We start from the raw sequence: 54882 nt of genomic DNA on the forward strand, positions 1-54882 counted from the left end.
GAACTCATTGAGCGACAGCTGCACCTGGTCCTCATCCAGCTCGCCCCCGGCCAGCCGCCATTCCTGCAGGCAGCGCAGCACCGCCAGGTCGCCCAGGCAATGCAGCAACCCCGCGCAATAACAACGCCCTTCGTCCAGCTCGAGCATGCGTGCCAAGGTGCGGCCATATTCGGCAGCGTGCAGCGACAACTCCCAGTAACGGGCCGCATGCTGCGCCAGCAGCGGGTCGCTGAGGCGCGCACTGCGCTTGAGGGTCATGCCCAGGATCAGGTTCATGCTCTGGGTGCTGCCAAGCTTGTTCAAGGCCTGCAGCAACGTCTGCACCGGTGCTTCGCGGTGCAGCGCTGCGCTGTTGGCCGCAGCGATCAGCACGGCGGTGATCTGCGGGTCGCCCTGCACTTCCTCTTCGAGCACTTTCAGGTTCAGGCCCTGAGGGTTGAGCGCGCGCTTGATCGCCACTTGCACATCGGCCAGCAGCGGCCCGCCATCGGCGGTAGCGCGACGCTGTTCGAGGTAGGCCGGCAGGCTGGCACCAGCCTGCAAGGCGGGCACAGGGCAGGCGATCTCTTCGCCAACCGCCAGCAGCAGCTCTTCCAGGCGCTTGCGAAGGGTGTCCAGGTTCAGCGGCTTGCTCAGGTAGGCCGTGGGGTGCAGGGGCAATGCCTCGCGCACACTGGCACTGTCGCTGCGGTTGCTCATGAGGATGAATGGCAACCCCGGACCTTTGGCGCGCACCTTGCGCAACAGGTCGAGGCCATCGACGCCAGCCAGTTCGCGCGCGGCAATGATCAGGTCGGGTTTGCTGGACAGCGCACTCAACGCCTGCGAGCCGTCGGCGCAGACCTGAAGGCGGGCATCACAGCGCACGCTCAGGAGCATTTCGCTGAGCATGTCGCGTACCCAGGGGTCGCCCTCGACAATCAGTACGCTTGGTGGGGTGGGGTCTGCATCGTTCATCGCCAACTCCTGAATAGCCCTGACACACAGTCCGTCGCAGCTTCCTGAGCAAATCCTCCGACAACGATAGCGCCCCATGGCTTTCCTGGGCACAAAAAAAAACCCGCCGAAGCGGGTTTTTTCTGAAGCACGTCACATCAGGCGATTTCAGCGAAGCACTCTTCGATGATAGCCAGGCCTTTGTCCAGCAGAGCGTCTTCGGCGGTCAGCGGAACCAGGATACGCAGGACGTTGCCGTAGGTACCGCAGGACAGCAGGATCAGGCCCTTCTCGCGAGCCTTGGCGACAACCTGGCCAACGGCAGCAGCGTTCGGGGTGTGAGTGCCCTTCTCGAAGACTTCGACAGCGATCATCGAGCCCAGACCACGGACGTCGCCGATGATCGGGTACTTCTTCTGGATTTCGCGCAGGCCAGTGGTCAGGCGCTCACCCACAGCTTTGCTGCGGTCCAGCAGTTTCTCTTCTTCGAACACTTCGATCACGGCCAGGGCCGCGGCGCAAGCGATCGGCGAACCGGCGTAGGTACCGCCGAGGCCGCCCGGAGCGATGGCGTCCATGTACTCGGCCTTGCCGCACACACCGGCCAGCGGGAAGCCGCCAGCGATGGATTTGGCGAAGGTGGTCAGGTCAGGCGCAACGCCCATCTGTTCCATCGCGAAGAAGGTGCCAGTACGGCCAGCGCCGGTCTGCACTTCGTCGGCGATCAGCAGGATGCCGTGCTGGTCGCACAGGGCGCGCAGGCGCTTCATCAGCTCTTTCGGCGCTGGCAGGAAGCCGCCTTCGCCTTGTACCGGCTCGAGGATGATCGCGGCGATGTCGCGTGGCTCGGCGTCGTTCTTGAAGATGCGCTCGACCGAGGCGATGGCGTCGTCAACGCTGATGCCGTGCAGTTCGCTCGGGAACAGGGCGCGGAAGATGCCACCTGGCATCAGGCCCATGCCAGCGGAGTACGGCACGACCTTGCCGGTCAGGCCCAGGGTCATCATGGTACGGCCGTGGTAGCCGCCGGTGAAGGCGATGACGCCAGCGCGGCCAGTGGCGGCACGGGCGATCTTGACGGCGTTTTCAACGGCTTCGGAGCCGGTGGTGACCAGCAGGGTCTTCTTGTCGAAGTCACCTGGAACCAGCTTGTTGATCTTTTCGCACAGCTCTACATAGGGTTCGTAGGCCAGCACCTGGAAGCAGGTGTGGCTGACCTTGGTCAGCTGCTCTTGCACGGCCGCAACCACTTTAGGGTGCAGGTGGCCGGTGTTCAGTACTGCGATGCCGCCGGCGAAGTCGATCAGTTCGCGGCCTTCAACGTCGATCACGGTCGAGTTCTTCGCGGTATCGACGAAGATCGGGTGGATCTGGCCAACGCCACGTGGGACGGCGGCGACACGACGTTGCATCAAGGATTCGTTGGTCTTGCTCATAATGCCCTCATTGCGCCGGTCTGGAGTGGCGCTTTTATTCGGGGGTGGCTGGGAGTGCTCGCGAACAGTATTCGTTGATCGACTGCCGTGAACGCCCTGGCCACCAGGTACTGCGATGTAAAAAAGGCCAGCGAGACGTCGCTCTCGCGCCCCGCTGGCAGAGGTAAAGCCGTTACCTTGCGATCAGACGCTGATGCACAGGTATTTGATTTCGAGGTAGTCCTCGATACCGTACTTGGAACCTTCGCGGCCCAGGCCCGAAGCCTTGATGCCACCGAACGGTGCCACTTCGTTGGAGATCAGGCCGGTGTTGATACCTACCATGCCGTATTCCAGGGCTTCGGCAACACGGAACACACGGCTCATGTCGCGGGCGTAGAAGTACGAGGCCAGGCCGAACTCGGTGTCGTTGGACATGGCGATCACTTCGGCCTCGTCCTTGAAGCGGAACAGCGGCGCCAGCGGGCCGAAGGTCTCTTCCTTGGCGACGGCAGCGGTCTTCGGTACGTCGACCAGAATGGTCGGCTCGAAGAAGTTGCCTTCGATGATCTTGCCACCGGACAGCACCTTGGCGCCTTTTCCAACGGCGTCTTCGATGTGTTCCTGGACCTTGGCGACAGCCTTGCCGTCGATCAGCGGGCCAGTGGTGGTGCCTTCTTCCAGGCCGTTACCGATCTTCAGCTTGGCAACAGCGGCGGCCAGCTTCTGGGCGAACGCGTCGTAGACACCGTCCTGCACGTAGATACGGTTGGCGCAGACGCAGGTCTGGCCGTTGTTGCGGTACTTGGAGATGATCGCGCCCTCGACCGCCTTGTCCAGGTCGGCGTCGTCGAACACGATGAACGGGGCGTTGCCACCCAACTCCAGGGAAACCTTCTTGATGTCCTTGGCGCATTCTTCCATCAGCTGGCGACCGATTTCGGTCGAGCCGGTGAAGGACAGCTTGCGGACCAGCGAGTTGCCGGTCAGTTCGCCGCCAACTTCGCCAGCGCTACCGGTAACCACGCTCAGCACGCCAGCCGGGATGCCGGCACGGTGGGCCAGTTCGACCAGGGCCAGGGCGGAATATGGGGTCTGCGAGGCAGGCTTGAGCACCATGGTGCAACCAGCGGCCAGGGCCGGGCCGGCTTTACGGGTGATCATGGCAGCCGGGAAGTTCCACGGGGTGATGGCCGCAGTAACGCCGATTGGCTGCTTGATGACGATCAGACGCTTGTCTGGCTGGTGACCCGGGATGGTGTCGCCGTAGACGCGCTTTGCCTCTTCGGCGAACCACTCGATGAACGAAGCAGCGTAGGCGATCTCGCCCTTGGCTTCGGCCAGCGGCTTGCCTTGCTCGGTGGTCATCAGGCGAGCCAGGTCGTCCTGGTTCTCGATCATCAGTTCGAACCAGCGACGCAGCTTGGCCGAACGCTCTTTGGCGGTCAGGGCACGCCAGGCCGGCAGGGCCTTGTCGGCGGCTTCGATGGCGCGGCGGGTTTCCGCAGTGCCCATCTTCGGCACGGTACCGATGACTTCACCAGTGGCCGGGTTGGTGACCTTGATGGTCTGGCCGTTGTCCGCATCCAGCCACTCACCATTGATGTAGGCTTGCTGGCGGAACAACTGAGCGTCTTTGAGCTGCATGTCGGCTTCCCGAATTGTTGATTGTTGAAAAGCGCCCAAGGCAGGGCATCGAGCGTTTGAAATCTCAAACGAATGCTAAGCGGCTGCTGGGGTGTTGGACAATAGGCTGTTCGAAAAAAAGAACGAATGGTTGAACACCCTGGCGGAAATTTCATTATTTGCATAATGGCAACCGGCCTCTTCGCGGGTAAACCCGCTCCCACAGGATGTCCACAGAATCCAGAATCTGTGTAGTACCCGCGAAGAGGCCAGTACAGGTTAGACGAACGAGCTGAAGGAAATGAGATGGGAGGACCGACGGCCCTCCCGGAAGGGACGGATCAGAAGGCCTTGGCCAGGTCGATCACCAAGGCGCGGTAACCCACACTGCCCGGCTGTCGGCTGTGCACCTTCAGCTCCACCAGCACCTCCTGGGTCCCGCGCCGCACCTCGTTGAGCACAGTGGTGGTCAGTTTCTCCGGGGTCAGGAAGTTCACCGACGCCGAGTAGATGAACTGGGTGTCGGTCTCCGGACGGTAGGCCACCACCGAAGTCACCGGGCTGTACCACTCGTCGCCGCGCTCCTTGCCATATTCCCACACCTGCTCGACCGTGCCCTTGGCCTCGTCGATGCGGTACTCCACCGCCCGGCTGTAGTTGCCGGTCAGCCTGGTCGGGGCAAAGTCGCGGCCCCAGCCGTTATCGAACACGGTCAGCGTGCCTTTGCCGGTCAGCCAGGCGGTGTGCTGGGTCCACGACCAGTCGAAGTCTTCGCTCGCCACCGGCGTCAGCACTTTCGCCCGCAGACGCTCAGGCCAGCCTTGAGGCGAGGCGAGAATCCACTTGACCTGTTTGTCGCGACCGATCTTCACCACGCCCTGGTGCCGTGCTGAAACGATGATGCTGTCGTCATCGGCGTCGTAGTCGATGGCATTGACGTGGGCCCAGTTACGCCCGGTGCCCACCCCGGGGGTGTCACCAAAGGGCAGGTCACCCTCGGCCAGTTCGTTGGCCAGCCGCTCGTCCTGTTTCTGTACCCCGGCCGGCAACTGGATGGCTGCCTTTCCCAGGGTTTCGAGCAGGTCGCCACGGTACGGGTCGAGGATCTGGTTGAGGTCCCAGAAGTCCAGCACATCACCGGCCTCGTTGACCTCGATGATGTGGTCCCGGATCGAGCGCACGCGCTTGCCGTCGGGCCGGCGATAGTCACTGGTGCCCACACGTAGCAAGTAGGTGCCATTGGCGGTCTCGCGGATTTCATGGGAAAAGTCGGCGAACTTGTCGGGCAGGCTGCGCTGCCAGATACGCCGGCCCAGCAGGTCGTACTTGGAGTAGGTCTGGCCCTGGCCCCAGATCAGCTTGCCATCGCGGGTTTGTTGGAAGCCCATGGTGCCGCCCAGGCCATCGCGGCGGTTGGAGTCGTGGATCTGCTCGATGTCCAGGTACCAGCGCACGTCGCCATTGCTGTCGGCGATCCAGTTGTTGCCCACCTGGTCCCATTCCGCCGCACCGCCCAGGGCATTCCACTTGAAGGCGCGCCCGCCCGGGATGTCCCCCTGCAGGTGGTTGAACAGGTACAGGCGCTTTTCAAAACCTGGCGCTACCTTGACCGGCTGCACTTCAGGCAAGGCGGCGGTCTGCCTGGCCACCACCGGCAGGCGCACGGCCGGGGCGTAGATCTGGTACTGCTCGCGGATGCGCTCGCCGTCGAGCTTGTAGGTCACCTCCACATGGTTGACGTGGTCCGGGTACAGGCCGAATACCGGGATGCCGCCATAGGTCCACAACGAACGGTCGGACACCTCGTAGGCAATGTCCACACCGCGCTCGCCTCGCCCCAGCACGCGCACGTGCGCGGCACTCAGGCTGCGCCCTCCATCGCGAATGATCGCGGTCAGCGGCGCCAGGCGATACGGGTTGACCACCACGTCGCCGAGCAGCGCCTCGTCACGTTCGGGAACCTTGGCGGTCAGGCAGGCGCCTTCAGGCAATACAGGGGTTTCGGTCTTGGCATTCATGGCATAGCTCCTTGTGCTCAGAAGTCGTAACGGGCGGTGGCACCGAAAGTGCGCGGGGTGCCGAGCACGCCGGCATAGCCACCGTTGGCGGAGTTCCACAGGCTGGTGAAGTAGGTCTTGTCACCGGCGTTCTTCACCCACAGCGACAGGTCGACCACGCCGTCGCCCTGGTCAAGGCGCACACCGGCGGAAAGATTGACCAGCGCATAGCTGGGGATCTGGCCGAAATCGGAGTCGTCGATGGTGCCCACCGCCTTCGAGCGGAAGGCGTAACTGGCGGTGATATAGGGTTCGATGTGCTCGCTGGCCTGCCACTTGTACTGGGTGTTCAGGTTGGCGATGTACTTGGAGGCGCCGACCACCTGGTGGCCGGACAAGTCGCAAGTGGCGGTGGCGTTGGCCAGGCTCACCTCAGGCGGGCATGGGGCATCCTTGTACTCGGTGTAACGCACGTCGTTCCACGAGCCGTTGAAGTTGACCGTGAGGCCGCGCAGCGGCAGCGCCGTGGCTTCGAATTCCAGGCCACGCGAGCGCACCCTGCCGGCGTTGGCCAGGTACTGCACGCGGTTGATCTGGTCGTAGACGTTGGCCTGGTAGCCATGCACTTCGGCCCAGAACAGGTTGGTATTGAGTTGCAGGCGGTCATCGAACAGCGAGCTTTTCAAGCCGACTTCGGCGTTGTTGACCCGCTCGGTGCCGACCAGCAGCGAGTCGGTACCCAGCCGTGGCGCAGCGCCAACGGTAAGGTTGATGCCGCCCGACTTCTCGCCGTGGGTCAGGGTGGCGTAGCCCAGCAACTGCTCGTTGAAGCGATAGCTCAGGCCCAGCAGGCCGGAGGGGCTGAAACTGTACTGGTTGAGATCGCCTGAGTCGTACGCCCCTACCCGGGCCTGACGCGCTGCTGCGGCTGCCCCGGTTACTGCCGCACCTCCGGTTGGTGCATCGCGGGTCACCCAGGCGCTCTTTTCTTCATAGGTGCCGCGAATACCGGCGGTGAAATCCAGGCGGTCGGTGATGTGCCAGGTGCCCTGGGCGAACAGGGCGTAGCTGTCGGTATCGATATGGCCGTTGCCGATGGTGTCGACGTTGGCCAGGGCGCCGGCCGGGGTGAGGTTCCAGATATCCGCCTGCGGCCCGTAGTAGGTGAAGGATTTGTTGTCCAGGTCCTGCTTGAAGTAGTAGGCGCCCAGCACGTAGTCGAAGGCACCACCGGTGGGCGAAGCCAGGCGGATTTCCTGCGAGTACTGCTTGTCGCGCACCGATACCCCGGCGCTGTAGAACACCGGCACGTTGAGGCCGTCGTCGTTGCGCGGGGTGAAGTCCCACCAGCGGTAGGCGGTAATCGAGGTCAGGGTGAAGTCGTTGGGCAGGGTCCAGTTGGCCTCCACCGAGGTACCGCCCTGGAACACCGTCACCTGCTGGTCGGCGTCGAAGTTGACCTTGCGGTGCTTGCCCGACACCAACGTTGCGCCGGCCTGGGCGGCCAGGCTTTCGTAGCGGTTGACGCCATTGATGGTCGGGCCGGTGCTGTACAGGCTGAGGATGCCGTTGTCGGAGTCTTCTTCGTTGTATTCGCCGATCCAGCGCAGGTTGAAGGTTTCGCTCGGTTTGAACAGCAGTTGGGTACGAAAGCCTTGGCGCTTGCCGCCGTTCAGGTCGTCACCGTTGTGGATGTTCTTCACATAGCCGTCGTCTTCGGTGCGATAGGCGCTGATGCGACCGGCCAGTGTGTCGCTGATCGGCCCCGAGAAGCTGCCTTGGGTTTGCAGGTAGCCGTCTTCACCGATCGACTGCTGGATGCTGCCCTCGCGGTGGAAGGTGGGCTTGCGCGTGGTGATGTTGAGCACGCCGGCGGTAGTGTTCTTGCCGAACAGCGTGGCTTGCGGACCGCGCAACACCTCCAACTGCTCCACGTCCAGCAGGTCGAACACCGCCATGCCGGGGCGGCCGAGGTAGACGTTGTCCAGGTAGATGCCGACGCTGCCTTCCAGCCCATCGCTGGCGGGGTTGTTGCCCAGACCACGAATCGAGATGCTCGACTGGCGGGCATGAACGTAGGCGACGTTGGTGCTGGGCACCAGTTGCTGCAGGTCCTGCACGCGGTAGATGCGTTGGCTTTCCAAGGTTTCGCTGTCGAGCACGCTGATCGGCGTGGGCACGCTTTGCGCGGTTTCTTCGCGGCGGCGGGCATTGACCGTGACGGTGCCGAGCTTGGCTTCCTGCTCCACCGCAGGGGTTGCGCTGACTGGCTCTTCGGCGAAGCTGGCAGAGGACGCCGCCAGCAGCACGCCGGCAGCCAAGGGTTGCAAGGTGAAACGCGACGCGCGCGCAGGCCAACGGGAAACTCCGGACATGCAAATGCTCCTTGAGGCATGGGCCCTGGCGAGCATTTCCGTTGGCGGAACCGAATCGCGGTCAGTCGGGCTTATATTCTTTTAGGCGATATAAATATTTATAATTCATATTTTGTGGAATAAGTGACTCCCTTTATAAGGGGGCTAACCCTTGTCAGCAATTGCATTCGACCGAAAGTTTCAATGTAAAAAATGCATATCGATCTCCGTCAGCTGCGCCACTACATTGCCCTTGTCGAGCACCGCAGCTTCGTTGCTGCGGCGGCTGCGGTGAACCTGTCGCAATCAGCGTTCAGCCGCAGCATCCAGACCCTCGAGCACAACATTGGCTGCCGCCTGGTGGACCGCGCCAGCAAGGAGCTGGCGCCGACTCGCCAGGGCTTGCTGGTGCTGGAACACTCGCGTCGGCTGGTGCATGGCGCGCACAACCTGGTCAACGAGATTCACCAGTTCAATGGCGCCACCACCGGCGTGGTGCGCTTCGGTTCCGGGCCGGCGCCGGCCGGGGGGCTGGTACCGCGGGCGGTGGCACGCTTCGTCGCCGAATACCCCGCGGCGCGTACCTGCTTCCAGGTGGATAACTGGCAGGCGCTGAACCGCAAGCTGGTTGCCGAGGAGATCGAGTTCTTCGTCGCAGACACCCGTCAGTTCGAGTCCGACCCGGACTACCAGGTGCACAAGCTGGCGCCGCAGCGCTGGCATTTCTGCTGCCGCGTCGGGCACCCGTTGACCGAGCGCGAGAGCGTGCGGGCACATGACCTGTTCGACTACCCCCTGGCCACTACCTTCCGCCCGCCGAACATCCGCAAGATCCTCAGCGACCTCAGCGGGCGGCAGGATTTTCTGCCGACGGTGGAGTGCGAGCATGGCTATGCACTGCTGAATGTGGTGATGCATTCGGACACCATCGGCATCGCCTGCAATGCCAACTTGCGGCCGTATCAGCGCGACGGGGGATTGGTGGCATTGCAGCTGGCCGACCTGACGGTGGAGCAGGAAGAAGCGTTCTATACCCGTTATGGGGTGGTGAGCCGGGTGGGGTATGGGCTTTCGCCGTTGGCTCAGGGGTTGGTCAGGCAGTTGATTGCCTGCGATACCGAGGTGTAGCTGGCGGGGCTTTGCCCCCGTTTCGCGACACAAGGCCGCTCCTACAAGGGTATGCGATCGCCTGTAGGAGCGGCCTTGTGTCGCGAAAGGGCCGCAAAGCGGCCCCAGCGATATCAGCCTTTACGCGTGGTGCGGCTCAACTGGCCATCCACCCCGACCGGCACTTCACCCGCCAGGGTCACCCGCCGCACCACCCGCGGCTGGGTCCCGTAATCATCCACCGCATAATGCTGCGTCGCGCGGTTATCCCAGATCGCCACGTCCCCCGCCTGCCAGCGCCAGCGAACGGTGTTCTCCAGACGCGTCACATGCCCTTGCAGCACCGCGAACAGGTGTTGTGAATCAGCCAGCGAATAACCTTTGATGCGCTTCACGAAATGCCCCAGCTGCAGTACCCGCTCGCCGCTGATCGGGTGCACGCGCACCACCGGGTGCTCGGTCTCGTATACCGTTGAGGTGAACACTTTGCGATAGCGCTCCAGCTTGGCCGGGTCCACATCGGGCTTCACGCTGGCGTAGTCGTATTCGTTGCTGTGCACCGCCCAAAGTTTGTCCGCCAGCTCGCGCAGCGGCTCAGGCAGATCCTGGTAGGCCGCGGCGGTATTGGCCCACACGGTGTCGCCACCGGATGCCGGTGCCACTACGCTGCGCAGGATCGAGGCCTTGGGGTAGGCGTCGACGAAGGTCACGTCGGTGTGCCAGGAGTTGGCCCGCTGGCCTTCGGCGCCATCGAGCTGCAACAGGTAGCTGGTGCCATCCACCACCGGCACGGTGGGGTGGGCGACCGGCTCGCCGAGCAACTTGGCGAAGGCTTCCTGGCTTTGGTCATCCAGGTGGGTCTGGCCACGGAAGAAGATCACCTTGTGCTTCACCAGCGCGGCCTGGATGGCATCAAGGGTGGCGGCATCAAGGTCGGCGGACAATTGCACCCCGCGAATTTCGGCGCCAATACGGCCGGCAACCGGGTGGATGTCGAGTTCGAGGGTTTGTGGCGCGGAGGCCAGGGCAGCGTTGCTCATGGTCGTGTCCTTGCGGTCATTGTCGGGTCTTTGGGATTCAGCGGGCGGCCTGCACGGCCTGACTCTGTTGCGGGGCGGCATCGAGGAAGCGGGGTTCTATCCAGTCGGCCACCTGGAAGCCACGGCGGATCAGGCGCTCCTTGGCGGCCAGGTCCACGCCCTGTTGCAGCTGAGCGACGAATTCGGCGTCCAGCCGTGGATCGAAGTAATGGGCCAGGTCTTCCGTGGCCAGGTCGTCGCTGAGGATGCTGCGCGGCCAGTTGGCATTGCTGGCCACCAGCTCGACGTAGGTCTCGCGGTTGTGTTCGTCACGCAGCCAGGCGCTGGCCTGTTGCTGGGTATTGACCAGGCGCTGCACCAGTTCGGGATATTTGCGGATGAAATCGCCAGTGCCCAGCAGCACTGCCTGGGTGCTGCCGGCACCTGCCAGGTCACGCGAGTTGACGGGTAGCTCGACCAGCCCGCGCTCGCGCAGCGACAGCAGGTTGGACAGGCCCCAGGTGGCGTCGATCTGCTTGGCGGCCAGCGCGGCATTGGCGGCGTTGAAGTCCAGGTTGATCACCTTCAACTCGCGCTCGCTCAGCCCTTGGCTGGCCAGGGCGCTGGCGAACGACAGCTGGTTGGCGGTGCCACGGAACACCGCCACGCGCTTGCCCTTGAGGTCGTGCAGGGTCTTGATGCCGGAGCCGGGCACCACGCCCAGGTAGCTCTTCACCCCACGTACGCCCGCCGACAGCACGCGGGTGTCCAGGCCGTTGGCCTTGCCGACGATGGCGGCCAGGTCGCCGAGGTAGGCGAAATCGGCCTGGCCGTTGGCCAACGCTTCGTTCACCACCGGCCCGGCGCCCTTGAAGAAATGCCAGTCGATGCGAATGCCGTCCTTGGCGAACTCCTTCTCCAGCAGTTGCTGGTCACGCAGCACGTCGACCACTCCACCGGCGCTGGGCTTGCTGCCCGCGCTGAGGTCGGGCACGGCGATGCGGATGCTTGCTGGCTTGGCCGGTTCAACTGCGTGGGCGCTGAGGGTGAAGGCCAGCCCGAGGGCGGTGATCAGGTGGCGCAGCGGGGTTTTCATGGCAAGGCTCCTTGGCAGGCTGCCACCGGCGATGGCCGGCGCTTTGGCCAGAAGCTAGGCAGGTCTGGTTAGAACCTACAAAGATCAAAACTTCATTCTTCAGTAACTGGAAGGCATAAATCAGGCGGCATGCGGTTCTGCGGCCGGCTTGCGGAAAATGCATGGAAAATATGAGGAAAACGCAACGGCGAGGGGCTTCCGTATGCATGAAGCGCATGTTCTTATCTCTTGAAAGCCATTTTTAAGAATTTTTAATTCCATAAATGAATAATCTAACAACGCTTCGAGAGATGGCCGATGAATGGAATTCTGAGCAGAAGTCGTGGATGGCTCCGAGGGTCGCTACGCGACCCTTTCGCGACGCAAGGCCGCTCCCAAAAGAATCGCGCCCGCTTGTTGCCCTGGGTCTTGCCTGTGCTGGTTGCGCTGCTGTGGGTAGTGGCCAGCCGGGAGCACTGGATGAGCGAGCAGATTCTGCCGGCGCCAGCATTGGTATGGCAGAGCGCGGTGGAGTTTGGTTCCGGCGAGCTGTGGGGGCACCTGTGGATAAGCTTGCAGCGGTTGTTCTGGGGGCTGGCGGTCGGCATCGGCAGCGGGTTGCTGCTGGGGGTCTGGCTGGGTGCTTCGCGGCGGGCGCAGACGTTGGTGCTGCCGACCTTCGTCGCGCTGGCACAGATTCCTACCCTGGCTTGGATCCCGTTGTTCATGCTGTTCTTCGGGATCGGCGAGTTGCTCAAGCTGGTGGTGCTGGTGAAAGCCGTGGTGGTCCCCGTTACCTTGCACACGCTGGTCGGTGTACGGGATGCCCAGCCCAAGCTGCGAGAGGCCGCTGCGGTGCTGCGCCTGCCTCGCCATCTACTGTTCCTGCGCCTGCTGCTGCCGGCTGCCCTGCCCGCCTTCCTCACCGGCGTACGCCTGGCCCTGGCCACCGGCTGGACCTCGCTGCTGGCAGTCGAACTGCTGGCCTCCAGCGAAGGGATTGGCTACTTGATGGTGTGGGGACGGCAGCTGTTCATGCTCGACCTGGTGTTGCTGTGCATCCTGGTGATCGGCCTGGTCGGCGCACTGCTGGAGCACGGCTTCTCGGCTCTGGAAAAGCGCCTGCTGTACTGGCCGCAAGCGGCCACAGGGGAGCAGCACCGTGGCCCCGTGCCGCGGGGTTGGCAAAGCCTGCTGCTGCCACTGGCACTGCTGGCCCTGTGGCAGGCCAGCAGCAGCTTTGGCTGGGTCGACAGCAACATCCTGACCTCGCCACTAGAAGTGTTGCGCACTCTGCTGACCGGCCTGGCCGACGGTTCGCTGCCGCAAGCCTTGCTGCTGAGCCTGCAGCGCGCCCTGGCCGGCTTGCTGCTGGGCGGTAGCGCTGGCCTGCTGGTCGGTTTGCTGTTGGGGCTTTCGGCCAATGCCGAACGTATCTTCGGGCCCAGCCTGTCGGCATTGCGTCAGGTGGCGCTGTTTGCCTGGGTGCCGCTGCTCACAGCCTGGTTCGGCCTGGGTGAAGGGGCCAAGCAGGTATTCGTCGGCATGGCTGCGTTCTTCCCGTTGCTGATCGCCACCCAGCGCGGTATCGCCAGCCTCTCGCCCCAGCTGGGTGAAGCCGCGCGCACCCTGCGCCTGAACCTGTGGCAACGCCTGCGTCTGCTGGTGCTGCCCGGCGCAGCCCCGGCCATTTTTGCCGGCCTGCGCCTGTCGCTGATCTACGCCTGGCTGGGCACCATCGGTGCCGAATACTTCATGCCCTCGGACGGTGGCATCGCCAGCCTGATGATCGGCGCCCAGCAATTGTTCCGCATGGACCAGGTAATGGCCGCCATGCTGCTGATCGGCCTGGTCGGCGCCCTGCTCGGCACCCTTGGACAACGCCTCGAATCGCGCGCCACGCGCTGGAGAACCGCATGAACGCCTTCAATACCTCGCACCTGCACGCGGCCAACCAGCCCGACGTCACTCCGCCCCTGGTCAGCTTCGAGGGGGTCGGCAAAGTGTTCAGCGTCGATGGCCAGCCGCTGGAAGCCATCCGCAACTTCAACCTGTCGATCAACCAGGGTGAATTCATCGCCATCGTTGGTGCTTCCGGCTGTGGCAAATCCACCCTGCTGCGCCTGCTGGTAGGGCTGGATACCGACTACAGCGGCAACATCCGTGTGGACGGCCACACTGTCAGCGGCATTGATAGCGAACGCGGCATCGTGTTTCAGGAACACCGGCTGTTCCCCTGGCTGAGCGTGGAACAGAACATTGCCCTGGGCCTGGTCAACGAACCGCTCACCCAGGGTGAGCGCGCGCGGCGGGTACACGAATTCGTGCAACTGGTGGGGCTGGTCGGCTTCGAGTCGGCCTACCCACACCAGCTGTCCGGCGGCATGGCCCAGCGCGTGGCGATCGCCCGAGGTCTGGTAGCCAGCCCGCGGATCCTGCTGCTCGACGAGCCGTTCGGCGCGCTGGATGCACTGACCCGCCAGCAACTGCAGGACGAGCTGCTGGCCATTCGCGAACGTGCCGGCATCACCACGCTGCTGGTCACCCATGACGCTGAAGAGGCCACCTACCTGGCCGACCGGGTGGTGGTTCTGGAGCCGCGCCCGGGGCGGATCAAGTCGGTGGTGGAGATCGACCTGCCCCACCCACGCTTGCGTACGGGCGTTGCACTTCACCAGCTGCGGGAGAAGGTGCTGCACCAGATTACCGGGGATGGCGGCTACCTGGCGCCGCCGGTGCGAAGGGTCGAAGGGCTCAGGCCGGAGCTGATTGCGCTCTGAGCCTGTGACAGCGGGCATGCCCGTACTCATAGAACTGCACATAACTCATTGAATTAGCCGCTCCCACAGGGTACGCGGACCGCTTGCGAATTCAGGACTGGGCAATCAGGTCATGCAGGTAAGCCCAGGGGTAGATACCCCGCTCATGCCCGTCGCTGAACACCAGCTGCACGCCATACCCTTGTGGCTCGATCTGCAACACGCGCACATCATCGCGAACCAGGCTGATGCCCCCCTGCAACCGTGCCGCTCGGCATTGCGAACAGGGGCAGGCACCGCGCAGGCGGGCATGGCTGAGGCTGTGTTCGCCGTCTTGCCATTGCAGCACCAGTTGCCCTGGCCCGCGCATGTTGCGAATAGCTTGCGGGACGTTCATCAGGAGGCCCCGCGCAGTTGCGCCATGGCGATCCGCACAGCCTTGCGCACCTCGGGGTCGCTATCGGTCTCGGCGGCCTGCAGCACCGGCAAGGCACGCGCCTGGCCCAGCTCACCCAGGGCCAGAGCCGCCTCCTTGCGCAGGTTGGCAATGCGGTGGCCGAGCAACTCGCCAAGCGAGTCCAGGGCCGCAACATGACGCAGCCGCCCCAGGGACCGCGCCGCACGCAGACGGACTTGCCAGAAGTCATCGGCAAGAGCATTTACCAGAGCCGGGCCTGCCGGGGCCAGGCCCACCTTGCCTAGCGTGGTGGCGGCTTCTTCGCGCACTTGCCAGGCCTTATCAGCCAATGCAGCCACCAATGCTGGCACCACAGCGCTGTCTCGCGCGAGGCCCAGCGCACCGATGGCCGCGCGGCGCACCTCGGTGTCCGGCTCGTCTGCGGCAAGCTTTGCCAATGCTGGCAACGCCGGCTGGTGCTTGAGCCAGCCAAGAATACCCACGGCCTCACGCCGGACCGCGGCGTCGCCATCGGCCAGGGCCAGAAGTGCGGGCTCTGCAGCATCTTCCAGGCGCAACTCGCGCAAGGCACGCAGGGCGCTGGCACGGACGAAGGCATCGGCATGCTTGGCCCATGGCAGGATCAGCTGACCGGTTTCAAGGCTCTTGAGTTCGCTGAGGCTCTGCGCGGCAGCCAGTCGTACCGGCTCGGCAGCATCGGCCAGCGCAGCGCACAGGGCCTGCACGACTTCGGGTTCTTCCCAGGCCTCGAGCAGGCGCGCGGCCTCGGCTCGCACCTCGTCGGCGGCATCCACCAGCAGTGCATCGGTGAGCCATGGCAAGCCATCCGGGTCTTCCAGGTCGGCCAGTTCGATCAGGGCGATGCGGCGCACGCCTGCATCAGCGGCACCAAGGCGAGGCAGAAGAGCAAGGATGTCGGGGTTGTCAGTCGTTCGTTCAGTCATAGTGCGATCCGTAGCGGTGGGTGCTCAGTGTCCGGCAGGCCCAGCGGGGTCAGGCGCGGAAGTTCGCGGCCTTCCTCGTGACGGAGCAAGGCCAGACAGTGACGCTTGAGGTGAGTGAATTCAGGGCTGGTCAGCAGGCTGGCGCGGCGTGGGCGCGGAAATTCCAGGTGCAGGTCTTCGATAAAGCGGCCAGGTCGCGGGCTCATCACCAGGATACGGTCGGCCAGGAACAGCGCCTCGTCGATATCGTGGGTGACGAACACCACGGTGGTGCGGATGCTTGCCCAGATATCCAGCAACAGCTCCTGCATGCGTGCACGGGTTTGCGCATCCAGGGCACCGAAGGGTTCGTCCATGAGCAAAAGGCGCGGGCGGTTGACCAGCACCCGGGCAATCTCGGCCCGTTGCTGCATACCGCCGGACAACTGACTGGGCCAGCGCCCGGCAAAGTCGGCCAGCCCCACCAGTTGCAGCATTTCACGAGCCTGCTGGCGACGTTCGGCGCGGCCCTGGCCTTGCATCTTCAGGCCGAAGGCCACGTTGTCGAGCACGCTACGCCAAGGCAGCAAGGTGTGGTGCTGAAACACCATGCCGCGCTGCGGTGACGGCCCGGAAACGGTCTGGCCATCCACGCTCAACTGGCCGCTGCTGGGCACCAGGTGCCCGGCCAAGGCGCCAAGCAACGTCGACTTGCCACAACCGGAGGGGCCAAGGATGCAGACGAATTCGCCAGGCTCTACGGCAAAATCCAGACGCTGCACAGCCTCGAATGTTTCGCTGCCGTGCCCCAGGCGTATCGACAGGCCACGCCCGTCGATACGCCCTGGCGCTGGTTGATAACTATTCATCAGCTGGCCCTCCGCGTGCGGTACCAAGGCGTGGCCAACTCCCCAAGTCGCTTGACCAGGGCGCTGCTGCCCATGCCCAGCACGCCGATCAGCAGCATGCCGACGATGATGTCCGGGTAGTTTTGCAAGGTGTACGACTCCCAGGTGTAGTAGCCGATACCAAACTGTCCGGAAATCATCTCGGCGGTGACCAGGCAGAACCATGAAGTCCCCATGCCGATGGCCAGGCCAGTGACGATGCTCGGCAACGCTCCAGGCAACACCACTTCGCGCAGGATCGACCAACGCTCTGCACCGAGGCTGCGCGCCGATGCTACCAGGCGCGGGTCGATGGCCTCGACGCCGTGGACGGTGTTCAGCAGGATCGGGAACAACGCACCAGTGAAGGTTATGAACACCATCGACAGTTCCGACGAGGGGAACATCAGGATCGCCAGCGGGATCCAGGCCACTGCCGGAATCGGCCGCAGCACTTCGAGTGGCGGCAGCAAGGTGTCCTCCGCCCATTTCGAGCGGCCGATCAACAACCCCAGGGCAACGCCAATCAGCGCTGCGGCGGCATAACCGGCAAACACCCGTGACAAGCTGCTGCCCAGGTGCGCCAGCAGGGTGCTGGATGTCAGCAGCTGCCAGGCAGCTTCCAGCACCGCCTTCGGTGTGGGGACATAGGTGAACGTCAGCAGCCCGAGGTCCAGCTTCATGCTCGCCGCGACCTGCCAGAACAGCAGGCAGGCCAGCAGCGAAGCGAGGCGCACCGGCCAGCGCTTGAGGTTGCAGGTCATGTCGGTGCCTCCCGGTCAGCGCTGAGCGACAAGCTTCTGGTTGGCGCTGACGAAGTCCAGCGTTTCACCGCCATGGGCCTTGGCATACTGCTCGGCTTGGTCCTTGAGCAGGAACGCCGCCAGCTCACCCTTTGCGTTGCGCACGAACCAGGCCTGGTTGGCCAGCAACTTGATTCCGCTGTCGGCGGCCTGGGCGTAGATGGCGCGGATGTCCCTGCCCTCCTGCTCCAGTTGGGCCAAGGCGCCAAGCGCGGCCTCCGGCGAAGCGTAGTGGCGGACCTTGCCTTCACCGCGCACCCAGATCTGAGCCAGGCGGCTGAAGTCGGTGATCGGTTTGCCTGTCAGCGCGTCATTGGCCTTGAGTGGCTGCGGATCGTAGTCTTTCAGCGCCTTGTCGTAGTCCACGCCAGCCTCCTTGAAGGCCGCACGGATGTATTGGTCGTCGATGAACTTGTCGGTGTCGAGGCCACGGTCGGTCTTTTTGAGCAGCTTGAGCGTATCGATGGAGGTTGCGACTGCCTGACGGTATTCAGGCTTCCAGGTCAGGTCGCGGGTCTGCAGGCCGAGCGGGCCGTGGAACAGGTAATTGACCTCGGCTTCGATGCCGGTGACTTTCTCGATCAACTCGCTGTACTTCTCAGGTTCCGCAGCGATCAGCCGATCGGCTTCCAGGCTGGCGCGCAGGTAGGCGGTGACCACTTCGGGGTATTTCTTCGCATAATCGGCATCGACCAAAGCGCCATGGAAGGTCGGTGCGTTGGCCTGGGCGCCGTCATAGATCTTGCGGGCGAAGCCGCGGTTGGGGAACAGTTCGGCGAACGGCACAAAGTCGGCATGGGCCTCGATGCGGTTGCTACGCAGGGCGGAACCGGCGATTTCCGGCGCCTGGGCGATGATTCGCACATCCTTCTGCGGGTCCCAGCCTTGGGCTGCTACGGCACGCAGCAGCATTCCGTGGGCGGTGGAAGCGAATGGCACGGAAATGGTCTTGCCCTTGAGTTCAGTCAACGACTGCACGCTGGATGCTGCGGGTACGACGATGCCATTGCCGCTGCCGTGCACGCTGCCCGACAGCACGCTTACGAACAGGCTGCGCTTGCCGGCGTCCAGGTGAGCAACACCGTTGAACGACCCGGGGAAGTCGGCCATTGCCCCGAAGTCGAGTTTCCCAGCGACCATTTCATTGGTCAGTGGCGCACCGCTGGTGAAGTTCTTCCACTCCACCTGATACTTGGCATCCTTGTATTTGCCGTCATGCGGCAGGTACTTCTCCAGCAGGCCAAGCTCGCGTATCAGCAGGCCACCAGTGGCGCAGTTGATGGTGGTGTCCTGTGTGCCAATGGCGATGCGGATGGTTTCGGCGCTGGCATTCAGGCCAGTGAGCGCCAGCGCGAGGCCGGCCACGGTTGCAACAAGGCGCATGGGTGTTTCCCCTCGAGTCGTTATAAGAGTTGGATCGTCTCCGCCGCCCGGCTTGGGTGGTGGGAAACGAGGGGCACAGCGGGAGGGCGTCCGGTGGTGCGCCGGATGGCAGGATGAATCAGCGCAGCAGGTACGGGATGTCGACTTTCACCGCCCCCGTGGGGCAGTCCTTTTCGCAGGGCATGCAGTACCAGCATTCGTCGAAGGCCATGTAGGCCTTCTGCGTGGCCGGGTTGATCGCCAGCAGGTCCATGGGGCAAACCTCCACGCAGACGGTGCAGCCTTTATCGGCGATGCACTTGTCTTCGTCGATGGTGACCGGGGCGCTGCTGCGAAAGAAGATTTCTTGCGGCTGGTAGGCCATTTCACGGAGTCCTCGGGGCCTGCGGCCCACGTTCTTCAAAGTGTTCACAGGACACAGGGTCGCCTAGGCTGCGTCGGCCTTTACCCGCAGCTGGTCGTAGGCGGTCTGCTCTTCTGCATCCAAAGCAATCAGGTAAGGCTCGACCGCTTTCTTGAAGCTGGTCATTTCACCGTTCTCGCCTTTTTTCAAATGGCAATGGCAGAACCACTCGCCATCGTTGCGCTCGGGGAAGTCCACTCGATGGTGGTAAAGCCCCCAGCGGCTTTCCTCGCGGAACAGCGAGGCCCGCGCCGCCATCTCGGCGCAATCGCGAATCACCGAAACTTCCATCGCACGCATCAGTTCATGAGGGTTGCTGGCCTTCATCTGGTCCAGGTCACGTTCGATCTCGGCAAAGCGCTCAAGGCCGATTTCCATCTTCCTGGTCACCTTGGGCGGCTGCAGGTAATCGTTGACCATGCGCCTGAGCTTGTACTCGACCTGCGCCGGCGGCAGGCCATGCTGACGCTGCAGCGGGGCAAACACCCGCGCGCGCTCGCGCTCGACCTGTTCGGCATCGACCTCGGCGAATTCACGCCCGATCACGTAATGGGCAGCGTTCACACCGGCGAACCAGCCATAGGTGAAGGCCCCGAGCATGTAGTTGTGCGGCACCGCTGCCATATCGCCCGCGGCATACAGCCCTTTGACACTGGTCTCGGCCTTTTCATTGACCCACACCCCTGACGCCGAATGCCCCGAGCAGAAACCGATCTCCGAGATATGCATCTCGACCATGTGCTGGCGATAATCGGTACCACGCCCGGCGTGGAACTGGCCACGACTGGGGCGCTCGTTGCTGTGCAAGATCTCTTCGATGTTCTGGATGGTTTCCTCGGCCAGGTGATCGAGCTTGAGGAACACCGGGCCATTGCCGCCTTCGAGCTCCTGGTGGAATTCCCACATCATCTGGCCGCTCCAGTAGTCGCACTCGATAAAGCGCTCACCCTTGCTGTTGGCGGTATATCCACCCAGTGGGCCGGTGACGTAGGCACAGGCCGGACCGTTGTAGTCCTTGATCAGCGGGTTGATCTGGAAGCACTCGAGGTTGGCCAGTTCGGCACCTGCATGGTAGGCCATGGCGTAGCCATCACCGGCGTTTGTCGGGTTCTCGTAGGTGCCCATCAAATAACCCGACGACGGCAAGCCCAGGCGCCCGGCCGCACCGCAGGCAAGGATCACCGCCTTGGCCCGCACCACCCGAAACTCTCCGCTACGGCAATCGAAACCCAGCACGCCAGCGGCCGCGCCTTCACCATCGAGCAGCACACGGGTGCAGACCATACGGTTGCTGATTTCGACCCGGGCACGCTTGAGCTGACGGTACAGCACCTTCTTGATGTCGTGGCCTTCGGGCATGGGCAACACGTAGGCGCCCATGTGGTGAACCTTCTTCACCGCGTAGTCGCCGGTCTCGTCCTTCTCGAACTTCACCCCCCAGCGGTCGAGTTGCTCGATGGTTTCAAAGCTGTGGGTAGCGTAGGCATGCACCGTGGCCTGGTTGACGATGCCGTCATTGGCCACGGTGATTTCCTTGGTGTACTGCTCGGGGGTGGCGTGGCCTGGGATGATCGCGTTGTTCAGGCCATCCATGCCCATGCTGATGGCACCGCTGCGCTTGACGTTGGCTTTGTCCAGCAGCAGCACGCGCAGGTTTTTGTCCTGCTCCTTGGCCTTGATCGCCGCCATCGGCCCGGCGGTACCGCCACCGATAACGATGATGTCGTAATCCTGGGTCTGGATGCTCATGCCTTGCTCCCCTTCTGGCGGTCGATGCGCAGGCGGTACTGGAAAGCATCGCCGCGGTAGTAAAGGTGTTCGAAGTCCAGTGGTGTACCGTCGGCGGCATGGGTCAGGCGCTCGATGCGCATGATCGGCGAGCCTTCTTCAACATCCAGGGCCTGGGTCAGGTCGCTGTCAGCCAGCACGGCATCGATGGCCAGGTCGGCGTGGCCCAGGGCAATGCCGCAGTCGTTTTCCAGAAGCAGGAAAATATCGCGGGTGACAAGGTCGGCCTTTTCCAGTTTTTCGCCGACGGCCTTGGGCAACCAGGTCAGCTCCAGCGACACCGGCTCGCGGTTGATCAGCCGCACCCGGCGGATCTCGGTGACCAGGCTGCCCTCCTCGACCTGCAGCCGCGCGGCTACCAATGCATTGGCTGGCACATGGCGGAAGCTGCGCAGGCGGTTGATCACCTCGTAACCCATTTGCGTCATCGACTCGCCCAACCCCTGCAGGGTGCTGACGTTCTGGAATGCCTTGGGCTTGGCGACGAAGGTGCCCTTGCCGTGGATCTTGAAAATCAGCCCTTCCTTCTGCAGATCGCCCAGCGCCTGGCGCACGGTGATGCGGCTGACGTCGAAAGCCTTGCCCAGTTCGCTTTCCGAGGGCATGCGGCTATGCGATGGATAAGTGCCGTCGAGGATGCGCTCGCGCAGCAATTCCTTGAGCTGGGTGTAAAGCGGTACCGGGGACAGGGGGAGCAGTTCGGCCATAGGTCTCTTCGCTGATCGATTTACTTGTTATAACAAGTTGTGACCAGAGAATAGAGGGCATAATAACTTCCGTGGAAATATCGATATCGCATATGGATAGATGCGTTTGTGATTGCTGCTGTCGGCAGCTCTCGGCGAAAGGTAAAAACGGCTACAGATCAAGGCGATGGACGCCATCGGATCAGATGGGTATCATGCGTGCGCGTTGCACTCGTAGCTCAGCTGGATAGAGTACTGCCCTCCGAAGGCAGGGGTCGTGGGTTCGAATCCCGCCGAGTGCGCCATATCAAAAAGCCCTGGGCCTGTGCCCGGGGCTTTTTCGTTTGTGCGACATGTCGCGTTTCTGGCACTCCCGTGCCATGGGTCATTGGTGTTAGCGTGGGCGTCTTCCCGTTCCCAACGGGTAACCCACAACAATGATTGGCGAAGGAATGCGCACAACCATGCACCTGAAAAAACTTACCGCCACCACCCTGCTGCTGGCCAGCATCGGCCTGTTCACCCAACCGGCACAGGCCAACCTTACCCAGCAGCAGTCCGCGGCCATCGTCAAAGCCTTCGACGGCAGCGACCCAAGCGACTTCAAGCAGTTCCTCGGCAAGCTCAAAGGCAGCGACCTGGCCAAGGCCGACAACCTCGAGGCAACGCTCGATGCCTACCTGGCCGGCAAGCCACTGGCCGCCGAGCAGCAGAACGAAATCAACCGCCTGCTCGGCCTGTACACCCGCATCAAGTACGGCAAGGCCGCCAGCGAAACCCTGCGTGAACTGGTGGCCATCCCCACCTTCAACGTCGAAGGCACACCTCAGCACGAAAACCCCGAATTCCTCAGGATCGCTGACAAGATCAAGGCCCTTGCCGAGAGCTTCGGCCTGGCATTCCGCAACATCGACAATCGGGTATACGAGATTTCGCTGGGCAGCGGCGAGGAAGTGGTCGGCATCCATGCCCACGCCGACGTGGTGCCGGTCAACCCGGACAACTGGAAACTGGCCGATGGCACGCGCCTGGACCCGTTCAAGGTTACCTTGGTCGGCGACCGCATGTACGGCCGCGGCACCGAAGACGACAAGAACGGCATTGTCGTGGCGATGTATGCACTGAAAGTGGCCAAGGACGAGAACCTGCCTCTGGCTCGTCAGTTCAAGCTGCTGATCGACACCACTGAAGAAACCAGCGGTGATGCCATCCCCTACTACTTCGAGCGCAACCCCACGCCCGACTACAACCTGGCCCTCGATGGCGGCTACCCGGTGGTCATCGCCGAGAAAGGCTACGGCACGATCATGGCCAGCTTCAGCAAGCGCCAGGCCAATGGCAAGGGTGCCGAGATCGTCAACCTGACCGGCGGCCTGGCCACCAACCAGATCCCGACCACCTCGGTCGCGACCCTGGTCACCGACAACCCAGCGAAGCTGGCCAGCCAGCTGGAAAAAGCCGGCGCCGATTACGTGAAGCGCAATGGCGGCGACTTCAGCATCGCTGCCAAGGCCGATGGCAAGCAGGTATTGCTCACCGTGACCGGCGTTTCCGCCCACTCTTCGGAGCCGGAGTCCGGGGTCAACCCGGTGGCGCGCATGCTTGGTTTCATCAACGGCCTGGGCAAGGATGTACCACTCAAGCACAACCACTTCACCGAAGCCGCCCGCTATGCCGACGACAACTGGGGCCTGGACTACCTGGGCAACAAGCTCGGCGTGGCCTTCAAGGATTCGTTCATGGGCCCGCTTACCGCCTCGCTGACCTTTGTCGGGGTGGATGAAAAAGGCCTGAAACTGGCGGTGAACCTGCGCATTCCGAAAGGCAAGCCAATTGCCACGATCAAGGACGAGCTGGCTGACAAACTGGGCAAATGGACCCGGCAGAGCCATACCTCGGTGGCCTTCGACTACAGCCTGGACGAGCCGATGTACCGCAACCCCGAGGGCGAATGGGTCAAGGCCTTGCTTGACGTGGCTACCGAGAACCTGGGCATGAAGCACGAGTTTGGTACCTCGGCGGGCGCCACCTCGGTACATGACCTGCCTAACGGCGTGCAGTTCGGCCTGGCCATGCCGGATGTGAAGTACACCGGGCACAACGACAACGAGTTCAAGACCGTGGAACAGTTCATGCTGGACTTGCAGGTGGTGAGCGAGATGGTGGCGCGGATCGGGCAGATGCCGAAGCTCTGATTGACTGTTACCGGCCTCTTCGCGGGCACGCCCGCTCCCGCAGGAATTACGCAACGATCGAAGTAGGTGCGATACCTGTGGGAGCGGGCATGCCCGCGAAGAGGCCGGTACAGGCGATCACCAATGACGTTTTTCAATCGACTCGATGCCGTTTCCTGCATTGCCGTGCAGAGCGCCGTACCGGATGCTTTATTTACTCCGAGACATCGCTTTTTCCCCAGCAGAGGCCCGTATGAAGACCGTCGAACAAATCCTCAAGACCAAGTCCCAGCACCAGACCGTATACACCATCGGCCCGGATGACTCGGTACTCGACGCCCTGAAGCTGCTGGCGGAGAAAAACGTCGGTGCGCTACCGGTGGTCGAGGCCAACCAGGTGGTGGGTATCGTCAGTGAACGGGACTATGCGCGCAAGCTGGTGCTCAAGGGCCGCTCGTCTGCCGCTACCCCCGTGCGCGAGATCATGAGTGCTCCGGTGGTCACCGTGGAACCGAAGCAGAACCTCGAGTACTGCATGAACCTGATGACCAACCGCCACCTGCGCCACCTGCCGGTGGTCAGCAATGGCGAGCTGCTGGGCCTGCTGTCGATCGGTGACCTGGTAAAGGAAACCATCGCTGAACAAGCAAACCTGATTCTGAAACTGGAGCAATACATCCGCGGTGAATGAAGCGCCTCAATGGTAGGCGCGCTCCAGTTCGTCCAGCTGATGGTCGAAGCTGCGCAGGCGCGCCGACCAGGTGTACACCAGCACTTCCAGGTCCCGGTTGAGTACGGCGGTGTTGCCATGGCCGCTGCGGGTTGGCTCGCCTAAATCCAATTGGTAGCGTTCACGGGCCATGGCCTGGGCCACGCTGGACAGGTCACGGGCATTGGCCAGCCAGTGGTGATGGTGGTCGTGAACTTCGCGGTCGAGCAAGCGGCACTGGCGTTTCAGGGCATCCAGGCTCTGCTCCAGCGGGGTGCCCTTGAGCTCGCCCATGACCTCTTCGAAGGTGCGCCCCGAATGCCAGTAGCTGCCCCAGAAGTAGCGGTCGAACACCGTCTCGACGCGGCGCAGCGCGACCTTGGTATTCCAGATGGTCAGCAATGTTCGCCCCTGCACCACCTCGCGCTTGTTCAGGTGCAGTTGCTGCCAGGCGATCCAGGCCAGCGCGACCAGTGCAACCGCCACAGTGACAGCGGCAGCGGCGTACAGGAAGTGCACTGCCTGGTTCATCTGTTGCGTTTGCCTGATGCCGTAGAAATAACTGGCCGTCAAGGTGCCCAGGATCGTCACGGAGCACCAGAAACCTGGTGCGTAGGGATCTTTCATCGCGCTATCCCCTTGTTGTTTTCCTGAGCATAGCAACGGCCAATCACTCGTCAGGCACCACTCGGCGCTTTATTTTTTACGCAGGTGCAGCGCCTCGTTCAGTTGGTCGATCATTGGAATCCAGTCGTCATCAGCGATGTACTTCTCTTTCAGGAAAGCGCGCTGGGAATCGCTCCAGAAAGGTGCATCAACCAGCTTTACATCATCGTCGAGCGGCGAATGGGTGCTGATGAAACGGTCGATTTCGACCGGATCGTCAGACAGCCCCAGCTGTTTGAAGATCTCGGACAAAGGATGAATCGGCTTTTCCATGGTTCCTCCTCGTCGCCAGACCGGTCGTCGACGATGCCGGCCCGGCATGGGTTGAGAGCATCAGCTGAGCTCACGCACTTCGGCGCGCGGCACCAGCTTCAGATATTGCTCCATGCTCATGTGAATCAGATGATCATGATCACCTGCCTCCAGATAGACATCGCCTTGGCGGGTAAGACTCGAATCAAGCAGCATCTTTATCTGGTAGGCATCGCCGAGCGCCGGCACGGCACCGCGCTCGCAGTCACCGAACAGGCTCGGCAGGCCGCTTTCACGGGTCAGTTGCCAGGCCCCGGACATGCGCACCTTGGTCATGTCCAGATGCCGGTTGGCCGGTAGCACGGCCATGATGTAGTTGCCATGACGGTCATCGAGCATCACCGACTTGGCGACCCGCTCGGCGGGTACGCCGGCCGTACGGGCCGACTCCAGGCTGGTGGCTGAATGGGGATGGGGAATGATGTCGTAATCGCAGTTGGCCTTGTCCAGGCGATCCTGCAGGGTCTTTGCCATACGCATGATGCACCTCCGGTTTCGCCCCCCAATTTCCAATTTTAGGCCGGGTACCAGCAGGCAGGGCTAAACTTGTGCAATAGAGGCAAACGAGGTGACGACAGGTGATCACCCGCTGCTGGCGCTGGCTGTTGCTGCTGTTGCTGCTTGGTATCACGCCAGGTGGTCAGGGAGCGCCCGGCTCAGTCTGGGTGCTGGACATCGATGACGCCATCGGCCCGGCGAGCGCTGACTACCTGGTGCGCAGCCTCGACCAGGCCAAAGCGCAGGGCGCGCAGCTGGTGGTAGTCCGCATGGACACTCCAGGCGGCCTCGACAGCGCCATGCGCCAGATGATCAAGGCGATTCTCGCCAGCCCCGTGCCAGTCGCAACTTTCGTCGCCCCCAGTGGGGCCCGCGCCGCCAGCGCCGGTACTTATATTCTCTATGCCAGCCATGTCGCGGCCATGGCGCCCGGTACCAACCTAGGTGCCGCCACGCCCGTGCAGATCGGCGCCCCACCAGGCACCCCCAAGGACGACAAGGCCAAAGGCAGTGGTGACCAAACCCTCGCGCGCAAGCAGGTCAACGATGCGGCGGCCTACATTCGTGGCCTCGCGCAGCTGCGTGGACGAAATGCCGACTGGGCGGAGAAGGCCGTGCGCGAGGCGGTCAGCCTCTCCGCCAGCGAGGCATTGCGGCTCGACGTTATCGACCTTGTGGCCGATGACCTGCCCGACCTGCTACGCAAACTCGATGGCAAGAATCTCACTGTCGCTGGCCAGCCCTTGCAACTGCAGACGGCCGGCGCCAGCCTGGTCGAACATCTACCGGACTGGCGCACACGGGTACTGGCGGTCATCACCAACCCCAGCGTGGCGCTGATCCTGATCATGATCGGCGTGTACGGCCTGCTGTTCGAATTCATGAACCCCGGCTCTACGGTGGGCGGCGTGGTCGGCGGCATCTGCCTGCTGCTGGCGCTGTATGCCCTGCAACTACTGCCGGTGAGCTTCGCCGGGGTGGCGCTGATATTGCTCGGTATCGCCTTCATGATCGCCGAAGCCTTCCTGCCCAGTTTCGGCGTGGTCGGCTTTGGCGGCATCGTCGCCTTTGTGGTCGGTGCGCTGATCCTGATCGACACTGATGCGCCTGGTTTCGGCATCCCGCTGGCCCTGATCGGCACACTGGCGGTGCTATCGGCGCTGCTGATCGGTGGTGTGCTGAGCATGGCCCTCAAGGCCCGGCGACGGGCGCTGGTCAGCGGTGACGCCGGCCTGGTCGGGAGCCTGGTCACCGTCACCCAAGTAATGGCGGGCAATCCGTTCTGTGGCTTTGTACTGGCCCAGGGCGAGCAATGGCAGGCGCAGTGTGCAACGCCACTGCAAGCGGGCCAGAACGTGCGGGTGACTGCGCGCCATGGCGTCATGCTGGAAGTGAGCGCCGCCGCGCCCGCGGCGCAAGGAGAATGACCATGTTCATCCAATTGGGCTTCGGCGCGGTGCTGATCGTGCTGATGATGCTGTTGCTGTCGGCGTTCCGCATCCTGCGTGAATACGAGCGCGGCGTGGTGTTCCAACTGGGGCGCTTCTGGCAGGTGAAGGGACCGGGGCTGATCCTGTTGATCCCGGTGATCCAGCAAATGGTGCGGGTCGACCTGCGCACCGTGGTGCTGGATGTACCACCGCAGGATGTGATCACCCGCGACAACGTCTCGGTCAAGGTCAACGCCGTGCTGTACTTTCGCGTGCTCGACCCGCAGAAGGCGATCATCCAGGTCGAGGATTTCCTCGTGGCGACCAGCCAGCTGGCCCAGACCACACTGCGCGCGGTGCTCGGCAAGCACGAACTGGATGAACTGTTGGCCGAACGCGAGCAGCTGAACTCGGACATTCGCCAGGTGCTGGATGCACAGACCGATGCCTGGGGTATCAAGGTGGCCAACGTCGAGATCAAGCACGTCGACCTCAACGAATCGATGGTGCGTGCCATCGCCCGCCAGGCCGAGGCTGAGCGTGAACGGCGAGCCAAGGTGATCCATGCCGAGGGTGAGTTACAGGCGTCGGAGAAGCTTATGCAGGCAGCGCAGATGCTGAGCAAGGAGCCGGGAGCGATGCAGTTGCGTTACATGCAGACGTTGGGGACGATTGCCGGGGACAAGAGCTCGACTATCGTCTTTCCGCTGCCGGTGGATTTGCTCAAGGGGTTGGTGGACAAGCAGAAATAGGGCAGGCCGCTACGCAATCCCTGCAGGAGCGGCCTTGTATCGCGATGGGCTGCAAAGCAGACCTCGGGCCTATCAGACAGGCGCGCGGCGCAGGGTCGCCAGGAAGGTGGCGGCACCAATGAACAACCCGGCGAACGTCCGGTTCAAACGCTTCTGCTGCTTGGGCGTACGCAGCAAGCGCAACACCCGCGCAGCCAACCCGGTATACCCCGCCATCACCAGCATATCCACGGTGACCATGGTCACGGTGATCGCCACATACTGCGGCAGCAGCGGTTCATGCGGGTTGATGAACTGCGGCAGCACCGCCAGCATGAACACCAGTGCCTTGGGGTTGCTGACGTTGACCAGGAAGCCACGGAACACCAGGCTCAGCGGTTTACCGATCGGGCGCACGGCGGATTCATCACTCATGTCCATCGGCAAGGCTCGCCATTGCTTGTAGGCCAGGTAGACAAGATAGGCGACGCCGAACCATTTGATGATCTGGAAGGCCGTGGCCGAGGCGGCCAGGATGGCGCCGACGCCGGCGGCAATGATGGCGATCTGCACGATCAGGCCCAGTTGCAGGCCCAGGGCGTTCCAGTAACCACGCCAGAAGCCGTATTGCAGGCCGCTGGACATCGAGGCAATCGCCCCGGCACCGGGTGAAAGGCTGATCACCCAACAGGCGGCAAAGAAGCCCAACCACACTTCCATCGACATCACACACCTCGCTCGAACATATGTTGCAAAACGTTAAGCTAAGGTGTTGGTGAAAAAATAACCAGTAAATTTTGCAGGTTTTGTTCTGCCTGTACCCGCGAAGAGGCCGTTGCAAATTCAGTCAACCTCGACAGGCGACTCTTTGTGCATGGACTGCACCTCAGCCCCGCGCCAGCGCCGTACCGACTTCTGGAAGAACTGGCTATTGGGCACCTGCACCAGCGCCCCGCCCGCCTCGGGCATTTCCATCAGGGTCGTGAACAGCAGGTTGATGGCAATCACCCGGCCCTTGACGCCCGGCTTGTCCAGGGTGTCGACCAGTTCGACCACGTCACCGATACGAAACGGCCCTACGGTGAAGATCAGCACGGCGCACAGCAGGTTGGACAGCACGCTCCACATGGCGAAGAAGGCCACCGCCGCCACCGCGACGAAGCCGGACAGTGCTGTCCACAGCACAGTCGCCGACACACCCAGGCGCTCCAGCACGAACAGCAACGCGCTGCCCATGATCAGCCAGCGCAGGCCGCCACGCACCGGTACCAGCAGCTCCGGCGGCAACGGGTAACGCTGGCTCAGGCGACTCAGACCGCGTGCAACGATGCGCTGCAGGACGAAGGCCGCTACCAGGATCAACAGGATCTGCAAGCCCAACCAGAAAGTGTCCATCCATTGCCCTGGCAGCAGCGAACGCAGTTCCTCCATCAGGACAGCGCCTCAAGCTCGGCCTGCATGCTTTCGAGGGTTTCCAGCGCTTCCATCCAGGCCTCTTCCAGTTCACCTTCGCGCTGCTTCAGCTTGGTCTGGCGCGCCAGCAGGTCACGCAACTCGTCCTTTCGCGACGCGTCGTAGAGGCCACCATCACCCAATGCGGTCTCGATCTCGGCCAGTTGCGCGTGCACCTGGTTAAGCTCGGCTTCAAGCTTGTCGGCGGCCTTCTTGTGCGGGGCCAGTTGCTGGCGCAAGGCCGCGGCAGCCTGGCGCTGGGCTTTCTTGTCGGTCTTGTCCGGGTTGACCGGGGCTGTACTGGCCGGCGCGCTGCGCTGGCGGTACTCGACCAGCCAGCGGCTGTAGTCGTCCAGGTCACCATCGAAGATGTCGACCTTGCCGTCAGCCACCAACAGGAAGTCGTCGGTAGTGCTCTTGAGCAGGTGACGGTCGTGCGATACCACCACCACGGCACCGGCAAACTCCTGCAGGGCCATGGTCAGCGCCAGGCGCATTTCCAGGTCGAGGTGGTTGGTCGGTTCGTCGAGCAGCAGCAGGTTCGGGCGCTCCCAGGCGATCAAGGCCAGCGCCAGGCGAGCCTTCTCACCACCGGAGAAGTTCACCACCGGCTCGTCGACGCGGTCGCCATGGAAGTCGAAACCGCCCAGGAAGTCGCGCAGGGTCTGCTCACGCTCGGTGGGGGCAATGCGCTGCAGGTGCAACAGCGGGCTGGCCTTGTCGTCCAGCGAATCCAGCTGGTGCTGGGCGAAGTAGCCCACGGCCAGGTTCTCACCCCGTACCAGGCGGCCCGACAATGGCTCGAGCTCGCCAGCGAGGTTCTTGATCAGGGTCGACTTGCCAGCGCCGTTGGGGCCGAGCAGGCCAATGCGCGCACCGGGGGTGAGCTGCAGCTTGACCTTGTCGAGGATCGCCTTGTCACCGTAGCCCAGGCGGCCTTCGGACAGGCTGAGCAGCGGGCTGGAGATTTTCTGCGACTCGCGGAAAACGAAGTCGAACGGCGAATCGACATGCGCCGCCGACAGCTCTTCCATGCGCTCCAGGGCCTTGATCCGGCTCTGTGCCTGGCGGGCCTTGGTGGCCTGGGCCTTGAAGCGGGCAATGTACTTTTCCATGTGCGCACGCTGGGCCTGCTGTTTCTCGTAGGCCTGCTGCTGTTGCGCCAGGCGCTCGGCCCGGGTGCGCTCGAAGGCGGTGTAGCCGCCTTTGTACAGGTTCAGCTTGCGCTGCTCGACATGGAGCACATGGTCGACCACGGCATCGAGGAAGTCGCGGTCGTGGGAGATCAGCAACAACGTGCCGGGGTAGCCCTTGAGCCAGTCCTCCAGCCACAGGATAGCGTCCAGGTCCAGGTGGTTGGTGGGCTCGTCGAGCAGCAGCAGGTCGGACGGGCACATCAGGGCCTGGGCCAGGTTCAGGCGCATCCGCCAGCCACCGGAGAAGTCGCCGACGCGGCGGTCCATCTGTTCGTTGGTGAAACCAAGGCCGGCCAGCAACTTGCGGGCGCGGGCGTCGGCGGTATAACCGTCGGCGCTATCCAGCTCAATGTGCAGGCGTGCCAGGGCGGTACCATCATGGGCTTGCTCGGCCGCGGCCAGCTCGGACTGGACCTTGCGCAGGCGCACATCACCGTCGAGCACATAGTCCACGGCCAGGCGGTCGAGGGTATCGACCTCCTGGCGCATGTGGGCGATGCGCCAGTCACCGGGCAGCTGGCAGTCGCCGGCATCGGGCGACAGCTCACCGCGCAGCAAGGCGAACAGGCTGGATTTCCCGGCGCCGTTGGCGCCGATCAGGCCGGCCTTGTGACCGGTGTGCAGGGTCATCTCGGCGCCTTCTAGCAAGCGCTGCGGACCACGCTGTAAAGTGAGGTTGGATAGTCTGATCATGATGGTCGCGGAGTCTACCAGCTTCCTCGGCCCATAGCGCGAGTGGAACCATGCACACCGACCTGTGGAATCACGCCCTGGCCCTGTACGCCAGGCCCGGCGTAGAAGCCGCCTGCCTAGAACTGCAGGCGCTGGGTGGCGATGTCTGTCTGCTGCTGTGCGCAACCTGGCTGCAGGTGCGTGGCGTGGCCGTGCGAGAGCAACGCGTGACAGTATTGCGCGAGATTACCGAGCCCTGGCAGCGCGACGTGATCAAGCCATTGCGCTGCTTGCGCCAACAGTGGCAAGCAGCAGCGCAAAGTGATGCGCAGCTGGCGGTGTTGCGTGAGCAGGTGAAGGTATTGGAATTACAGGCCGAGAAGGCCTTGCTGGAGCGCCTGCAGGAGCGTTCGCGACAGTGGCCGGTTGGCGCCCATGAGCCCACGGATGGCTGGCTGGCCCGGCTGGCGCCGGACCAGGCCCGCCACCACGACGCGCTGGTTGAGTTGCGCGTCGCGGCGGCAGCGCTTCAGGACGCCGAAGACGGTGCCTGAACCGGGTTGCTGGCAGGTGCCGATGGCGCTACCGAAGCTGCCGGCGTGGCCGAGTTGGTCGCAGCGGCTGGAGTGCTGGCGGCTGGCGTAGCTGGTTTGGCTTCGGCTGGCTTGCTGGCAACAGGCTTGGCAGTTGCTGGTTTGGCAGCCGTACGTGCTGGGGCCTTGGCAGCAGCGGGTTTCGCGGCCGGCTTGGCGGCAGCGGGCTTGGCTGCAGGCTTGGCAGCGGCAGTGGCCTTGGCGGCTGGCTTGGCTGCAGGTTTGGCAGCAGCAGTGGCCTTGGTGGCTGGCTTGGCCGCAGGTTTGGCAGCAGCACTGGCCTTGGCGGCTGGCTTGGCTGCAGGTTTGGCAGCAGCACTGGCCTTGGCGGCTGGCTTGGCTGCAGGTTTGGCAGCGGCAGTGGCCCTGGCGGCTGGCTTGGCTGCAGGTTTGGCAGCGGCAGTGGCCCTGGCGGCTGGCTTGGCTGCAGGTTTCGCTGCAGCAGCCTTGGTGACGGGTTTGGCGGCTGCCGGTTTGGAGGTCTTGGCAGCACGCTGGTCAAGCGCCTTGGCTGCAGCTTCGCGAACCTTGCCTACACCTTGGGCCAGCTTGAGGCTGTCCTGCGCATCGCGCTTGAGTTGCTGAATATAAGAACGAGTCTGGGTTTGACGTTCCTTGAGGGAATCGAGCAGTTCTTCAAGTTCGCCAATGGCTTTTTGCGCCTTGGTCTGCGCCTTGGCTTTACCTGCCTTGGCCGCGTCTTGCAGTTTCAGGCGACCGTTGTGCAGTTTTTCCTGGGCCTTGCCACGCTGCTTTTCCAACTTGGCCAGCAGTTTTTCCGCATCAGCCAGCGCTTGCGAGCAGGCATCTTCCAAGTGTTCGAGCAAGCTGCCCGAAAGTTGCTGGAGCAGGTGTAACGGCGTGCTTACTGGCTTCTTTTTAGCCGACATGGTTTACCTCCTGGCTGACGAGATTGCGGCTCATACTATGCTTCTGCTGCTACCGCCGCTAGGGCATGTTGACAGTATTGTTTACGCCGCGTTGCATGCCTGGGCAAAGTTGTTATCTTGCAGCTCCGAGCAAGTGTAGTTGCTGAATAAATCATTGCTGATATTTGGCAATTATCTGTATTGCACATCCGTCTGTAGGAGCGGCCTTGTGTCGCGATGGGCTGCGGAGCAGCCCCTGGGTTTCAGCACCACCGCAGATATTGCCGGGGCTGCTTCGCAGCCCTGTCGCGACAAAAGGCCGCTCCTACAAGGACAGCGAGCACACAATACAAAACTGAACACTGGCATACTTCCCCGCTCATTGGCGCAGGAACTGACCATGCCTCGATATCTTGTTTTAGGTTTATGCCTGCTGGCACCCATCGCCCTGGCCGACAGCGAAGAACATGACCTCGCCTACAGCATCGGCGCCAGCCTGGGTGAGCGGCTGCGCCAGGATATGCCGGGCCTGCAGCTGGATGCGCTGGTAGAAGGCCTGCGCCAGTCCTACCAGGGGCAACCGCTGAAACTCGAAAAGGCACGCATGCAGGCCTTGCTCCAGCAACAGGAAGCGCAGGAAGGCGATGCCGCCATCCAGAAACTTCAAGCTGCCGAAACACGCTTCATGGCCAACGAGCGTGGTCGCCATGGCGTACATGAACTACCGGAGGGCGTGCTCTACAGCGAACTGCAAGCAGGTATGGGCGCGCAGCCCAAAGCCGGTGGCAAGGTGCAGGTGCGCTACGTGGGCAGGCTGCCAGACGGTTCGGTGTTCGACCAGAACCAGACGCCCCAGTGGTTCAGCCTGGACTCGGTAATCGAAGGGTGGCAGGTGGCCTTGCCAAAGATGCGCACCGGCGCCAAATGGCGCCTGGTGATTCCCTCAGCGCAAGCTTATGGCGCCGAGGGCGCGGGCGACCTTATAGAACCCTATACACCCTTGGTGTTCGAGATCGAACTGCTGGCGGTTGGCGACTGACGCCAACCCTCAGGCCTGGACCGCGCCTTCTTCCTTGTGCGCGTTGTGCAACACTTCGATCAGGCAGTCTTCCAGTTCGAAGCGCTCGTGCAGCAGGCCACCCAGCTTGCCCAGCTTTTCGGCAAAGCGTTCGGTGTCCTTGCACTCACCCTTGGCGCAATGGTCATTGAAGGCCAGTGCGATCTGCGTACTGTCGTTGATCCGTGGGTTGATCTCTTCCGCCAGCTTCAGCGCCTTCTGGTCGCCGAAGGCCTTGGCCTCACTGACCAACTGCTCGCAGACTTCGAAATGCCACGCCGAAACGTAGTCCACAAGGAGCGCGCAAAACTCCCCGTTCGTGTCCTTGTCGGCGAAGGCCGGCCTGGCATCGCGCAGTGCGCGGAAAGCCTGCACCAGTTCCTGGCGCTCCTCCAGCCAGCGGTCGATCAGTTTGTGAACCCCACCCCAGCGTTCCTGAGCGTTCTGACAACTATCGAGCATGGCGATCTCTTCCCTTCTGGGTAGATGCCGCTGCACCTCGCACCACGACCGTGCAGCACAAAGGTGACATCAGCAGGCGGCATCGAGCAGTTGTGTTTTCGGTATGCGTGCTGGGAGATTATTCCCGCGCGTGCTGCCCTTCAAGGTACGCAGCGGACAAAGTTCATACAAGTGTTTAATACCCTGTTACACGGCCATTGGTCGTGCCAATGGTGCAACCTTGCGCCAGGTCATGTTCTCGCCAGTGTGCGGAAACGATACGCCAGCAGGCAACTCAAGGGCAGTACCGCCAGCAGCAGGAAGGCCAGCAGGCTCCACTCGGGCAGGGTCAGGTCGAGAAAGCTCCAGGTCAGCGAGTTGCAATCCGGCCCACCGAACAACAATTGCCGAGCCGCCTCGCCCCAGGATTGCTCGAACAGCCGCCCGAGCGGCACAGGGCAGACAGAGATGGCCCCGTCATCCCCTTGTAACCAGACATGTCGCGCTGCCAGCAACGCCCCAGCCAGGGAACACCCCAGCGTTGCCCGCGCGTAACAGCGAATGCCCGCCGTACCCGGTGCGTGCAGCACCGCCGCCAGGCACAGCAGCGCGTATACGCCCAGCAGCAGCCGCTGGCTGAAACACAACGGGCAGGGCACCAGGCCCAGAACGTTTTCCAGGTGAAAGGACGCGGCCAGTACCGCCAATGCAGCAAGGCAGGCAGGTAGGAAAAAGGTGCGTAAACGGGCCGGCAACATGGGCGGTGAAGGTCCCGGGATAATGAGGTGGCTTGAAACGGTAGAGGAAAGACGCGCTTTGTTTCAAGGCGCGACAGCAACGACAAGTCGCTGAATCGCGAAGGAAATTTCCAATCATGAAGTAGGAAATATCTGAAGAAATGGACTGCAGATCTAACTTACATCGAAAGAAAAGTTACCCGCCCCCGGGGCCCGCACCTTTGCGCGGGCCCCAGGGTAGGTCAGGCGCGTACGCCTTCGGGCAAAGGCAGGGCTAGCAGGCGCTCGTCCAACAGGCCGAGGCCCTCCTGGAACAGCTGGTTGCTGCGCTCTGTTTCGCCAAGGCCGGCGAGCAGGCGCGCCAGCTCGGCACAGGCCTCGGGGTTGCGCTCCATGCGCAGGCTGCTTTCCAGGTAGTCGCGCGCTTTGCCCCACAGGCGGTTCTGCAGGCTCAGACGGCCTAGGGTAAGCAGCAGGCTGGCGTCTTGCGGGTGGGCCTTGAGCCAACCTTCGGCAGTTTGCAGCTGGCGCGCAGGGTCATCGCCGCGCACCAGGCCATACAGGCGGGCCAAGTGGCTTTCGTATTCACGCTTCAGGGCAGTGCGTAGCACTTGTTCGGCTTCGCTCTGGGCGCCCACCTGGCGCAATTGCTCGGCATAGGCCAGCACCAGCTGTGGCTCCTGGCGCTGGGCTGCGGTCAGCTGCTGCCAGGCGCGCTCCAGGGCCTGACGGGCACCTTGCGCGTCCTCGCCACGGGTGGTGGCCAGGCTCAGGTTCTGGCCCCAGGCACGTTGCTCCAGGGCAGCCAGCTCGGCGGCAGGCAGCACCTTGCCCTTGCGCAGGTCGGGCAGCAGGCGAATCAGTGCCGACCAGTCGCCGCGCTCCAGGTACAGGCGCTGCAGCAAGCGCAGCACCTGACCGTTGTGCGGGTGGCGCTCCTGCATGGCCAGCAGGGTTTCCAGGGCGCCGTCGCTTTCGCCACGGTCCATCTGCAACTGTGCATGAGTAAGGGCGATAGCCAGTTCCGCTTGCGGCTGGCGCTCCAGGGCACGTTCAAGCAGGTTGTCGCTGTCCTCGGTTCGGCCTTGCTCGTTGGCAGCACGCGCGGCACCGAGGTAATACAGCAACGGCTGGCGCTCGGCCTCGGCGGCACGATGCAGATGCCGCTGGGCACTGGCCCAACGGCCCTCGGCGAGGTCCAGTTGGCCCTGCTCGATGGCCAGACGAACGCGCCGGCTGCGATTACGCCGGGACCACGGGTTGACCACGCCGCTGGAGGTCAGCACCAGGCCGACCAGATAGCGCACCAGCCACAGCAGCAACACCACAGCCAGCAAGCCGGCCAGTGCCGCCCACAGCCCCGACTGGTAGCGGAAGCTGCCATACGAGATCAGCACGTAGCCGCTGTGCTTGGCGACCGCAATACCCAGCGCCGCGGCGACCACGATCGCCAGCACGGCCAGCAGGTAGACACGCTTCATGGCTTGCCCCCTTCAGCCTCGGCCGGCAGGTGGCGGCGCTGTATATAGGCCTGCACTGCGGCCAGGCTTTCACTGAGGTCAGGGGTTACCACCGACACCGGCTGCTCGGCCAGGGCATTGAGGCTGTCAAGCATGGCCTTGCTTTGCGGGTTGTCGGCGTTGAAGTTGGCCAGCAGCACGCTGCGAGCGTCGTCCAGCGCCTGGGTGTAGACCTTGCTATCGCCATTGAGCGCTGCCCACTGGGCCTGCTCGATGGTCAGGCTCAGGGCCAGGCGCAGCTGGTTCAGTTGCTGCCCGGCCAGCAGCGGGCGCACGTTGTCATCGGCGTTGAAGTCGATCTGGAAGTACTTGGAGATCTCGGCCCACCACTGGGACAGGCGACTGGCGCCATCACCATCGGCGGTTAGCGCGCCCAGGGCATCGGCATTGGTGTCGAACTCCGGCGACTGGGCGCTGAGTTGCTGCACCAGCTCGCGCTGAGCCGCCAGTTTCAGGAACAGGCCGGTACGGTCCGGTTGCTGGGTGCTGTTGAGCGTGGCCAGGCTGCGCGCCAGTTGCTCACGGGCGGCGAAAGCACCCGGATCACTCTGCTCGCGCAGGATCTCGTCGGCACCCTCTACCAAGGCCTTGGCACTGGTGATGTCCTGCAGCGCCGACAGGCGCAGGGTGGCGAGGCGCAGCAGGTGCTCGGCCTCGGCCAGGCGCCATTCCTTGCGGCTTTCGCCCAGTATGGTTTCCAACCGCTGGCTGAGGCGTTGCTGATCGCCTTGCAGTTGTGCCACCAGGCGGCGGCGGTCCTCCAGCTCGCTGGCCGCCGGCAGGCTGGCCAGTTGCGCGCTGATCTGCTGTTCACGCTGCTGCAGCGCCTCGGCGCGCTGGTTGAGCGCCTCGATGTGCTGGCCCTGGTTGAATTCGCTGCCTTGCAGTTGACGTACCTGCCAGACACCCCAGCCACCTACCGCTACCCCGGCCGCGCCCAACAGCAGGGCCAGCGTTGCCAGACCACTGCCGGAGCGCTTGGCAGGTGGAGCGGTGACGGGTTCCGCCGGCGCCTGTGCCGACGGCTGATCGTTATTGGACAAGACAGTCTCGCTCACGTATCCATCCTTTGCATGGGGGCGCATCGCGTTCAGCTTAGCGCCTTAAGAGGCAGGTGCAGCGCTGCGCTGCACGGCTGCCAGCAAGGCCATGGCACTGGCGCCACGGCAATCCACAACCTGTTGGGCTCCGGCGGCCCTTGCCTGATCGGCAACCCGAGGGCTGGGCACGAACAGCGGCAGACGCGCGAGCTGCGGCCAATCGGCGCCGGCCATCTGCTGCAAGTGTTCAAAACCCTGCCCACTGCTGACCACCAGGCCATTGAGGCGTTCCGCTTCGATGCGGCGCATCAGGGTGCCCACCGGGTAAGCCGGCAGGCAGCGACGATACAGTTCCAGATAATCGACACTAGCACCTTGCTCTGCAAGACGCTCTGCCAGCAGTTCGCGACCTCCCACACCACGAACGATCAAGATCCGTGGTGCCGGCACGGCAACTGCCTGGCGCAGGGCCGGCAGCGCCAGCAACGCTTCGCTGTCATCGCCACGTGGGGGGAAGCTCACCGCCAGGCCCGCACCCTGCAGCACGGCGGCGGTCGCTTCACCCACGGTGAACCAGCCTTGCACCGGGGGCTGCAGGCCGGCATCGGCCAGTTGCTCAAGCAACAACCGGGCTGCCGGCTTGCTGACCACGATGATCGCCTGGAAGCCCTGCAGGCCTTCCAGCAACAGGCGTTGCTGGTTATTCACAACGACGGGCTCGATAGCCAGCAGCGGCAGGCAGCTGCTGGCTATCCCCTCCGCTGCCAGGCTTTGCGCCAGTGCCGCACAGTCCTCGGCAGGCCGGGTCAGCAACAGGCGCCACGAACTCACGGGTGGCCGGCCTCGCCGTAGACTTCCTTGAGGATGGCCTCGGCGCCCTGCCCCAGCAGGTCCTCGGCCACCTGCACGCCCAGGGTTTCGGCGGCAGTACGTGGTGCGCGGGCATCGGCCACCAACAGGGTACCGCCGCTGGGTTGGCCTACCAGGCCACGCAGCCACAGCTGGTCACCTTCAAGCACCGCATAGCAGGCAATCGGTACCTGGCAGCCACCATTCAGGCGCTTGTTCAGGGCACGCTCGGCCACCACCCGGTCGGCAGTATCGGCATGGTGCAGCGGCGCCAGCAGTGCATGGATTTCGTGGTCGGCACTGCGACATTCGATACCCACCGCACCCTGGCCGCCTGCCGGCAGGCTGTCATCGACGCTGATGGCGGAAGTGATGCGGTCCTCGAAACCCAGGCGAATCAAGCCGGCAGCGGCAAGGATGATAGCGTCGTACTCACCGGCATCCAGCTTGGCCAGGCGGGTGTTGACGTTGCCACGCAGGAAGCGGATTTCCAGGTCCGGGCGACGCGCCAGCAGCTGAGCCTGGCGGCGCAGGCTGGAGGTACCGACGATGCTGCCGGCAGGCAGCGCTTCGAGGTTGTCGAAGGTATTGGAAACGAAGGCATCGCGCGGGTCTTCGCGCTCACAGATGCAGTACAGGCCCAGGCCTTCAGGAAAGTCCATGGGCACGTCCTTCATCGAATGCACGGCGATGTCGGCTTCATTGTCCAGCAGGGCGGTTTCCAGTTCCTTGACGAACAGACCCTTGCCACCGATCTTCGCCAGCGGCGCGTCGAGGAGCTTGTCGCCACGGCTGACCATGGGCACAAGGGTCACCAGCAGACCGGGGTGGGCCTGCTCGAGGCGGGCTTTGACGTATTCGGCCTGCCACAAGGCCAAGGCACTTTTACGGGTGGCAATGCGGATTTCGCGAGTGGACATGGAACGCCCCGATCCAGAGAAATGCTGCCGATGATAACAGCATCGCCGGTATCGCTAGCAGATGTGGATCAGGATCCTGTGCTCACCTGTACCGTCCAATCGCCGGCAAGCCAGCTCCCACAGAAGCCGTGCAAGGCTCAACGCTGACGCTATACCTGTGGAGCTTGTCAGCGATTGGGCCGGTCCAGGCTCAGAGGGTCTGCATCATCTTGCGCACACCGGCCACGTGGCGCCGGCTGACGGTCAGGGCGTCTCCGTCCAGGCCTTTCAGGTATAGCTGGAAATGCCCCAGCGGCGTGCGCTGCAGGCGTTCGATACGCTCACGGGCGACCAGCGCATTGCGGTGGATACGCACGAAGCGTTCGCCAAACTCGTCTTCCAAGGCCTTGAGCGGCTCGTCGAGCAGGACCTCCCCGGCCTCATGGCGCAAGGTCACGTACTTGTGGTCGGCAATGAAATAGATCACCTGTGGCAAAGGGATCAGCTCGATGCCTTTGCGCGTGCGGGCACTGATGTGGCTACGCGGGCCGCCACCTTCATTGGCTGGCCTGGTGAGCGCCGCCAACTGGGCCCGGTTGGGCTTTTCAGCCTTGCGCAAGGCATCGCGCAAGGCTTGGGCCTGGAAAGGTTTGGTCACATGGCTGAGGGTACTGTCCTTGAAAGCCTCGGCACCGTATTCATCGTCCCCGGTGCAAAACACCACCGCCGGCGGCGCCTCGCGCTCGCACAGGCGAGCAGCAACCTGCAGGCCGTCCAGGCCAGGCATGCCGATGTCCAGCAGGACCACATCGGGCTTGAGGCTTTCGATCAGCGCCAAGGCCTCTTCGCCGTTGGTGGCGCTAGGCTCCAGCACGGTGTAGCCCTCCAGTTCGCCGAGCAGCCGGCTGAGGCGCTCACGGCCTTGGGGTTCGTCATCAACGATCAGGACATTCATAATTGCGCTGGATTCCTGAATGAGTCTCGCACAGGTATAGCGTAGACAGGTATGGTTCGAGCGACACTGAGGTCACGCTCTAGACCGGTGCGATGGCCAAAGATTCACTCGGCCGGCAGATTCACTGCCAGTCCTCTGTCCAACTGTAGACGGTCCGTGGAACACTGCCGTTCATTCCTGCAAATCCTTCTCTGTCGTTTTCCGAGCATTTCTATCGACCAGCGCCCTGCGGCGGCCAGTCCAACCCTGCTATCATCGGCGGCACTTTTTCGTTCACGCCTGCAATGAGTGAATCCATGAGCACCGACAAGACCAATCAGTCCTGGGGCGGCCGCTTCAGTGAGCCCGTCGACGCCTTCGTCGCCCGTTTCACCGCCTCGGTCGATTTCGACAAGCGCCTGTACCGCCACGACATCATGGGTTCGATCGCCCATGCCACCATGCTGGCGCAGGTCGGCGTGCTCAGCGATGCCGAGCGCGACACCATCATCGATGGCCTGAAAACCATCCAGGGCGAGATCGAGGCCGGCACCTTCGACTGGCGCGTCGACCTCGAAGATGTGCACATGAACATCGAGGCACGCCTGACCGACCGTATCGGCATCACCGGCAAGAAGCTGCACACCGGCCGTAGCCGCAACGACCAGGTGGCCACCGACATTCGCCTTTGGCTGCGCGATGAAATCGACCTGATCCTGGCCGAAATCACCCGCCTGCAACAGGGCCTGCTGGAGCAGGCCGAGCGTGAAGCCGAAACCATCATGCCCGGTTTCACCCACCTGCAGACGGCCCAGCCGGTCACCTTCGGCCATCACCTGCTGGCCTGGTTCGAGATGCTCAGCCGCGACTATGAGCGCCTGGTCGACTGCCGCAAGCGTGCCAACCGCATGCCCCTGGGCAGCGCCGCGCTGGCAGGCACCACCTACCCGATCGACCGCGAACTCACCTGCAAGCTGCTGGGCTTCGAAGCCGTGGCCGGCAACTCGCTGGACGGCGTGTCGGACCGCGACTTCGCCATTGAATTCTGCGCCGCCGCCAGCGTGGCGATGATGCACCTGTCGCGCTTCTCCGAAGAGCTGGTGCTGTGGACCAGCGCGCAGTTCCAGTTCATCGACCTGCCAGACCGCTTCTGCACTGGCAGCTCGATCATGCCGCAGAAAAAGAACCCGGACGTGCCGGAACTGGTACGTGGCAAGAGCGGCCGCGTGTTTGGTGCCCTGACCGGCCTGCTGACCCTGATGAAAGGCCAGCCGCTGGCCTACAACAAGGACAACCAGGAAGACAAGGAACCGCTGTTCGACGCCGCCGACACCCTGCGCGACTCGCTGCGTGCCTTTGCCGACATGATCCCGGCAATCAAGCCCAAGCACGCCATCATGCGTGAAGCGGCCCTGCGCGGTTTCTCCACCGCCACCGACCTGGCCGACTACCTGGTACGCCGTGGCCTGCCGTTCCGTGACTGCCACGAGATCGTGGGTCATGCGGTGAAATATGGCGTGGACACCGGCAAGGACCTGGCCGAAATGAGCCTGGACGAACTGCGCCAGTTCAGCGACCAGATCGAGCAGGACGTGTTTGCCGTGCTGACCCTGGAAGGCTCGGTGAATGCCCGTAACCACATTGGTGGTACCGCGCCGGCGCAGGTGCGTGCGGCCGTCGCCCGCGGCAAGGCGCTGCTGGCTTCGCGTTAAGGCCTCAAGGCGAGGGCTTTGCCCTCGATCGCCGGCAAGCCAGCTCCCACAGGTATAGCGTGACCCTCAAGGTAAGCACTGTAACTGTGGGAGCTGGCTTGCCGGCGATGGGCTGCGAAGCAGCCCTTGCTTTTAGCGTTTACCGCTGCGAATCATCTCCATGAAGGCCGGCATCGCCGCCTCCTTGTCCGCCACGATCCGCGCCATGTGCGGGTTGTCGCCCATCAGCTGCAGCAACGCCTTGGCCTGCGGGAAGTCTGCCAGGAAGTCGATGTTCAGCACCTTCTTGCCCACCGCGCAGGCCAGATCGACCGAGAAGCAGAACATCAGGTCTGCCAGGGTCAGTTGCTCACCCGCCACATAGGGCGTGAAGCGGCCGTTGCGCTTGAGCGTGGCAAAACCGGCCAGCAGGTCGGCACGGGCTTTCTCCTTTATCAGTGGCTCGACCTGCATACCAAAGAAAGACTCGGCATAGCAGGTACGCGCCGGCAGCTCGATGTACAGCTCGATTTCCTTGAGCAGCTCGCGCACCTTGGCTTGCCCGAACGGGTCGGCCGGCAGCAGCGCCTTGCCGCCTTGAGTCTGCTCGATATAGTCGAGGATCACGCTTGTTTCGCTGAGGAAGCCGTGTTCGGTCTGCAGCACCGGGACCTTGCCTCGCGGGCTCACTTCCAGCGCCTGTGGCGCCTGGCCGCCATAGAAGGTGACTTCCTCGAAGGGCAGGCCTTTTTCCAGCAGGGCCAGCTTGACCATGTTGTAGTAGTTGCTGACCGAGAATCCATGAAGCTTGAGCATGAGGTAACAGCCTCCAGGCCGTAAGGGGTTGGCCCGGCATTTATAGACCGTACGCCCGCCCCTGACCAGCGTCATGCGCCCCGTCAATGCCCGGGCATTGCCGCCACGGGCGTGGCACACTGTGCCTCCACATCACAGGAGTACCGCCATGAGCGAGCCCACCGACATCGACAATGACGACGACGAAGCCTTCGCCGAGGCAACGCTGACCCAGGCCATCGAAAACCAGATAGAAAGCGGCGAGCCGCCAGCGGCCAAGGCCACCTTCAACAAGCTGACCCTGGTTGGCTATGAGCGTGAAGACATTCTCAACCTGATGGCCCACGTGCTGGCCTTCGAGATCGATAACATGCTTGTGGAGGACCGCGCGTTCAATGGCGAATGGTACGAGAATGCCCTGCGCGCGCTGCCGGAGCTGCCGCCTGAGATGGATCAAGGCGAGGACGAATAACCCGGCTACACTCGAAGATCAGGCACCGTAGAACGGTGCCGTCATCCTTGTCTGGAAGTCAGGAGTCGCCATGCCTTTTACCCCCGATCTGATCGCTGAACTGGAAGTACTTTCGCTGTTCAAGCACGACAGCAGCCAGGAAGGCATCAAGATTCACAAGAACGCTTCCCCCGCACTGGTAGCCGCCGCGCAGCGCCTGTATGAAAAGGGGCTGACCGATCAACCTGATGGCGGCTACCTGACCAGCCTGGGTCATGACGCTGTCGAAAGTGTCCAGTTGCTGCAAAACATCCTGAAGGCGCCACAGCCGGCTTGAATGGCGGTCTTGCTCAAACTTTGAAACTCGCGCGGTCCCTGTGGGAGCGGCTTTAGCCGCGAATACCGGCGAAGCCGGTGCCATACACCGCGCCGCTTGCTTCGCGGGTAAACCCGCTGCCACAGGGGGCCGCGCTAGCCTGTCAGGCGATCAGTTAGCCGCTGCCCTGCGCTTTTCCACCAGGCGCGAGCGCCCGTACAGGAACACGATGGCCAGCAAGGCCAGCGCCTGCGCCGAAAGCGAGTAGGCGTCAGCATGAATCCCCAGCCAGTCGAACTCGAAGAACGCCACCGGCCGTGTGCCAAGTACCCCGGCCTCTTGCAGTGCCTTCACGCCATGCCCGGCAAACACCACCGACAAGGCACATAGCAGCGCTGCGTTGATGCTGAAGAACAGCGACAGCGGCAGCTTGGCCGAACCACGCAGAATTACCCAGGCCAACCCCACCAGCAGCACAAGCGCCGTGGCACCGCCCGCCAGCACCGCCTGGTGCCCGGCTGGGCCGGCCTGCAGCCACAGGGTTTCGTAGAACAGGATCACTTCGAACAGTTCGCGGTAAACCGAGAAGAACGCCAGCACGGCAAAACCGAAACGTCCGCCACCACTGACCAGGCTGCTCTTGATGTAGTCCTGCCACGCGGCCGCATGGCGGCGGTCGTGCATCCACACGCCAAGCCACAGCACCATCACCGCAGCGAAAAGCGCCGTGCAACCTTCCAGCAGTTCGCGCTGAGCGCCACCAACGTCGATCACATAGGCTGCCAGGGCCCAGGTTGCAAAACCGGCCACCAGTGCCAACCCCCATCCGATGTTGACGCTGCGCACCGCCGACTGCTGGCCGGTATTGCGCAGGAAGGCCAGGATCGCCGCCAGCACCAGAATCGCCTCCAGGCCTTCGCGCAGCAGGATCAGCAAGCCGGATACAAAGCTCAGCGACCAGCTCAGGCCATCGCTGCCGAGCAGTTTGGAAGCCTGCTCGAGCTTGGCCTTGGCTTCGCTCAGGCGTTGCTCGGCCTGGGCCACGGGCATGCCGTCCTGCAGCGACTGACGATAGGCCATCAGCGATTTTTCGGTGTCCTTGCGCGCCTGGGTGTCGATATTGTCCAGCGAGCTTTCCACCAGTTCGAAGCCTTCCAGGTAGGCCGCTACTGACAGGTCATAAGCCTGGTCGTGATCACCTGCGCGGTAGGCCGCCAGGCTCTTGTCCAAGGTGCTCGCGGTGTACTCGAGCAATTGCGCCGGGCCACGTTTGACCTGTGGCGGTTGAGCGCGCTGGGCGCGAAACGCTTCTACGACCGCAGGGCCTTCGTTGGCGGCGACTTCGGCCGGGGTCTGGCGAGCCAAGTCGCCAATGTTCCAGGTCTTGTCGCCTTTGCCGGCTTCTGGCTTGGCGGTGAAGCTGGCGATGTAAGCGGCTACGTCCCAGCGCTGGCGGTCGTCCAACTGGTCGGCAAAGGACGGCATCTCGGTGCCATCGATGCCCAGGGCCAGGGTGTTGTAGAGGTCGAACAGGCTCAACTGGTCGAGGCGGGAGACATCGCGCAGGTTGGCGGGTGCAGGCTCAAGGCCCACGCCGGCCGGGCCATCGCCAGCGCCGGTGTCGCCGTGGCAGATCGAACAGTTTTGCGCGTACAACGAAGCGCCGCGGGCCGGGTCCGGGGTAATCACCGGAGCCTGGCTGACCTCATAGGCCACCGCCAGACGAGCGCCCAATTGGCGGGCCTGTTTGGCGACAGCCGGGCCGTCCTGACGCTGGTCGATGGCGTGGCGCAACGCCTGGATGCCTTGCTCCAGAGCAGCTTGCTCGGCGTTTGCAGGCAAGCTTTTGACCAGCTCGGCCAATACCGCGCTGAACTCTTGCTGCTCGCGGTATTCGCCATCGTCGATGACCTTGCCGTCTTGTACGGTCGGCGGGTAGTCGGCGCCAATGTAGTCCAGCAGGTGCAGGGCCTTGGTGGCCTCGGCGGAGGCCTCGGCCTGCGCCAAGGTGCTGCACAGCGCCAGCACCGGGCCGAGCAATATAACCGGCAGCCAGGCAAGCAGACGGGAACGGGTTTTCATGGCCAGTCTCGAAGGGAATGCGAAAGAGAACATTGTTCACTTCCACTTAGCTTCGCTCAAGGGTGCCGGGCGGATTTCATGAAAAATCTTGCTACAAATCAGATGAAGAGGGGGAATGCGCTGAACCTGTGGGAGATTCTGTCTTGTGTTGCCTGCCCACAGGTATTGCACATGGCTTGAGGGAGATGCGCTCGTGGTGGGAGCTGGCTTGCCGGCGATGAAGGCTGCGCCGATGTCACTGGAAACACCGGGTACCAATTGATTGGTTATTCGCAGATCCATAGCCACTAGCCTGAGGAGCAAACCATCAGGAGACAGGGAACATGGATCGCCCCCACTCAGTTCAGTTACGGCTTGGCCGTTTTTCGGAAACCAGTCGATTGTATCTGCTTACCAGCACAACCCTTGACCGGGCCCCAATATTCAATGACTTTCACTCGGCCCGCTTGCTGGTTGCCGAGTTGCGCCAGGCTGAAGAGGAAGGTGCCGTAAGATCGCTGGCCTGGGTGGTGATGCCTGATCACTTTCATTGGCTGGTCGAGCTTGGACCGGGCAGCCTGAAGCGCTTGATGCGCAGGGTGAAATCTCGCAGCACCATGATGATCAACAGGTATCAAGGGCGAAGCGGCCAGCTCTGGCAGAAGGGATTTCATGACCGAGCATTGCGCCGGGAGGAGAATGTGCAGGCGGTGGCGCGGTACATTGTCATGAATCCGAAGCGGGCAGGATTGGTCGCGAGGGTGGGGGATTATCCGCATTGGGATGCAATTTGGCTTTGATGGGGCTTTGCCTGTCAGGGCCCTATCGCCGGCAAGCCAGCTCCCACAGAGTACTCGCCTCATCGCCGGCAAGCCACACAGGTAAGTCACAGGACTCGATAGCAGTGGCGTACAAGTGTGGGAGCTGGCTTGCCGGCGATGGGCCGCACAGCGGCCCCGAGGTTTTTAGGGTTATTGAAGAACCTTGTTCATCCCCCGCTCCATATCATCGATCAAGGCCTTGGCCATCTCGCTTAGTATCCGCGCAGCGCTACCGGCAATGCGGTCGTTTTCCATTTCCGCTTCGGTGGTCAGGTGGCGAATACAGCCCAGCAGCACAGATAGCTGCGAGAAAGCATGGCTGAACGGCACATTTGGCTGCAGGCGGAACAAGTCGAAGGTTTCCACACCTGCGGTTGCAGAGTCTCTTGGATCATCGCTCATCGGGTCGCTCCTTGATCGTGGCGGGTTGCATGGGTGCGGTCGCACACGGCATTGATCAGGCGGCAGAGCAATCGAATATTCATGCCCATGGCATTGCGCATGTCGCCGGGAGGGTTGTCGAGCAGGACTGTGGTGGTGTGGTCGATGGTCAGGGTGATGGCGCTGATCAGCACTTCGCAGCCTTTGGGGCTGAGTGGATCGATTAGTGAGAGCGCGGGAGGGTCGAGTAGAAGCAGATCGGTAACTGGTGGATCGGGGACGAGCTTGTTCATGGCGGAACTCCGTATGGGGGATTGAACTGCTCTCCTCCTTGTCTCACGAAGTTGGGTGGCAGTCGTGTACGGTGTGAGACACGGGACATACGGTAACCCCGGCCAGGCCGAAGCCTGTCCGCACACGACCGCCATAAAGCGGTGCTACCGAATGAAATCCGGGTGTCTCACGCCCGATCGCCTTGCGAGGCGACCCCGCGACAGTATTCCGGGAACACTTTCCAGCCAAGACAGCACCTTCCGACAGGTGCTGTAGGATAATTCGACAGGGCGTCCGAACTGAAGCATTTGGTTTCTGGTTCGGAAATGTCTTACAGCTCTAGAACCTAGGCGAGGGCTTTGCCCTCGATCGCCGGCAAGCCAGCTCCCACAGGGTCCGCACCAACTACGAGGCACGTACAAGCCGGCTACCACAGGCCTCAAAAGCGGTGGAGTACCTGTGGGAGCTGGCTTGCCGGCGATTTGGCATCAAGGCTTGGCGGTGCCCTTCCAACCCCCACCCAACGCCAGGAACACACCAATCTGCCCCTGAGCCACTTGGCTATTGGCCGCTGCCAGCTGCGCGCGCATGTCGGTGTAGGTGCGCGTCGCCTGCAGGTCGGCCAGGAACGATTCACGCCCAGCCTGGTAATAGCGGTGCGTCTGGTCCGCTGCTTCCTTGGCCGATTTCTCAGCCTCGGCCAGCGCGTCACGTCGGTCCAACAGGGCGCTGTACTGCGCCAGGCGGGTCTGGGTCTCGCGAATTGCGTTCAGCACTACCCCATCAAAATTCGCCAAGGCTGCTTGAGTCGAGGCTTCGGCCATGCGAATGCGGGCGCGGGTGCCGTTGGTGGGGATGGTCCAGCTGATCTGCGGGCCGAAGCCCCAGCGGTTGGTCGACGGCTCACCAAGGTTCTCGAGGATACCAATCGTACCAACCTGGGCGCCGATGCTGATGTCAGGGTACAGAGCGCCGGTGGCCACGCCAATGTAGGCGGTGGCGGCGGCCAGCTGCCGTTCGGCCTGGCGCACGTCGGGACGGCGCTTGAGCAGCGCCGCGCCATCGCCAACAGGGAGCAGCTGGTTCAGGTGCGGCAGCTCGGCACAATCGGCAGTGCCGGCAGGTAGCTGGTCAACCGGTTTGGCCAACAAAGCGGCCAGGGTGTACAGGCCGGTCTCGCGCTCGGCCTTGAAGCGTGGCAGCTCTGCGCGCAAGGATTTGAACTGGGTCTGCGAGCGGGTGACCTGGGTTTCATCGCCGCGCCCGGCATCACGCAGGCGCTGGTTGAGCTTCACGCTTTGCTCCTGCAGATCGAGCGACTCGCGGGCAATGTGGTATTCCTCGTTGGCCGAGCACACCTGGGTGTAAGCCTTGACCACATCCGCCACCAGGGTGATGCGGGCAGTATCGGCGGCGGCCTGCACTGCGTCGGCATTCGCCTTGGCCGCCTCGGTGCCACGCTTGAAGGTACCCCACAGGTCGAACTGGTACGAGGCACTGATGATAGCCTCGCCGATGTTGGCCACCGGCACTTTCTCTGGCAGCAGGAACGCCTCGCCCGACTCCTGCAGGCGTTGGGCGCCAAGTTTGACGCCACCGTTGAAGCCACCTTGCGACTCAGCCACTTCGACCTGGGCGCGTGCCTTGGCAATATTTGCGGCAGCCACGCGCAGTTCGGTGTTGGCACTCAGCGCCTGGCGCACCAGCTCGTTCAGCCGTTGATCCTGGTACAGCTGCCACCAGTCCTCGGGCACCGGTGCCGACACCACGCTGTCGGCATCCTGGCGCAGCGGGCCGTTGAGGTCGCTGCGTTGCGCCGCCGCGTCCTTCGGCAGTTCATAGTCGGGGCCGACCATCATGCAGGCCCCCAACGACAGGCACAGCCCCGCCAGGATCAGCTGTTTCATGGGCGCTGGCCCTCGATGATCGACACCGTGGCGGTTCGCCCGGCAATCATGCGGAAGTCTTGCGGCACCTCATCAAAGGCGATGCGCACCGGAATACGCTGGGCCAGGCGCACCCAGCTGAATGCCGGGTTGACGTTGGGCAACAGGTTGGCACCACTGCTGCGGTCGCGGTCTTCGATGCCGGCGGCGAAGCTTTGCACATGACCACGCAGGCGGGTGTTGTCGCCCATGACACGAATGTCGACGGCATCGCCGATGTGGATACCGCCAAGCTTGGTTTCCTCGAAGTAGCCGTCGACGTGGTACGAGGCGCTGTCGACCACCGACAGCACCGGGCGGCCGGCGGTGACAAATTCGTGATTACGCGGTGCTCGGTCGTTCAGGTAACCGTCCACCGGGCTGCGTACCACCGAGCGGTCGAGGTTGAGCTGGGCGGTATCGACGGCCACCTGCGCTTCGCTGACGGCGGAACGGGCACGGGCCTCGCGAGACTGACTTTCTTCCAGCTGCTCGGCGGCCACCAGGTTGCCCAGCTTGCGGTTGCGCTGCGCTTCGCGGGTGGCCTGGGCCAGGGTTTCCTGGCGTTCGCCGAGGGTCGCCTTGGCCTGGCGCAGGGCCAGGGTGAAACGGTCCTGATCGATGGTGAACAGCACATCGCCGCGCTTGACGGTCTGGTTGTCACGCACCTCGACCTTCTGGATCAGCCCGGAGACGTCCGGGGCGATCTGGATCACGTCGGCGCGGATGTGGCCGTCGCGAGTCCAGGGGGCGAACATGTAATACACCACCATCTGCCACACGAGCACGGCGGCGAAGGTCACTACCAGCAAGGTCAGGACCACACGGCCCAAGGTCAGCAAAGGTTTTTTCATGGCAGCATCAGGTTTCGGCAAAAGTGGTCTACCGCGCCAAGCAGCACGGCATACAGGGCAACGTTGAACAACGCCCGGTGCCAGACCAGGCGGTAGAAATGCAGGCGCACCAGCACCGCGTGCACCCCGAGGAACAGCAGGTAGGTGCCAAACATCATCACCAGCAGCGTGGGCAGGAATACCCCGCTGATATCCAGTTCACCAATCACAGGGGTGCTCCGTCGAGGCCGGGGGGCAGTTGCGGTTGTTCGGCTGGTTCGAGCATCACTTCCACGCCCGGCAGCAGCGCCAGGCGCAGACCGCTAAGTGCGTGCAGCAGGTGGGTACGGGCATCGCCGCGCTCGTACAGCTCATCCAGGTTCAGCGCCAGGCGCGCGCGCTCCATGTTGCGCAGCAGTGCGGCCGGGGCGTGCAGGCGCTCGCCGGCGCGCAGGCAGGCGGCATAGTGCGCGCCGACTTCCTCGACTACCGTGTTCAGGCGCTCGCGAGCCTGCTGCCCGGCACGCGGCATATAGGCCAGCAGGTCGAGCAGGTTCAACCCCACGCGCAGGTCGCGCAGTGCTACGCCGCTGTCCTGGCCGGTTTGCGACAGACGCGGCAGATGCTGCATCAGGCGGTCGAGCATCTGCACGCCGACCTGGCGGTGCTCGGCCAAGGTGGCCGGCTCGGTCATTTCGACGATGTCGCGCCAGGCGAAGCGGGTCATGCGCTTGGCTGCCAGCTCCACGCCGAACGGGCGCATCACCAAGGTCCAGATGAAGGCGAACAGCAGCCCCACGGGGCCGGCGAGGTTGGAATTGAGGAAGGTGAAGAAGTCAGCATCGTAGGCGCCCTGGATGCTGATGAAGGTCGAAGTGTTGACGATGGTCAGCAAGGTACCCAGGTAGAAGCGCGGCTGCACGGTCAGGGTGCCGACGCAGATGAACGGCACGGCGAAGGCCAGCACCAGCATCGGGAAATCGTGCAGGTTGGGCAGCACCAGGAACAGGTACAGGCTGGAGAAAATGACCGACATCAGCGTCCAGAAGAAGAACTTGTAGATCTGCGGTGCCGGGTCGTCCATGGCGGCAAAGAAGCTGCACGACACGGCGGCGAGGATCACGGCGCTGGCGCCGTCGTTCCAGCCCAGACCAATCCACAGGCCGCAGGCGACAATGATCGCCAGCACGGTGGAGGTCACGGAATACAGCATCAGGCCACGGTCGAAGAACGCCGTCAGACGACCCAGGCGCCAGTGGCGGTACACCGCGCGCCAGGGTTTGGAATCGTCGCTGCGCAGGGCATGTTGCAGGCTGCAGCAGTCCTGCCACAGGTCGGCCCATTCGGTCAGGCGATACAGGGCGTTGGACAGCAGCAGTTCGGCACGCTGGTCGAGGGCAGCGGCGCCGGGCTGCAGGCGCTCGATCTGTTCGTGCAGGGCGGCCCAGCGGGCGACGGAGGCGCTGTCGACGGTGCCCTTGAGCCATTCGCGGGCGGCATCGAGCAACGGTTGCAACTGGGCAAACTGTGCCGGGGCGCGGCCTTCGAGGGCGACCAAGGCGTCGTCGAGGGCATCGATCACGGGCAGCAGGTGGATCATCCGCCCGCGCAACTCGCGTGCGTTTTTCAGGGTGTGCGGACCGGCACCTTCATGGCCGAGCTGGCCGATCATCAGCTCCAGCGAGTTGAAGGTGGCGACCATCCCCCCGCGCATGCCGCCAACCTGGTCTGCGCTGGCCTGGCGGGCCAGGTAGGTGTCGCTGTAGCGGATCGCCTCGGTGAACCAGCTACCAGTGGCACCGACTACAACTGGCGCCAGCCGGCGTGGCCAGAAGATCGCTCCGACCACCGCCGCACAGACGATCCCCAGGCAGATTTCCTGGGCGCGGGAAGACGCCACGTCGAACACAGCAAGCGGGTTGTCGACCACCGCCAGGGCAATCATCGGCAAGGTGTAGCCAGCCAGCATCAGCACATAGTTGTTGGCGGTGCGCAGGTTCAGCGAAAGAAACAGCAAGGTGCCGGTCCACAGGGCGATGGCGATGCTCAACAGCAACGGCGACTGCACCAGCGGTGGTACAAGGAAAATCGCCCCGCCAGCGCCGAGCAGTGTGCCTAAGGCACGGTACAGGGCCTTGGAGCTGGTGGGGCCAAGGAACGGGCTGGAGACGATGTACACCGTGGCCATGGCCCAATACGGGCGCGGCAACTGCATGAGCAGGGCGATGTACAGGGCGATCATGGAGGCGGCAAAGGTACGCACGCCATAGAACCAGTCGCGGGCCGGGGGCACCGAGCTGAAGAAACCGTTCATGCTGCCCCGCCTGTGTTGCCCAGGCCGGCGGCTTCGAAGGCACGCAGCACGCGCAAGGCGGCTTCCAGGTCGGCCTGGTCGATGCCATGCAGCACCTCACGGCGCAGGCGCACCAGTTCGGCTTCGATGGATTCGGCCAGGGTGCGGCCTTCGGCGGTCAGGCTCAGGGCCTTGGCGCGGCGATCCAGCGGGTCTTCGCTGCGGCATGCCAGGCCAGCCTTGCACAGTTGGTCGAGCAGGCGCACCAGCGACGGGCTTTCCAAGCCGGAGGCCTGGGCCACGGCCACCTGATGCACACCGTCACCCAGGCGCACGATCATCAGCAACGGCGTGGCGCAGGCCTCGGAAATACCGTAACCGGTCAGCGCGGTATGGCAGATGCGCCGCCAATGGCGAGCGGCAACCACCACGCCACTGCTCACTTGCAGGCGCAGGAGATCAAGGGACATGAAAGGAACCAAGGATATTCATAGTTTGCTAACTATCAATATACGCCTGTGCCTCCCCCTGTCGTCAACCGTGGGGATGGATGAATTGTTTTTCATGCTGGGGCTTTTGGTCCGCCTGTGCCGGCTTCTTCGCGGGTAAACCCGCTCCCACAGGTGATGCATACGATTCAAGCCATGCGCGGTACCTGTGGGAGCGGGCGAGCCCGCGAAGGGCCCGGACAAGCAGCAGCGCATTCAGGGCTGTATCTGGTCTTCCAGCTTCATGGTCAAGGCCAGTGTGCTGCCCATCTGCACCGCCCGGTCACGCCACTCCTGGTAGCGGCCCTCGTCACGGCTGCTGAAGTGCACCGCCAGCTCTTCTGCCGCCTGCACCACCCCCGCAGCTGCCGCCAGCTCAAGCCAGTACAGCGCGGCCTTTAAATCAGCCTCCACGTACAGCCCGTGCATCAACCGGTAACCCACCTCGAAACGGCAGCGTGCTTCGCCCTGCTCAGCCCCGCGCAGGAACCACTGGTAAGCCTGTATCAGGTCGACTTGCCATTGCAGGCCGCCATCACACACCTCTTCCTCGTACAGGTCACCCAGCGCGGCAGCAGCATGCAACATGCCCCGCTCGAATGCCTGCCGGTAGCACTCCGCCGCCTGTACATAGGAGGGGTCGATACCTTTGCCGAAGTAATGTTGCTGCCCTAGGTTGAACCACGCCGCGGCATTGCCTTGCAGGGCCGCCATGCGCAACAGGTGGCCGGCCAACACGGTGTCAGCACGCCAGTATTTGCCGTTGAGCCAGATCCAGCCAAGGTCGTTGAGCGCCGCCACGTTGCCTTGCAAGGCCTGGCGGCGCAGGTCGACGTACACCGCCTGCAAGTCGCTGGCTTCGTCCAGACGGGTGACAAGCAGCGAGCGTTGGCTGGGCAACCCTATCCCGGCAAACAGTCGCTGTCGCCTCCCGACAGCGGCCGGCGGGGCAATGACCCGCTCGGGCAGAAGGCGGGCAAGCAGCGAATGGATATTGCTGGCAGCAGACATGTTCATCCTCATTGAACGACACACAACCCCAACCTTCGGCTGTGATGAGGCGTGATTCTGCGTGACGTAACGTCAAAACCTGTCGCGAACGATTCGGCACCAGGCAACCAAATGCGACTTCCTTGATCTGAGCAGGCTGTGGCCAATTGCCATGACCCACGCCTGCCGCCATCCTATTGCGGCAAGCCTAGACAAGGACGTTATCTTTTGCCGTTCGCCACCACTCGCGCCACCCTCAGTCGGCAGTGGGCGCTGCTGCGCCAGCTGCCCAGCCGTTCCCCAGGCATTACCAGCGCCGAACTGGTCTGGCGCCTGCGTGACGTGGGCTTCACTGTAAGCAAACGCACTGTCGAGCGTGATCTCAACGAGCTGTCGCTGATATTTCCGCTGGAGCGCAATGACAAGAGCATCCCGTTTGGCTGGCACTGGTCGGCGAGCGCAGTGGGCGACTTGCGCGGCAATTTCGACTTGTTGACGCATCTGCGCGGCGATGCGCTGCAACCGGCTCGGGGTGAGGGGGTGGAGTTGGTGGCGCGGATCAGCGATACGCTGGCGCGGCAGTTGCGGGTTGCGCCGTTGAGTAGCGACATGCAGCTGACGGCGTTGGAGCACGGGCATCGGTTGCAGGCCACGGTAAGTGACGGCTGGCCACTGCGCTGGTGGCTGTTGAGCCATGGCGATGGGGTGGTGGTGGAGCAGCCGGGCGGCTTGCGGGAGGAGATCGGCAAGATCCTGAGCAATGCGGCGGCGCAGTACCAGAATTTTTAGCCTGTACCGGCCCTATCGCCGGCAAGCCATCTCCCACAGGTAATGCACAAGCCTTGAAAGCTGTGGCTTTCCTGCGGGAGCTGGCTTGCCGGCGATGAGGCCAGTGCAGGTCAACGCTGCATTCCCCAGCGCCGTACCGTCAGCCGCTCCAGGGTATTGAACACCAGCCCTTCCACCAGCAAGCCGATCAGGATCACCACCGCCAACCCGGCAAACACCTTGTCGGTGTACAGCTCGTTGCGGTTCTGGAAGATGTACCAGCCCAACCCGCCTTTGCCACTGCTGGCCCCGAACACCAACTCGGCAGCGATGAGCGTTCGCCAGGCAAATGCCCAGCCGATCTTCAGCCCCGACAGGATCGACGGCAGCGCCGCAGGGACAAGGATATGCAGCACCAGCCGCAGCCCCTTCAGGCCG

Annotated in this window: 54 protein-coding genes and 1 tRNA gene (2 of these 55 only partly in view); 15 read left to right on the forward strand and 40 right to left on the reverse strand. The window is 63.1% G+C overall.

All coding sequences use genetic code 11. The annotated features are described in order from the left end of the window. The 5 genes from IRZ77_RS11985 to IRZ77_RS12005 form a co-directional block, all read right to left on the reverse strand. Nucleotides 1-957, reverse strand: the 5' portion of a protein-coding gene (locus tag IRZ77_RS11985; RefSeq protein WP_196173553.1) for a response regulator. 303 nt of this gene lie to the left of the window's left edge; 957 of the gene's 1260 nt are visible here — the first part of the coding sequence; the start codon lies at nt 955-957; its stop codon lies beyond the left edge, outside the window. Nucleotides 958-1094: 137 nt separating this feature from the next. Beyond that, on the reverse strand, nt 1095-2372 hold the full coding sequence (gene gabT, locus IRZ77_RS11990; RefSeq protein ID WP_023662096.1) for a 4-aminobutyrate--2-oxoglutarate transaminase: 1278 nt from the start codon (nt 2370-2372) through the stop codon (nt 1095-1097). A gap of 183 nt (nt 2373-2555) precedes the next feature. Next, the gene (gene gabD / locus IRZ77_RS11995) at nt 2556-3998 is read right to left on the reverse strand and encodes an NADP-dependent succinate-semialdehyde dehydrogenase (RefSeq protein ID WP_015268576.1); all 1443 of its coding nucleotides are present in this window, start codon (nt 3996-3998) and stop codon (nt 2556-2558) included. 320 nt (nt 3999-4318) lie between these two features. Continuing rightward, a complete protein-coding gene (locus IRZ77_RS12000) occupies nt 4319-5995 on the reverse strand; it encodes an aryl-sulfate sulfotransferase (RefSeq protein WP_046614552.1) in 1677 nt (558 codons plus the stop codon). 17 nt (nt 5996-6012) lie between these two features. Further along, nucleotides 6013-8385 carry a TonB-dependent receptor gene (locus tag IRZ77_RS12005; protein WP_408003938.1) on the reverse strand — a complete coding sequence of 791 codons (2373 nt, stop codon included), beginning with the start codon at nt 8383-8385 and terminating at the stop codon, nt 6013-6015. Nucleotides 8386-8541: 156 nt separating this feature from the next. Here IRZ77_RS12005 and IRZ77_RS12010 point away from each other — a divergent pair, with 156 nt between their 5' ends. Further along, complete coding sequence (locus IRZ77_RS12010; protein WP_196173557.1) at nt 8542-9456, forward strand: LysR family transcriptional regulator; 915 nt, start codon at nt 8542-8544, stop codon at nt 9454-9456. A gap of 113 nt (nt 9457-9569) precedes the next feature. On the opposite strand, the gene IRZ77_RS12015 is transcribed toward IRZ77_RS12010, so the two are convergent. Together IRZ77_RS12015 and IRZ77_RS12020 are read right to left on the reverse strand one after the other, a co-directional pair. Continuing rightward, entirely contained in the window at nt 9570-10475 is a 906-nt protein-coding gene (locus IRZ77_RS12015) for a TauD/TfdA dioxygenase family protein (RefSeq protein WP_085599925.1), read from the reverse strand. 37 nt (nt 10476-10512) lie between these two features. Further along, complete coding sequence (locus IRZ77_RS12020; protein ID WP_196173559.1) at nt 10513-11550, reverse strand: ABC transporter substrate-binding protein; 1038 nt, start codon at nt 11548-11550, stop codon at nt 10513-10515. Nucleotides 11551-11847: 297 nt separating this feature from the next. On the opposite strand from IRZ77_RS12020, the gene IRZ77_RS12025 reads away from it, so the two are divergent. Together IRZ77_RS12025 and IRZ77_RS12030 are read left to right on the forward strand one after the other, a co-directional pair. Next, nucleotides 11848-13449 carry an ABC transporter permease gene (locus IRZ77_RS12025; RefSeq protein WP_256573696.1) on the forward strand — a complete coding sequence of 534 codons (1602 nt, stop codon included), beginning with the start codon at nt 11848-11850 and terminating at the stop codon, nt 13447-13449. Further along, nucleotides 13446-14309 carry an ABC transporter ATP-binding protein gene (locus IRZ77_RS12030; RefSeq protein WP_196173561.1) on the forward strand — a complete coding sequence of 288 codons (864 nt, stop codon included), beginning with the start codon at nt 13446-13448 and terminating at the stop codon, nt 14307-14309. The genes IRZ77_RS12025 and IRZ77_RS12030 overlap by 4 nt, the downstream gene beginning before the upstream one ends. A gap of 91 nt (nt 14310-14400) precedes the next feature. On the opposite strand, the gene IRZ77_RS12035 is transcribed toward IRZ77_RS12030, so the two are convergent. The 8 genes from IRZ77_RS12035 to IRZ77_RS12070 all read right to left on the reverse strand — a co-directional run bounded on the left by IRZ77_RS12035 (nt 14401) and on the right by IRZ77_RS12070 (nt 21600). Continuing rightward, nucleotides 14401-14685, reverse strand: coding sequence for a DUF971 domain-containing protein (locus tag IRZ77_RS12035; protein WP_196173563.1), 285 nt, complete (start codon nt 14683-14685; stop codon nt 14401-14403). Beyond that, complete coding sequence (locus IRZ77_RS12040; protein ID WP_196173565.1) at nt 14685-15650, reverse strand: HEAT repeat domain-containing protein; 966 nt, start codon at nt 15648-15650, stop codon at nt 14685-14687. Before IRZ77_RS12040 ends, IRZ77_RS12035 begins: the two co-directional genes overlap by 1 nt. Next, nucleotides 15647-16498, reverse strand: coding sequence for an ABC transporter ATP-binding protein (locus IRZ77_RS12045; RefSeq protein ID WP_046616393.1), 852 nt, complete (start codon nt 16496-16498; stop codon nt 15647-15649). The genes IRZ77_RS12040 and IRZ77_RS12045 overlap by 4 nt, the downstream gene beginning before the upstream one ends. Continuing rightward, entirely contained in the window at nt 16498-17280 is a 783-nt protein-coding gene (locus tag IRZ77_RS12050; protein WP_135002862.1) for an ABC transporter permease, read from the reverse strand. Before IRZ77_RS12050 ends, IRZ77_RS12045 begins: the two co-directional genes overlap by 1 nt. A 15-nt stretch (nt 17281-17295) precedes the next feature. Beyond that, complete coding sequence (locus IRZ77_RS12055; RefSeq protein WP_196173567.1) at nt 17296-18702, reverse strand: ABC transporter substrate-binding protein; 1407 nt, start codon at nt 18700-18702, stop codon at nt 17296-17298. A gap of 118 nt (nt 18703-18820) precedes the next feature. Continuing rightward, nucleotides 18821-19066 (reverse strand): 4Fe-4S dicluster domain-containing protein, encoded by a 246-nt coding sequence (locus IRZ77_RS12060; protein ID WP_046616397.1) that lies wholly within the window; start codon nt 19064-19066, stop codon nt 18821-18823. Nucleotides 19067-19129: 63 nt separating this feature from the next. Further along, nucleotides 19130-20854 (reverse strand): fumarate reductase/succinate dehydrogenase flavoprotein subunit, encoded by a 1725-nt coding sequence (locus IRZ77_RS12065; RefSeq protein ID WP_085599911.1) that lies wholly within the window; start codon nt 20852-20854, stop codon nt 19130-19132. Then, entirely contained in the window at nt 20851-21600 is a 750-nt protein-coding gene (locus IRZ77_RS12070) for a GntR family transcriptional regulator (RefSeq protein WP_015268562.1), read from the reverse strand. The genes IRZ77_RS12065 and IRZ77_RS12070 overlap by 4 nt, the downstream gene beginning before the upstream one ends. 207 nt (nt 21601-21807) lie before the next feature. On the opposite strand from IRZ77_RS12070, the gene IRZ77_RS12075 reads away from it, so the two are divergent. The 3 genes from IRZ77_RS12075 to IRZ77_RS12085 all read left to right on the forward strand — a co-directional run bounded on the left by IRZ77_RS12075 (nt 21808) and on the right by IRZ77_RS12085 (nt 24444). Beyond that, nucleotides 21808-21884: transfer RNA gene (locus IRZ77_RS12075), tRNA-Arg, on the forward strand. A gap of 159 nt (nt 21885-22043) precedes the next feature. Beyond that, nucleotides 22044-23774: a dipeptidase gene (locus IRZ77_RS12080; RefSeq protein WP_196173570.1), complete on the forward strand. Its 1731-nt coding sequence runs from the start codon at nt 22044-22046 to the stop codon at nt 23772-23774. 232 nt (nt 23775-24006) lie between these two features. Continuing rightward, complete coding sequence (locus IRZ77_RS12085) at nt 24007-24444, forward strand: CBS domain-containing protein (RefSeq protein ID WP_025337291.1); 438 nt, start codon at nt 24007-24009, stop codon at nt 24442-24444. A gap of 6 nt (nt 24445-24450) precedes the next feature. Here IRZ77_RS12085 and IRZ77_RS12090 read toward each other — a convergent pair whose 3' ends face one another. The 3 genes from IRZ77_RS12090 to IRZ77_RS12100 form a co-directional block, all read right to left on the reverse strand. Next, nucleotides 24451-25089 (reverse strand): hypothetical protein, encoded by a 639-nt coding sequence (locus tag IRZ77_RS12090; protein WP_046616414.1) that lies wholly within the window; start codon nt 25087-25089, stop codon nt 24451-24453. A gap of 69 nt (nt 25090-25158) precedes the next feature. Next, on the reverse strand, nt 25159-25401 hold the full coding sequence (locus IRZ77_RS12095) for a DUF2789 domain-containing protein (protein ID WP_046616415.1): 243 nt from the start codon (nt 25399-25401) through the stop codon (nt 25159-25161). A gap of 60 nt (nt 25402-25461) precedes the next feature. Continuing rightward, nucleotides 25462-25920 (reverse strand): aminoacyl-tRNA deacylase, encoded by a 459-nt coding sequence (locus IRZ77_RS12100; RefSeq protein WP_003260230.1) that lies wholly within the window; start codon nt 25918-25920, stop codon nt 25462-25464. 98 nt (nt 25921-26018) lie between these two features. Between IRZ77_RS12100 and IRZ77_RS12105 the strand changes: the two genes are divergently transcribed. Both IRZ77_RS12105 and IRZ77_RS12110 read left to right on the forward strand, forming a co-directional pair. Then, nucleotides 26019-27365, forward strand: a complete 1347-nt coding sequence (locus IRZ77_RS12105; RefSeq protein WP_196173571.1) for an NfeD family protein — start codon at nt 26019-26021, stop codon at nt 27363-27365. 2 nt (nt 27366-27367) lie between these two features. Beyond that, nucleotides 27368-28120, forward strand: coding sequence for a slipin family protein (locus IRZ77_RS12110; protein ID WP_196173573.1), 753 nt, complete (start codon nt 27368-27370; stop codon nt 28118-28120). A 72-nt stretch (nt 28121-28192) separates the two neighbouring features. Here the strand turns inward: IRZ77_RS12110 and IRZ77_RS12115 are convergent, their stop codons facing one another. From IRZ77_RS12115 to IRZ77_RS12125, 3 genes are all read right to left on the reverse strand, one after another. After that, entirely contained in the window at nt 28193-28825 is a 633-nt protein-coding gene (locus IRZ77_RS12115) for a LysE family transporter (protein WP_046616418.1), read from the reverse strand. Nucleotides 28826-28942: 117 nt separating this feature from the next. Then, complete coding sequence (locus IRZ77_RS12120; protein ID WP_046616419.1) at nt 28943-29530, reverse strand: mechanosensitive ion channel family protein; 588 nt, start codon at nt 29528-29530, stop codon at nt 28943-28945. Further along, nucleotides 29530-31440, reverse strand: a complete 1911-nt coding sequence (locus IRZ77_RS12125) for an ATP-binding cassette domain-containing protein (RefSeq protein ID WP_046616420.1) — start codon at nt 31438-31440, stop codon at nt 29530-29532. Before IRZ77_RS12125 ends, IRZ77_RS12120 begins: the two co-directional genes overlap by 1 nt. 50 nt (nt 31441-31490) lie before the next feature. On the opposite strand from IRZ77_RS12125, the gene IRZ77_RS12130 reads away from it, so the two are divergent. Then, nucleotides 31491-31973, forward strand: coding sequence for a TIGR02444 family protein (locus IRZ77_RS12130; protein WP_046616421.1), 483 nt, complete (start codon nt 31491-31493; stop codon nt 31971-31973). On the opposite strand, the gene IRZ77_RS12135 is transcribed toward IRZ77_RS12130, so the two are convergent. Next, entirely contained in the window at nt 31949-32902 is a 954-nt protein-coding gene (locus tag IRZ77_RS12135; RefSeq protein WP_196173575.1) for an AlgP family protein, read from the reverse strand. The two genes, IRZ77_RS12130 and IRZ77_RS12135, sit on opposite strands and share 25 nt — an antisense overlap. A 379-nt stretch (nt 32903-33281) precedes the next feature. Between IRZ77_RS12135 and IRZ77_RS12140 the strand changes: the two genes are divergently transcribed. Then, nucleotides 33282-33920 (forward strand): FKBP-type peptidyl-prolyl cis-trans isomerase, encoded by a 639-nt coding sequence (locus IRZ77_RS12140; RefSeq protein WP_135003043.1) that lies wholly within the window; start codon nt 33282-33284, stop codon nt 33918-33920. A gap of 9 nt (nt 33921-33929) precedes the next feature. Here the strand turns inward: IRZ77_RS12140 and IRZ77_RS12145 are convergent, their stop codons facing one another. The 7 genes from IRZ77_RS12145 to IRZ77_RS12170 all read right to left on the reverse strand — a co-directional run bounded on the left by IRZ77_RS12145 (nt 33930) and on the right by IRZ77_RS12170 (nt 40379). Next, the gene (locus IRZ77_RS12145; RefSeq protein WP_046616425.1) at nt 33930-34400 is read right to left on the reverse strand and encodes an Rsd/AlgQ family anti-sigma factor; all 471 of its coding nucleotides are present in this window, start codon (nt 34398-34400) and stop codon (nt 33930-33932) included. Nucleotides 34401-34630: 230 nt separating this feature from the next. Next, nucleotides 34631-35137, reverse strand: coding sequence for a disulfide bond formation protein B (locus tag IRZ77_RS12150; protein ID WP_135003044.1), 507 nt, complete (start codon nt 35135-35137; stop codon nt 34631-34633). A gap of 221 nt (nt 35138-35358) precedes the next feature. Next, complete coding sequence (locus IRZ77_RS12155; RefSeq protein WP_046616427.1) at nt 35359-36597, reverse strand: heme biosynthesis protein HemY; 1239 nt, start codon at nt 36595-36597, stop codon at nt 35359-35361. Then, nucleotides 36594-37694 carry a uroporphyrinogen-III C-methyltransferase gene (locus IRZ77_RS26940; protein ID WP_046616428.1) on the reverse strand — a complete coding sequence of 367 codons (1101 nt, stop codon included), beginning with the start codon at nt 37692-37694 and terminating at the stop codon, nt 36594-36596. The genes IRZ77_RS12155 and IRZ77_RS26940 overlap by 4 nt, the downstream gene beginning before the upstream one ends. Nucleotides 37695-37739: 45 nt before the next feature. Continuing rightward, nucleotides 37740-38507, reverse strand: a complete 768-nt coding sequence (locus IRZ77_RS26945) for a uroporphyrinogen-III synthase (RefSeq protein ID WP_328315028.1) — start codon at nt 38505-38507, stop codon at nt 37740-37742. Beyond that, nucleotides 38504-39445, reverse strand: a complete 942-nt coding sequence (gene hemC, locus IRZ77_RS12165) for a hydroxymethylbilane synthase (protein ID WP_046616430.1) — start codon at nt 39443-39445, stop codon at nt 38504-38506. The genes IRZ77_RS26945 and hemC overlap by 4 nt, the downstream gene beginning before the upstream one ends. Nucleotides 39446-39635: 190 nt before the next feature. Continuing rightward, the gene (locus tag IRZ77_RS12170) at nt 39636-40379 is read right to left on the reverse strand and encodes a LytR/AlgR family response regulator transcription factor (RefSeq protein ID WP_015268539.1); all 744 of its coding nucleotides are present in this window, start codon (nt 40377-40379) and stop codon (nt 39636-39638) included. Between the two features lie 296 nt (nt 40380-40675). Between IRZ77_RS12170 and argH the strand changes: the two genes are divergently transcribed. After that, a complete protein-coding gene (argH, locus tag IRZ77_RS12175; protein ID WP_025337274.1) occupies nt 40676-42070 on the forward strand; it encodes an argininosuccinate lyase in 1395 nt (464 codons plus the stop codon). Between the two features lie 132 nt (nt 42071-42202). Here the strand turns inward: argH and IRZ77_RS12180 are convergent, their stop codons facing one another. Further along, nucleotides 42203-42865, reverse strand: a complete 663-nt coding sequence (locus tag IRZ77_RS12180; RefSeq protein WP_046616432.1) for a glutathione S-transferase — start codon at nt 42863-42865, stop codon at nt 42203-42205. A 148-nt stretch (nt 42866-43013) separates the two neighbouring features. Between IRZ77_RS12180 and IRZ77_RS12185 the strand changes: the two genes are divergently transcribed. Together IRZ77_RS12185 and IRZ77_RS12190 are read left to right on the forward strand one after the other, a co-directional pair. Further along, nucleotides 43014-43316, forward strand: a complete 303-nt coding sequence (locus tag IRZ77_RS12185) for a hypothetical protein (protein ID WP_046616433.1) — start codon at nt 43014-43016, stop codon at nt 43314-43316. 70 nt (nt 43317-43386) lie between these two features. Then, nucleotides 43387-43632 carry a TIGR02647 family protein gene (locus IRZ77_RS12190; protein ID WP_046616434.1) on the forward strand — a complete coding sequence of 82 codons (246 nt, stop codon included), beginning with the start codon at nt 43387-43389 and terminating at the stop codon, nt 43630-43632. 150 nt (nt 43633-43782) lie between these two features. Here IRZ77_RS12190 and IRZ77_RS12195 read toward each other — a convergent pair whose 3' ends face one another. Next, nucleotides 43783-45726 carry an FTR1 family protein gene (locus IRZ77_RS12195; protein ID WP_085599880.1) on the reverse strand — a complete coding sequence of 648 codons (1944 nt, stop codon included), beginning with the start codon at nt 45724-45726 and terminating at the stop codon, nt 43783-43785. Nucleotides 45727-46016: 290 nt separating this feature from the next. Here IRZ77_RS12195 and IRZ77_RS12200 point away from each other — a divergent pair, with 290 nt between their 5' ends. Next, entirely contained in the window at nt 46017-46472 is a 456-nt protein-coding gene (locus IRZ77_RS12200) for an REP-associated tyrosine transposase (protein ID WP_085599878.1), read from the forward strand. Between the two features lie 171 nt (nt 46473-46643). Here the strand turns inward: IRZ77_RS12200 and IRZ77_RS12205 are convergent, their stop codons facing one another. The 8 genes from IRZ77_RS12205 to IRZ77_RS12240 form a co-directional block, all read right to left on the reverse strand. Continuing rightward, a complete protein-coding gene (locus IRZ77_RS12205) occupies nt 46644-46895 on the reverse strand; it encodes a DUF3077 domain-containing protein (protein ID WP_023662451.1) in 252 nt (83 codons plus the stop codon). After that, entirely contained in the window at nt 46892-47167 is a 276-nt protein-coding gene (locus tag IRZ77_RS12210) for a hypothetical protein (protein WP_196173577.1), read from the reverse strand. The genes IRZ77_RS12205 and IRZ77_RS12210 overlap by 4 nt, the downstream gene beginning before the upstream one ends. Before the next feature lie 468 nt (nt 47168-47635). After that, the gene (locus IRZ77_RS12215; RefSeq protein ID WP_196173579.1) at nt 47636-49054 is read right to left on the reverse strand and encodes an efflux transporter outer membrane subunit; all 1419 of its coding nucleotides are present in this window, start codon (nt 49052-49054) and stop codon (nt 47636-47638) included. Further along, nucleotides 49051-49926 carry an efflux RND transporter periplasmic adaptor subunit gene (locus IRZ77_RS12220; protein ID WP_039614279.1) on the reverse strand — a complete coding sequence of 292 codons (876 nt, stop codon included), beginning with the start codon at nt 49924-49926 and terminating at the stop codon, nt 49051-49053. The genes IRZ77_RS12215 and IRZ77_RS12220 overlap by 4 nt, the downstream gene beginning before the upstream one ends. After that, nucleotides 49923-50135 carry a DUF1656 domain-containing protein gene (locus IRZ77_RS12225; RefSeq protein WP_003255905.1) on the reverse strand — a complete coding sequence of 71 codons (213 nt, stop codon included), beginning with the start codon at nt 50133-50135 and terminating at the stop codon, nt 49923-49925. Before IRZ77_RS12225 ends, IRZ77_RS12220 begins: the two co-directional genes overlap by 4 nt. Beyond that, nucleotides 50132-52219, reverse strand: a complete 2088-nt coding sequence (locus tag IRZ77_RS12230) for an FUSC family protein (RefSeq protein WP_196173581.1) — start codon at nt 52217-52219, stop codon at nt 50132-50134. The genes IRZ77_RS12225 and IRZ77_RS12230 overlap by 4 nt, the downstream gene beginning before the upstream one ends. Beyond that, complete coding sequence (locus tag IRZ77_RS12235) at nt 52216-52668, reverse strand: MarR family winged helix-turn-helix transcriptional regulator (RefSeq protein ID WP_046616439.1); 453 nt, start codon at nt 52666-52668, stop codon at nt 52216-52218. Before IRZ77_RS12235 ends, IRZ77_RS12230 begins: the two co-directional genes overlap by 4 nt. 234 nt (nt 52669-52902) lie before the next feature. Then, nucleotides 52903-53697, reverse strand: coding sequence for a tetratricopeptide repeat protein (locus IRZ77_RS12240; RefSeq protein WP_046616440.1), 795 nt, complete (start codon nt 53695-53697; stop codon nt 52903-52905). A 207-nt stretch (nt 53698-53904) separates the two neighbouring features. On the opposite strand from IRZ77_RS12240, the gene IRZ77_RS12245 reads away from it, so the two are divergent. Further along, entirely contained in the window at nt 53905-54465 is a 561-nt protein-coding gene (locus IRZ77_RS12245) for a WCX domain-containing protein (RefSeq protein WP_025337264.1), read from the forward strand. Between the two features lie 110 nt (nt 54466-54575). Here IRZ77_RS12245 and IRZ77_RS12250 read toward each other — a convergent pair whose 3' ends face one another. Then, a protein-coding gene (locus IRZ77_RS12250; RefSeq protein WP_046616441.1) for an ABC transporter permease crosses the window boundary here: on the reverse strand, nt 54576-54882 show its final stretch. The gene runs 557 nt beyond the window's last position; only the last 307 of its 864 coding nucleotides appear in the window; the start codon falls outside the window, past its right edge — the gene reads right to left on this strand; it ends in the stop codon at nt 54576-54578.

The sequence above is a fragment of the Pseudomonas pudica genome (genome assembly GCF_015680405.1).
GTDB classification, from domain to species: domain Bacteria; phylum Pseudomonadota; class Gammaproteobacteria; order Pseudomonadales; family Pseudomonadaceae; genus Aquipseudomonas; species Aquipseudomonas pudica.

Excerpts from the sequence above, each read along its gene's own strand:
- IRZ77_RS12030 (WP_196173561.1), top strand. The coding sequence starts at position 13,446 with ATGAACGCCTTCAATACCTCGCACCTGCACGCGGCCAACCAGCCCGAC.
- IRZ77_RS12155 (WP_046616427.1), bottom strand. The coding sequence starts at position 36,597 with ATGAAGCGTGTCTACCTGCTGGCCGTGCTGGCGATCGTGGTCGCCGCG.
- IRZ77_RS12045 (WP_046616393.1), bottom strand. The coding sequence starts at position 16,498 with ATGAATAGTTATCAACCAGCGCCAGGGCGTATCGACGGGCGTGGCCTG.
- IRZ77_RS12215 (WP_196173579.1), bottom strand. The coding sequence starts at position 49,054 with ATGAAACAGCTGATCCTGGCGGGGCTGTGCCTGTCGTTGGGGGCCTGC.
- IRZ77_RS12095 (WP_046616415.1), bottom strand. The coding sequence starts at position 25,401 with ATGGAAAAGCCGATTCATCCTTTGTCCGAGATCTTCAAACAGCTGGGG.
- IRZ77_RS12055 (WP_196173567.1), bottom strand. The coding sequence starts at position 18,702 with ATGCGCCTTGTTGCAACCGTGGCCGGCCTCGCGCTGGCGCTCACTGGC.
- IRZ77_RS12110 (WP_196173573.1), top strand. The coding sequence starts at position 27,368 with ATGTTCATCCAATTGGGCTTCGGCGCGGTGCTGATCGTGCTGATGATG.
- IRZ77_RS12035 (WP_196173563.1), bottom strand. The coding sequence starts at position 14,685 with ATGAACGTCCCGCAAGCTATTCGCAACATGCGCGGGCCAGGGCAACTG.
- IRZ77_RS12170 (WP_015268539.1), bottom strand. The coding sequence starts at position 40,379 with ATGAATGTCCTGATCGTTGATGACGAACCCCAAGGCCGTGAGCGCCTC.
- IRZ77_RS12145 (WP_046616425.1), bottom strand. The coding sequence starts at position 34,400 with ATGCTCGATAGTTGTCAGAACGCTCAGGAACGCTGGGGTGGGGTTCAC.
- IRZ77_RS12040 (WP_196173565.1), bottom strand. The coding sequence starts at position 15,650 with ATGACTGAACGAACGACTGACAACCCCGACATCCTTGCTCTTCTGCCT.
- hemC (WP_046616430.1), bottom strand. The coding sequence starts at position 39,445 with ATGTCCACTCGCGAAATCCGCATTGCCACCCGTAAAAGTGCCTTGGCC.
- IRZ77_RS12130 (WP_046616421.1), top strand. The coding sequence starts at position 31,491 with ATGCACACCGACCTGTGGAATCACGCCCTGGCCCTGTACGCCAGGCCC.
- IRZ77_RS12125 (WP_046616420.1), bottom strand. The coding sequence starts at position 31,440 with ATGATCAGACTATCCAACCTCACTTTACAGCGTGGTCCGCAGCGCTTG.
- IRZ77_RS12195 (WP_085599880.1), bottom strand. The coding sequence starts at position 45,726 with ATGTTCTCTTTCGCATTCCCTTCGAGACTGGCCATGAAAACCCGTTCC.
- gabT (WP_023662096.1), bottom strand. The coding sequence starts at position 2,372 with ATGAGCAAGACCAACGAATCCTTGATGCAACGTCGTGTCGCCGCCGTC.
- IRZ77_RS12010 (WP_196173557.1), top strand. The coding sequence starts at position 8,542 with ATGCATATCGATCTCCGTCAGCTGCGCCACTACATTGCCCTTGTCGAG.
- gabD (WP_015268576.1), bottom strand. The coding sequence starts at position 3,998 with ATGCAGCTCAAAGACGCTCAGTTGTTCCGCCAGCAAGCCTACATCAAT.
- IRZ77_RS12000 (WP_046614552.1), bottom strand. The coding sequence starts at position 5,995 with ATGAATGCCAAGACCGAAACCCCTGTATTGCCTGAAGGCGCCTGCCTG.
- IRZ77_RS12080 (WP_196173570.1), top strand. The coding sequence starts at position 22,044 with ATGCACCTGAAAAAACTTACCGCCACCACCCTGCTGCTGGCCAGCATC.
- IRZ77_RS12205 (WP_023662451.1), bottom strand. The coding sequence starts at position 46,895 with ATGAGCGATGATCCAAGAGACTCTGCAACCGCAGGTGTGGAAACCTTC.
- IRZ77_RS12065 (WP_085599911.1), bottom strand. The coding sequence starts at position 20,854 with ATGAGCATCCAGACCCAGGATTACGACATCATCGTTATCGGTGGCGGT.
- IRZ77_RS12235 (WP_046616439.1), bottom strand. The coding sequence starts at position 52,668 with ATGTCCCTTGATCTCCTGCGCCTGCAAGTGAGCAGTGGCGTGGTGGTT.
- IRZ77_RS12180 (WP_046616432.1), bottom strand. The coding sequence starts at position 42,865 with ATGCTCAAGCTTCATGGATTCTCGGTCAGCAACTACTACAACATGGTC.
- IRZ77_RS12190 (WP_046616434.1), top strand. The coding sequence starts at position 43,387 with ATGCCTTTTACCCCCGATCTGATCGCTGAACTGGAAGTACTTTCGCTG.
- IRZ77_RS12185 (WP_046616433.1), top strand. The coding sequence starts at position 43,014 with ATGAGCGAGCCCACCGACATCGACAATGACGACGACGAAGCCTTCGCC.
- IRZ77_RS12220 (WP_039614279.1), bottom strand. The coding sequence starts at position 49,926 with ATGAAAAAACCTTTGCTGACCTTGGGCCGTGTGGTCCTGACCTTGCTG.
- IRZ77_RS12070 (WP_015268562.1), bottom strand. The coding sequence starts at position 21,600 with ATGGCCGAACTGCTCCCCCTGTCCCCGGTACCGCTTTACACCCAGCTC.
- IRZ77_RS12140 (WP_135003043.1), top strand. The coding sequence starts at position 33,282 with ATGCCTCGATATCTTGTTTTAGGTTTATGCCTGCTGGCACCCATCGCC.
- IRZ77_RS12085 (WP_025337291.1), top strand. The coding sequence starts at position 24,007 with ATGAAGACCGTCGAACAAATCCTCAAGACCAAGTCCCAGCACCAGACC.
- IRZ77_RS12210 (WP_196173577.1), bottom strand. The coding sequence starts at position 47,167 with ATGAACAAGCTCGTCCCCGATCCACCAGTTACCGATCTGCTTCTACTC.
- argH (WP_025337274.1), top strand. The coding sequence starts at position 40,676 with ATGAGCACCGACAAGACCAATCAGTCCTGGGGCGGCCGCTTCAGTGAG.
- IRZ77_RS12100 (WP_003260230.1), bottom strand. The coding sequence starts at position 25,920 with ATGCGTATGGCAAAGACCCTGCAGGATCGCCTGGACAAGGCCAACTGC.
- IRZ77_RS12240 (WP_046616440.1), bottom strand. The coding sequence starts at position 53,697 with ATGTCTGCTGCCAGCAATATCCATTCGCTGCTTGCCCGCCTTCTGCCC.
- IRZ77_RS12200 (WP_085599878.1), top strand. The coding sequence starts at position 46,017 with ATGGATCGCCCCCACTCAGTTCAGTTACGGCTTGGCCGTTTTTCGGAA.
- IRZ77_RS12060 (WP_046616397.1), bottom strand. The coding sequence starts at position 19,066 with ATGGCCTACCAGCCGCAAGAAATCTTCTTTCGCAGCAGCGCCCCGGTC.
- IRZ77_RS12020 (WP_196173559.1), bottom strand. The coding sequence starts at position 11,550 with ATGAAAACCCCGCTGCGCCACCTGATCACCGCCCTCGGGCTGGCCTTC.
- IRZ77_RS12050 (WP_135002862.1), bottom strand. The coding sequence starts at position 17,280 with ATGACCTGCAACCTCAAGCGCTGGCCGGTGCGCCTCGCTTCGCTGCTG.
- IRZ77_RS12120 (WP_046616419.1), bottom strand. The coding sequence starts at position 29,530 with ATGGAGGAACTGCGTTCGCTGCTGCCAGGGCAATGGATGGACACTTTC.
- IRZ77_RS12025 (WP_256573696.1), top strand. The coding sequence starts at position 11,848 with ATGAATGGAATTCTGAGCAGAAGTCGTGGATGGCTCCGAGGGTCGCTA.
- IRZ77_RS12230 (WP_196173581.1), bottom strand. The coding sequence starts at position 52,219 with ATGAACGGTTTCTTCAGCTCGGTGCCCCCGGCCCGCGACTGGTTCTAT.
- IRZ77_RS12135 (WP_196173575.1), bottom strand. The coding sequence starts at position 32,902 with ATGTCGGCTAAAAAGAAGCCAGTAAGCACGCCGTTACACCTGCTCCAG.
- IRZ77_RS12005 (WP_408003938.1), bottom strand. The coding sequence starts at position 8,385 with ATGCTCGCCAGGGCCCATGCCTCAAGGAGCATTTGCATGTCCGGAGTT.
- IRZ77_RS12015 (WP_085599925.1), bottom strand. The coding sequence starts at position 10,475 with ATGAGCAACGCTGCCCTGGCCTCCGCGCCACAAACCCTCGAACTCGAC.
- IRZ77_RS12090 (WP_046616414.1), bottom strand. The coding sequence starts at position 25,089 with ATGAAAGATCCCTACGCACCAGGTTTCTGGTGCTCCGTGACGATCCTG.
- IRZ77_RS12115 (WP_046616418.1), bottom strand. The coding sequence starts at position 28,825 with ATGTCGATGGAAGTGTGGTTGGGCTTCTTTGCCGCCTGTTGGGTGATC.
- IRZ77_RS12150 (WP_135003044.1), bottom strand. The coding sequence starts at position 35,137 with ATGTTGCCGGCCCGTTTACGCACCTTTTTCCTACCTGCCTGCCTTGCT.